This window comes from Thalassospira xianhensis MCCC 1A02616 (assembly GCF_003326475.1).
GTDB classification, from domain to species: Bacteria; Pseudomonadota; Alphaproteobacteria; order Rhodospirillales; family Thalassospiraceae; genus Thalassospira; species Thalassospira xianhensis.
Window position 1 is genome coordinate 1 of sequence record NZ_JPWA01000019.1, and the last position, 57,671, is coordinate 57,671.

Consider the following 57,671-nt stretch of genomic DNA (forward strand, 5'->3'; position numbering starts at 1 on the left):
GCGCCATTCGGATCGGGCGGCGGCAACCTGTGCGCCCAGCAGCACAACAATCCAGGTCAGATACATCCATAACAGGAAGATCGGTACAATCGCCACGGCGCCATAGATCGTCTGATAGGTCGGGAAATTAATAACGTAGTACCCGAACCCTTTTTTAAGCGCCTCGAACAATCCAGCCGCCACCAAGCCGCCCAAAATACCGTCAATGATCACGACAGAACGGTTCGGCATGCCGATAAATAAAAGCGAGAAGGCAATCGAGGATAGCAGGAAAGGGGCCAAAAACGTCAATTGCCCAATATGTTCACCCAGCCCGTCGGCCCCGACCATATAGCGCATGGCAAAAATATAGGATGCCACCGAAAGACTCAGCCCCAGCAACATCGGCCCGACCGTCAGCAAGGTCCAGAAAACGACGAGTTTCGCCAAAAGTTTGCGCGGAGTGGTAACGCGAAACACATCGTTCATCGCACCTTCGATCGCACCAAGCAGCATGACCGCGGTCAAGGCCAGCACAATCGTGCCCACCGCTGTCATCTGTCCGGTATTCTGAAGGAAATTGCTGAGGTAACCTGTCACCTGTTCGCCAGTTTCGGGCAGAAAATTGTTCAGGACCACGCCCATGATCTGGTCCTTCCACTGTTCAAAAACCGGGAAGGCCGATAATACCGTAAGCGCAACAGCAAGGAACGGAACCATGGCAAGAAGGGTTGTATAAGAAAGCCCCGCTGCGCGTTCGACGGATTTGTCATGCACAAATCGCATAATGGCGTAGCGCCAAAATCCAGTGCGGTCCTTAAGTAATTGCCCGATTGGAACCATTAAACACTTATCCCTGCACGATTTCTGGTTATAGTGTAATTGATCAACAGGATAACGTGACCGCACAAGATAAAACAGGCCAGATTGACCTTGGCTTCGCTTTGTGTAGGATGCGCCCAATGTCAAATGCCTCCTGTGTGGGCCACAGCTTTGTTCCGCGCTGCCCCGCACCAGAGAGAGATCGTGGGAACGAGAGGGAAAATGAGCTTTTCCGCCGAAAACATTTCTGGCCTTATGGCTGGCAAGCGTGGCCTGATCATGGGCGTCGCGAACGATAAATCGATTGCCTGGGGAATTGCGCGTACCGTGGCCGCCGCTGGCGCCGAGGTTGCCTTCACCTATCAGGGCGAAGCACTTGAAAAGCGCGTCCGCCCATTGGCGGAGTCTGTTGGCAGCGACACCGTTCTGCCCTGCGACGTGACCGACGCGGCCAGCATGGATGCCGTTTTTGAAACTTTGAAAGAAAAATGGGGCAAGCTGGACTTCGTCGTGCACGCCATCGGTTTTTCCGACAAAAACGAACTTCGTGGCCGCTATGTCGATACATCGCCTGAAAACTTCGCGCTTTCAATGAACATTTCGGTCTATTCCTTTACCGCGATTGCCCAGCGCGCGGAAAAGCTGATGACCGATGGCGGTTCGCTTCTGACCCTGTCCTATTACGGAGCGGAAAAGGTGATGCCGCATTACAACGTCATGGGCGTTGCCAAGGCTGCCCTTGAAGCCAGCGTGAAATATCTTGCCAATGACTTGGGTCCGGATCGCATCCGTGTGAATGCCATTTCGGCAGGCCCGATGAAGACTCTTGCCGCGTCGGGCATTGGCGATTTCCGCTATATTCTGAAATGGAATGAATACAATTCGCCGATGCGTCGCAACGTTACCCTTGATGATGTTGGCGGGTCGGGTCTGTATTTCCTTTCGGACCTGTCAACTGGTGTCACCGGCGAAACCCATCATGTCGATTGCGGGTATCACACCGTTGGCATGAAACAGGCAGACGCACCGGATATCAATGTTCAGAAATCCTGATCCGAACATGATATGATCTTGCGGGCTGCCTTGCTGGCAGCCCGTTTTGTCTTCAAACACCTGAATTCTGGATATCGGAAATGGCTGGCAACAGTTTTGGCTCCCTGTTTCGCTTCACCACCTTTGGCGAAAGCCACGGCCCGGCGATTGGCTGCGTCGTTGACGGAGTGCCGCCGCTTCTTGATCTGACCGAAGAAGACATCCAGCAGTTTCTTGAAAAACGCAAACCGGGCCAGTCGCGCTTTACCACCCAGCGCCGCGAACCCGATCAGGTCAAGATTCTGTCAGGCGTGTTCGAAGGTAAAACCACCGGCACACCTATCGGACTTCTGATCGAAAACGTTGATCAGCGATCCAAGGATTACGGCGAGATTAAAAACCAGTTCCGCCCGGGCCATGCCGATTACACCTATTGGGAAAAATACGGCATTCGCGATTATCGTGGCGGCGGGCGTTCTTCGGCACGCGAAACCGCGATGCGGGTTGCCGCCGGGGCGATTGCGCGCAAAATCCTTGGCGATGACATCAAAATCCGCGGCGCCCTGATCAAGATGGGCACCAAGGAAATCAATCGTGACAACTGGAACTGGGACGAGGTCGACAACAACCCGTTCTTCTGCCCCGATGCAGCCGCCGTTCCGGTTTTCGAAGAGTATCTTGATGGGCTGCGCAAAGATGGATCATCGGTCGGTGCCGTGATCGAGGTTGTCTGTTCCGGTGTTCCGATCGGGCTTGGCGATCCTGTCTATGACAAGCTTGATGCGGATCTGGCCAAGGCGATGATGACCATCAACGCCGTCAAGGGTGTTGAAATTGGCAACGGGTTTGAGGCCGCCGAACTGACTGGCATCGAAAATGCCGATGAAATGCGCATGGGCGAAGATGGCAAGCCGGTCTTTGGCTCCAACCATGCGGGCGGCATTCTGGGCGGGATTTCTTCCGGTCAGGATGTTGTGGTGCGCTTTGCCGTCAAACCGACCAGTTCGATCCTGACACCGCGCAAAAGTGTCGATATTTTCGGCAAGGATGTTGATGTGGTGACCAAGGGCCGACACGACCCGTGTGTCGGCATTCGTGCTGTTCCGGTCGGCGAAGCCATGGCTGCCATCGTTCTGGCCGATCATCTGCTGCGCCATCGCGGGCAGTGTGATGGCTGGAACCGCAATAAGTAATTCCGGCGGCATTATTTTCCTGAACTAGTCTGTCACAAGCGGGATCGTGCACCGTCAATGGTGCATGAACCCGACATTGTACAAAGCCCTGATCATGCTAGCATCCAACAGCAAACCGGCATCGGCCACAAAGCCCGCCGGGCGGGATGGTGGCTTGGGCAATCGCACCGTCCTTTATGCCGATGAACCGGTCGATTTGCCCGATTGGGGAATTGCGGCCCTGCCCTCGATGATCCTTGGCGCGGCCCCGCAAAGCTGCCTTTTCGTTAGCGACCTGACGGTCGAGGAACCCGATGACGAAACCGAAAGCAGTGCCGGAACGCCCGGTAACGCAGACACAACCCCGCTTGTCAAAGTATCCTTTTCGCTGACTGTCGACAGCGCACCTGGTGACAATTCCAAATTGATCCAGCGACAGATCACCTGGCGTCTTGCCATGCCGGCAAGCACCTTCCGGCAGATCACAACCAGCGCCAACAGCACCCCGGTGCGAGCCCCCGTGATCAGAACGAAGCTGGTTCTGCGCGGTGTTGTCTGTGATGTTGAACTTGGCCTGCTGGAAGTACCGGGCATTACCCAACCTCTTCTGGTTGGGCGCGACACCCTGTCCGACCGCTTCCTGATCCGCCCTGATCATGATAAAGCCTCCCCGACCCCGTCGCCGACCGCAACGCTTTCGATCACGCCGGACGAGCCCGCCGCACCGGCAAAACCGGTTGATCCTGCTTCGACAACGGCACCCGCAACACCAGCAGAACCGGGAAAAGCACCGGAAACGAGTAACGCAGCGCCCCTATCCGCCACATCCAGCCTGGATATGACACCGGTACCGGTAACTCAGGAAAGCACGACATCCTCTGCGGCAGCATCGGCAGCCACTCCAACGCCTGCCCCCACCTCCGATACCGCGAACCCAGCCGCAAATCAGGATGCGGCACCTGCATCCGAAGCCGGTACGTCTGGCGGTAGCACAGCTGTGCCGGATGGCACCAACGGCAACGCAGCCCCGGTGCCACAACCACCCCCCGCGACACCATCGACGGACCAAGGGGGCGATGCTTCTGCTGCCTCGCAACCGGTCGAAGCTGACAAGGCAACATCAACAACGCCTGCCTGAATTCGCCAATCGCTTTTCATCACAAATTGCATGAGGGCGTTGATTTTTGGGCCAAAGCCGCTATCTCGCTTTTATTAGGCAGACCGCATTCCACGTGCGGCTAGATGCCTGATGGTGATGAAAGGGGCAATACCGCATGCCGTTATCAGGACGTGAGCAAAGTCATGCCATACCAACCCGCCGCAGCCTGTTGCAAGGCTGGCTTGCCGCCAGCGCGACCGGCATTTCCGGCATTTCCATGGGGATGTTTGCGCCAATCTTGCGCGCCCAGCCCATAAAACGCGACATCACGCCATCCTGTGGCACCGATGATGAGCCAACCCGCAGCAGCACCGAAGGCCCGTTTTACAGCAAGCAGCCCCCGGAAAAATCCGATTTTCGTGCCGATGCGGATGGCGATCCAGTCACTCTGATCGGGTTTGTCCTGACCCGCGATTGCCAGCCGGTTAGTGGCGCAATCGTCGATCTTTGGCATGCCAATCGCGACGGCGAATATGACAATCGCGGTTTCCGGCTGCGCGGTTATCAGAAAACCGATGCCAAAGGTCGGTACTTTTTCGAAACCATCCGCCCCGCCGAATATGGCAGCCGCACGCCGCACTATCACGTCAAGGTGCGAAACGGGGATGACCGGGTTCTGACCACGCAGCTTTACTTCCCCGGTGAAGCCCGAAACGAGCGGGACTTTCTGTTTAATCCGGCGCTGCTGATGGATGTTCAAAAGGCATCTGACGGTGATATCGCGCGGTTCGATTTTGTTCTGGCCTGATTCAGGCGTTTTCCGGCGAATTCCGATACCAAGAATCCTTTTGCAGGCATTTTTGGCTTGCATTTTGCGGCGCCAGGCATTTATGTTAACAACATTAACATAGTCAAAAATACAAGAAACCGGAATACGAGTTTATGGGAAAGTACCACCACGGTGACGTCCGCAATGTCCTGCTGCAACAAGCCGAAAACATCCTGAACGAAGAAGGCCCGAGCGGGCTTTCACTGCGGCGGCTGGCGCGGCTTACCGGTGTTTCGGAAGCAGCGCCTTATCGCCATTTTGACGGTAAGGATGGCATTTTGGCGGCAGTGGCGATTGATGCGTTTGAACGCTTTGCCGAACGGCTGGAAAATGTCGCGGCAAATGTCCAGAAGCACGAAGAACGGATCATGGCGCTTGGTGCGGCCTATGTGCATTTCGCAGTCGATTTCCCGCAGCATTTCCGCCTGATCTTTGGCCGGGAACGCCCGCCACTGGATCAATATCCAGAGCTCCGCGAGGCAGCGGACAATGCGTTTGATGTTTTGCAGCGCGCCGTTACATCGGTTAATCGTCGTGCCGATATGACCCTGAACGAGGCCGCCACCGCCTATAACCGCGCCCTTGCGGCATGGAGCCGTGCACACGGCATCGCCATGCTGGTGATTGACGGCATGATCGTCCCGCCTGCCGATCAGGAACTCGATGATTTTGTGTTGGGGCTTCTTGCCGAAGACCTGACAGCCCCTGAAAATTCCTGATCCCGATATCCGCAATTCAAAGGCCGCCAAAGATGGAATACACCACCGTCAAATTCATTCACCTTCTGGGTGCCGTGCTGTTTCTGGGCAATATCATCGTCACCGCAGTCTGGAAAAGCCTGGCGGACCGTACGAAAAATCCAGTGATCATTGCCTTTGCCTGCCGGCTGGTGAACGTCACCGATCTGGCTTTTACCGCCTTTGGCGCGGCACTGGTGGTGATTGGCGGTGTCGGGCTGTTTCATGCCGGCGGCACTTCACTTTCCGAGAGCCCGCATCTGACGATGGGTATCAGTCTGTTTGCGATGGCGGCTGTGCTGTGGCTGGTCGGGCTTTTGCCCTTGCAGCTCTATATGTCGCGGATTGCCGCCCAAACGGTGGGGCGGCGGGCGAAGCCGCCATGCCGGTGGCCTATGACAAATGCGTAAAGCTTTCGACGATGCTGGGCATTGCGGCAACGTTGCTGCCGGTCGGTACGCTTTGGTTCATGATCGCCCGTTAACGCCTATAACGTGCGGCGGCGCCGGGTCGCGATCAAAAGGGCCACGACCACCGCCGCACTGCCCATGATATGCCACTGATTAAGCATCTCGCCCAAAATCACCGCCCCAAGGATCGAGGCAACAAAGGGCTGCAACAGCAGAATCATTGATCCGGTGGCTTCATCCACGCGCTTAAGCCCGACCGATACCATTCCCTGCCCGATAACATGCACCAGCATCGCAAGCCCGATCAGCGCCAGCCAGCCTGTCATATGGGGTGGCAGAACGAAGTTTCCCTTTATCAGCATCATCACGCCAAGGGCGATCATGGTGGTCAGGGTGCTCCAGAACATGATTGATACCGCGCTGTGATTACGGCGCAGACGGCTGATGACAATCAGATAACCGGCATAGAAAAAGGCGGCCAGAACGGCAAAGGCATCGCCGCGCATGGATCCGGCGCCGGTTTCACTGGCGCGAAACAGGAAATAGCCGCCAATAACGGCAAACGGCACCCCGCACCAGAACATCACTCCGGGTTTGCGCGCAATGCCAAACAGGCCAAGGAACCCGATAATCACGGGGGCAAGGTTGTTAAGCAAAATCGCATTGCCGACCGTCGTCATTTCAATTGCCATATGGCAGGCAACAAGGTCGGCTGCGAAGAAAAGACCGGCAAGGATCATCAAACCCGTATCACCACGCTTGCGCGCGGAAACACCATTTCCGTTGGCCGGTTTTGATGATCCTGCCGGCATCAAAAAGACGGTCGCGCCCAACACGGGGGCTGCGAGCGCGACACGCCAGAAAGCCGAGGCATCGGGTGACACACCGCTATAACGCACGAAAATCGGACCAAGCCCCATCAGGATTGCAGCCACAACAAGGGTCGCAATAGCCCAGAATGATGACTGAGCCATCAGCTTTAATCCTTCTTCTCGCTGCGCAATATCCGTGGTGGCGGAGGGAGTAACAGATGTACTTCCGGCATTGCGAAGGATGTCAGGTAAGGCACGCGGCATGGTCTGGTCTTTCGAAACGATAGCGAGGTGCAGGTTGTGCAAAATGCGCCCTGGCTGATAGCGCTTATCTTGCAGCGGTGCTATATCGATGTGAAATTGGTTCGCCTTATTGTCGGGATAAATTGCGCTTATGGCTCTTCTGAATGTCGATATCGATCTGCTCAGAACGTTTCTGACCGTGCTGGATACCCAAAGTTTCACACGCACGGCTGAGCGCCTTTTGCGCACGCAACCCGCCATCAGCCAGCAGATCAAAAAGCTTGAAGATACCGTTGGCGCACCGTTGATCACGCGCGATCGCAATGCCATTACCCCGACCACAACCGGACTTGTCGTCAAATCCTATGCCGAGGGGATTATCGGTCTGAATGACAAGATGCTGGCCGATCTTCTTGATGCGGCACCGGCCGTGCTGCGCATCGGGCTTCCCGACGATTATGCCGCGATCTATCTGCCGGAAATCCTGCGGATTGCGGCCCTGCGCCTGCCGGAAACTGAAATCAGCTGCCATGCCGATATCAGCCGCAATCTTGGCAAACGGGTCGCCAATGGCGACCTTGATCTGGCGATTCTGACCGCCGATCCCGAAACGCCCAGCCTGCATGTGACATCCGAACCACTGGTCTGGGTGGCGGATGCCGGGTTTGATCATCAGGCACGTCCGCTTCGCCTGTCGATGTTCCATGATGGCTGCGTGATTCGCCGTTCCGTGACCGAAGTCCTGTCGCAACAGAATATCGCCTTTCGCATCAGCCACAGCAGCGACTCCAATTCGATGATCATCACGGCAATTGATGGCGGTCATGCGCTGGGGGCGATGCCACGCTGTACGGCTGAATATGCCGGAATGCAGATTGTTGATGATCCATCCTTACCGCCACTGCCAAAGATCGACATCGCGCTTCTGGTGCGCGAACAGGCCAATCCTGCGGTTCGGGAACTCGCCCTTGGTGCGATTGCGGCCCTTGCCCCGTCAACACCAGCAGATAGCGACGGAGACAATCACAGTCTGACCGGCACAATTGCGCCTGCCATGGCTCCGGCTTCTTCCACCATATGAAAAGACTTTTTATGCGGTTGATTGCCCGATAACGACGCCCATAAGATGCCCCGGCAAGAAACAGCCGTTTCAATAACATCCTGCCGGAGACGCCCGATGCTGACCATCAAACGCCTGTCGATCGACGATGCCAAAATACTGATCGAAGGCGCACGCAATCGCGCCACCGAAATCGGTATTCCCATGTGCATTGCCATCACCGATGAATCCGGTATCCTGATTGCCTTTGAACGCATGGACGGTGGTAAAGTCACCAGCACAACCATCGCCCAGGACAAGGCATTCACCGCAGCGGGCGCGCGCAAGGCGACCCACGAATATGCAGCGAGCGCCCAGCCCGGCATGGTGGCATTTGGTATCGATTCCGAATGTGGCGGTCGCCTGTCGATTGTGGCCGGTGGTTTGCCGGTATCGGTCGATGGGGATGTTGTCGGCGGGATCGGTGTCAGTTCCGGCACCCCGCCGCAGGATCAGGATTGTGCCCAGGCCGGTATTGATCATTTCCTGAAAGTGATCGGTAAATAAGCCCATCACTATTGGCGGGAATCGGCGTTGATTACGCCGATTTCCGCCCGCCAATCAGAAATTCGACATTGCCTTCGGGCCCAGTGATCGGGCTTGTCGCGATGCCAAGCGCCTCCCAGCCCGGCAGATTTGCCAGCCAGTCGGAAATGGTGTCGCAGACTTCCTGATGCAGTTCCGGTTCACGGACCACGCCCTTTTTCCCAACACGTTCCTTGCCAACTTCGAATTGCGGCTTGATCAGAGCGATCAGCCAGCCGCCCGGCTTGACCAGATCAAGGCTTGCCGGAAGTACGGTGCGAAGGCCGATGAAGCTGGCGTCGCAGACGACAATATCAATGGGGTCGGGAATTTGCTCGGACGTAATGTGACGGGCGTTGGTCTTTTCCATCACGACAACCCGGTCGTCATTGCGCAGTTTCCAGTCAAGCTGCCCCTGCCCGACATCGACGGCGAAAACCTTGGCCGCACCGTTTTGCAGCAGGACATCGGTAAAACCGCCGGTCGAGGAACCGACATCAATGCCTGTAAAACCGGTAACATCGACGCCGAACTCGGCCAGACCCTTTTCAAGCTTGAGCCCGCCGCGCGACACCCACGGATGGGGCTGCCCGCGCAGGGTCAGTGACATGTCTTCCTTGCATTGCAGCCCCGGTTTATCCAGCCGTTGCTCGCCGCTAAAGACATTGCCTGCCATGATGAAAGCCTGCGCCTTGGACCGGGTTTCCACCAGTCCGCGTTCGACAAGCAATTGATCCAAACGTTTCTTTGCCATGCGCGGGTTTTAACGCAAAGCAGCGCAAGCGTCTAGCTTGCCAATGGTTCCAGATAGCCGCGCGGCACGATGGCAAGAAGATCGTTTAACGCCTCGCCCTGAACCGCGACATGCTGATGCATCAGCTTTCCGGCCCGTTCGGCATCGCCGGTCGAGATCGCTTCGAGGATTTCGGAATGCTCGGCATTGGATTTTTTCACCCGGCCCGGCCGGTGCAACTGCAAACGGCGATAGGGTGCCAGACGGTTGCGCACATTCTTGGTCTGGCGTTCAAGGAAGCTGTTGCGGCAACCGGAATAGATCACTTCGTGGAAATTGACGTTGGCCTCGTAATAGGCATCGGCATCCGCATGTTCCTGAAGCTCGCTGCATTCATTGCCAAGCGCTATCAGCTTTTCGATGTCGGCACGCGGCATGCGACGTGCGGCAAGACGGGCGCACATGGCTTCCAGTTCGGCCATGACTTCGAACATTTCAATCAGATCAGCCACCGTGATCGAGGCAACAATGGTTCCGCGACGAGGCATGGTCGCGACAAGTCCGGACCCCGCCAGCGTTTGCAGGGCCTCGCGCACGGGGGTGCGTGAAACGCCGAACCGTTCCGAAAGACTGCGCTCGTCCAGCTTGTCGCCGGGTTTAAGAACACCGGTGACAATATCGCGTTCAAGTTTCTGAACCAGGTCGGTGGCGAGCTTGCCGTTCCGTGACATGAGAAGCCTCATCCTTACGCTGCAATCGTGGTATACCAGACCATAGAAAATGGTACCGCGCAAAGCCTTTTCCGTGCTGCTTTGCATCGAAATTCTGCTGCAATGCAAAAATTCAACCGCAGAAAACCGGGAAAATGGCTGCAATCCTCAGGCGCACATCTGTGGCACTGCAATACACATTTCTGGTATACAAAAAGACGTAGACAGGATGCCAGAAATCTGTAACGCTTTTTGATATTGCGAAATCCGCACCAATAAAAAGACGTGCAAACGCGTCATGAATGCATCCAGAAACGCATGCTTCATCCGGGAGGAAAAGATGAAGATTTTCAAACGTACTCTGTCGGCGTCTGTCGCCGCCATCACCCTGTCCATCGCCGCCTTCGGTATGTCTTCGAACGCTGATGCGGAAACGCTCAAGCTGTCGCACCAGTGGTCGACCGGCGATGTTCGCCATAAAGTCGCGCAGATCATTGCCGACGAAGTCAAAGCCGCCAATGTCGATCTGGAAATCCAGATTTTCCCGTCCGGTTCGCTGTTCAAGGCGAACGAACAGTGGACTCCGATGGAACGCGGTCAGCTTGACATGATTGTTTATCCGCTGGCCTATGCCGGTGGCCGTATTCCGGCAACCAACCTGACCCTGATGCCGGCACTGGTGAAAAACCATGACCATGCCGATCGTCTGAATAACTCGCCCTTCATGGCAAAAATGGAAGAACTCCTGAACGAAAACGGGGTTGTTACCATTGCCAAGGGCTGGCTGGCCGGTGGCTTTGCCTCGACCAAGGGCTGCATCCGGGTTCCGGATGATGTCAAAGGCCTGCAGATTCGTGCAGCCGGCAAATCCTTCGAACAGATGCTTCAGGGTGCCGGTGCGTCCATCGCCGCAATGCCAAGCTCGGAAATCTATCCGGCGATGCAGACCGGTGTTCTGGATGCCACCAACACCAGTTCGTCCAGCTTCGTTTCGTATCGCATCTATGAGCAGGTCAAATGCTATACCCCGGCGGGTGCCAACGCGCTGTGGTTCATGTATCAGCCGGTTCTGATGTCGAAGAAAACCTATGACGGTCTGAACGACGCCCAGAAAGACGCCCTTGCTGCGGCTGCCAAAAAGGCCGAGGCCTTCTATTCCGAAGAAGCACGGAAAGAAGATGCCGCCAGTGTCACGGTCTTCAAGGATGCCGGTGTTGAAATTGCCGATCTGACCGACGCCGACTTCAAGGCATGGCAGGACCTCGCCAAGCAGACGTCCTATGCCAAGTTTGTCGAAGAAACCCCGGGCGGTCAGGAAATGCTCGATATGGCTCTTTCTGTCGAATAATGGTGTCGTGGCGCCGGGTGCATGCCCTGCATGCCGGCGCCACTTCTTTTCCGCTTTTTTGCGACGACCTTGATCTTCAGGAGTCCCAGCGTGGCGAACGCAGTTTTTCCCAATTCCTTACCGGTTGACCTGCCCGACGATGGCAATCCGGCCCCGCGTGCCCGGTCAAACCATAACAGTTTCCCGCCGCCACCCGATGTCGAACCGCTGCCTGAAAAAACCGGCAGCAACGGAAATGGCGCGCGCCCTGCCCCGATGGCACCGCGTGGCCCGCTCGATCATGCGATCAATGTCGTTCATTTCCTGTCAAAGGCCTGCGGTGTTGCCGCGGCATCGATGTTCTTCATCGCCATGCTGCTGATCTGCCAGCTTGTCTTTATCCGTTACATCCTGAACTCGTCCACCGTCTGGCAGACGGAGGCCGTGATTTACCTGATGATCGGCGGCACCCTGATCGGGCTTCCCTATGTCCAGCTTCTGCGCGGGCATGTGAATGTCGATCTGCTGCCGATGTATCTGAAACGTGGTGCGCGCAAGCTGCTTGCGGTTGCGACCCTGCTGTGCGGCCTTGGCATCAGCGGCCTGTTTGCCTTTTACGGCATCGAACTGGTCATCGAAGCCTATCAGGGCGGATGGAAATCCCCGACCATCTGGGCGGCTGAACTCTGGAAACCCTACCTGATGCTGCCAGTCGGTTTTGGCCTGCTGTTCCTGCAATTATTCGCCGATCTGCTGTGCCTTCTGACCAACCGGTCGAAAGCCTTCCATATCGAAGACAACCCGTTTTAAGGAGCTGGTGCAATGGATCCGCTTTCACTCGCAGCACTCGTTGGCATTGTCACCACCCTGATCCTGTTTTCCGGCATTCCGGTCGGCATCGGGCTTCTGATGGTTGGTGTCGGCTTTATCTGGATTTTCGATGGCGCAAGTGCGTTACCGCTGCTGCCTGAAATCCTGTTTTCCAAACTCGAAAGTTTCGAAGTTCTCGCGATCCCGATGTTTATCCTGATGGGGGCGGTTGTCGCATCGTCCCGTGCGGGCGGGGATCTTTATTCCGTTCTTGATCGCTGGTTAACGCGTGTGCCGGGAGGATTGGTTATTTCCAACCTGGGGGCATGCGCGATCTTTTCAGCCCTGTCGGGATCATCACCGGCGACCTGTGCCGCGATTGGCAAAATGGGCATCCCCGCCATGCGTGAACGCGGCTTCCCGAGCTCGGTTGCGGCAGGTTCGATTGCAGCGGGCGGTACGCTTGGCATTCTGATCCCGCCAAGTGTCACCATGATTGTTTATGGTATCTCCACCGACACATCGATCGGGCGGCTGTTCCTTGCCGGTCTTCTGCCCGGTCTGATGCTGACGGCACTGTTCATGGCATGGTCGCTTTTTTCGACCTGGCGTCAGGGAAATGCATCGGTTGCACTGGCATCGGTGACCTATAGCTGGAAGGAAAAATTTGAAATCCTTCCGCGCGTCCTGCCCTTCATCGTCATTATCTGTGCGGTTCTGTTCGCGCTGTATGGCGGGGTGGCAACGCCTTCGGAAACGGCGGGTGTTGGTGCGCTGTTCTGCCTGATTGTCGCGATGATCATTTATCGCATGTGGCAGCCGGGCAAGCTTTGGAACATCATGCGCGACACGACCAAAGAGTCGGTGATGATCCTTCTGATCATCGGGGCTGCCGGTCTGTTCAGCTATATGCTGTCCTCGCTGTTCATCACCCAGTCGATTGCACAGTGGATTTCCGCCCTTGACGTCAACCGCTGGGTCCTGATGGGTTTCATCAACGTGTTCCTGCTGATCAGCGGTTTCTTCCTGCCACCGGTTGCCGTGATCCTGATGTCGGCCCCGATCCTTCTGCCGGTTATCGTCAATGCCGGGTTTGATCCCTACTGGTTCGCCGTGATCCTGACGATCAACATGGAAATCGGCCTGATTACCCCGCCGGTTGGCCTGAACCTTTATGTCATCAACGGGATTGCACCCGATATCCGCCTGCAGACGATCCTGAAAGGGGCGATGCCCTATGTGCTGTGCATGGTGGTTGCCATTGTGATCCTGTGCTTCTTCCCGCAAATCGCCACCTGGCTTCCCGAAACGGTCATAGGGGGACGCTAAAATGTCCGGAATTTCCGTCAGAAGCTGGATATCCAGTATTGCCGATCGTGGCCGGGAGCTTCTTGACCTGCCGCTTTCGACACCGCAGGACCCGTTTGCCCAGCTTAAAGCGATGTGCAAGGACCTTGTGTCGCAAAAGGGCGAGGCCCGCGGAACGGCCGTTGCCCGCGAAGTGGTCCGCATGTGGGAAACCCTGCCGGAAGAGGATCATCTGCGCTTTTTCGAGATGATGCAAAATGATTTCAGTGCCAACCGCACCGAAGTCAAAAAGGCAAGCGAGGCCTTTGCCAATGATCCGTCCGAAGCCAATCTGGCGGTTCTGACCCATGCGTCAGAACCCGCCCGGCAGGAGCTTTTGCGCCGGATCAATATGGCACCGGGCGGTACACGCGCGATTGTCGATATGCGTGAAACGCTTCTGGGGCTGATCAAGGAAAATCGCCACCTTGAACCGCTTGACGCCGATATGCAGCACCTGCTGACAAGCTGGTTCAATCGCGGCTTTCTTGAACTGCGCCATATCGATTGGGATACGTCGGCCGCCATCCTTGAAAAACTGATCCGCTATGAAGCGGTTCATGAAATCAAGGGCTGGGATGATTTGCGCCGTCGTCTGGCGACGGATCGCAAATGCTTTGCCTTCTTCCATCCGGCGATCCCCGATGATCCGCTGATCTTTGTTGAAGTTGCCCTTGTGCACGGACTTGCCGATAGCGTTCAGGCGCTTCTGGCACCGGAAATCGATGGAACGGCACCGCAGAAGGCCAATACCGCGATCTTCTATTCGATCAGCAACTGCCAATCGGGCCTTAAGGGTATTTCATTTGGCAACTTCCTGATCAAACAGGTGGTCGAGGAGCTGAAACGCGAGTTCCCGAAACTCAGACAATTCGCCACCCTGTCGCCCATTCCGGGCTTTATGGGATGGCTGCGCACCCGTCAGAAAAGCAAGTCGGACGACGCCGATATCGCCGCAACCGTTCTTGCCGCGATGAGTGACGACGACTGGATCAATGACGCGGAAAAAGTCGCCGAACTCAAAAAGCCGGCCATGATGCTGTGTGCACGTTATCTTGCGACCTGCAAGCGCGGCAAATCGCCGCTTGATCCAACCGCACGTTTCCATCTTGGCAATGGGGCGCAGCTTGAGCGCCTGAACTGGCTTGGCGATACATCGTCCAAGGGACTGCGTCAGGCGGGTGGGATGATGGTCAATTACGCCTATCACCTTGACGATATTGAACGAAACCACGAAGCGCTGATGAATGACGGCAAGATCGCCGTTTCGAAATCGGTCATGCAGCTTACGGGAAACTAGGACAGAACCATGTCGGATAATCTTTTCAACGAATTTACCAAACGTTTCCCGGCGGACCGTTCGCGCACTTTTCTGATCGAACGCGACGGCACCGAGCGCAGCTTTGCCTGGTTGCTGGATCGTACCGCGCGCTATGCCACGGTGCTTGCCGATCATGGCGTGGTCAAGGGCGACCGTGTTGCTGCCCAGATCGATAAATCATCCGATGTGATCGCGCTTTATCTGGCCTGCCTTCAGCTTGGCGCCATTCACCTGCCGCTGAACACGGCCTATACCGGTGATGAAATCGCCTATTTCCTTGGTGATGCCGCGCCGCGCGTTTTTGTCTGCCGCCCGGCGCATATTGATGCCGCCAAAACCCTTGGCGCGCAGAACAATGTCGGTGCGGTCCTGTCGCTTGGCGACAAGGGCGATGGCAGCCTGAATGATCTGGCCGCCAATGCCAAACCACATGGTGACGTCGCCGATGTGACCAAGGATGACATTGCCGCCATTCTGTATACGTCGGGCACGACGGGCCGATCCAAGGGCGCGATGCTGACGCATGGCAATCTCGGTTCCAACGCGCTGACCCTGCATAAGGCATGGGGTTTCAGGCCGGGTGATACGCTTTTGCATGCCCTGCCGCTGTTTCACACGCATGGCCTGTTTGTTGCGATCAACATCATGCTGGTCAATGGCGGCAAGGTGATCCTGCTTCCGAAATTCGATGCCGATGACGTGGTGGAACGCCTGCCGAATGCCACTGTTCTGATGGGGGTTCCGACCTTCTATACCCGTCTTCTGGCCCATCCGAAGTTTGACAAGGATCTGGTGGCCAATATGCGCCTGTTCGTGTCGGGTTCGGCACCGCTTCTGGCGGAAACCCACGATGCATTCTTTGAACGGACCGGGCACAAGATCCTTGAACGTTATGGCATGACCGAAACCTGCATGAACACGTCAAACCCGCTGGATGGCGAGCGCCGTCCGGGGGCGGTTGGCCCGACCCTTCCGGGGATCGAGGCGCGTGTCTGTGACAAGGATGGCAATGTTCTGCCGGTCGGTGAAATCGGCGTACTTGAAGTCCGCGGGCCCAACGTTTTCAAGGGTTACTGGCAGATGCCGGAAAAAACCGCATCCGAATTCCGCACGGACGGGTTCTTTATCACCGGCGACCTCGCAACCATCGGCGCAGATGGTTATGTCACCATCGTCGGGCGCGACAAGGACCTGATCATTTCGGGTGGTTTCAACGTCTATCCCAAGGAAGTCGAGGAAATCATCGCCGAATATGACGAGGTCGAGGAAGTCGCGATCTTTGGTCTGCCGCATCCCGATTTCGGCGAAGCGGTTGCAGGTGTCATCGTCCCGGCCAAGGGGGCGAAACCCGATGCCGAAGCGATCATCAAACGCACCCAGGACAAGCTTGCAAAATTCAAGGTGCCCAAACGCATCTGGATGCTCGACGAATTGCCGCGCAACACCATGGGCAAAATCCAGAAGGCCCAGCTGCGCAAGGATTATGCCGATACCTTTGCAACCCCGTCCGGCAAATCTGCCAACGGGTAATTGCACGCTCTGTTTCGTTTTCCCGTGTCTCCCTGCTGTCTTGCAGACAGCCAAACTCCTTCACCGGTCGGAAATTCTGGCCGGTGATTTTTTTTTGCGCGGATTCTCAAAAAGTTCTTGATTTGTTCTTTTTATTCTGATAGAAAAGAAAAGTCAACGGGATAAAAGCGCCCGGACGAAAACCCGCAAAGCGTGATGCGCTTTGCGGGTTTTTGCGTTTTGGGCCAGATGAAAGTGATGATGATGCAGCGGCACAAAGACAGACCGATCCGGCGGCAACATCGCCGGATGATGACTGGCGGGTGGAAAAGCCATTACGGAGGTTTTGCGCCCGTGTCCTAACCCACCCCAAGGTCACCCAAAGGTCAAGACGGGAGAAGTGCGCCTTGTTGGCAAGGCAACCGGTAAAATTGTGATCGACAGCGGCTGGGCTGCGCCGGGCAGCATCTGGCAAGCGGCGGCTCATGATGGGCCATGACGGGAGAGGTGCGCCTTGTTCGCGGAGTGGCTGCAAGATTGCAATCGGCAGCGGCTGGCAGAATTGGGCAGCAGGTGGCAAACAGCGGCGGGAGATGGGTCTATTGGAGCGGATGGTCCGATGCGACTGGTGCGACCGGCTGGCGTCCGTCGACTGTTTGGATTTCCGTGTTCACCAAACGCGGGATATCCGCCGAAGGCGCCAGCGCGGCAAAGGTTGGCGGAACCACGTGCCGGAGGCAGCATGGGAGGATCACGGCAGGTAGTCTGTCATCGGGCAGCGAAGATCAGGGCGATAGCTTGCGGCGGCTTGACGGGAGTTCGGTGCCTTCCGTGTTCTCCGAACGGGGGATATCCGCCGAAGGAGCAGCGCGGCAAGGGTTTGCGGGACCACGTGTCGGCGGCAGCATGGGAGGATCACGGCAGGTTGTCTGTCATCGGGTGGTGAAGAGATCAGGGTGATCGACTGGAGCAGCGTGGTTGTCGATTGGCCGGGTGTGGCGTGGACTTGGTTGGCCTGGCTGGATTTGGCCTGGCCGCGCCGTCTGGCAAATCCACCATCGGGCGAAACCGCCAACGGTCGGAAATTCTGGCGGGTGTTTGTCTTGAACATCGGTTCCAAGGATGCACTTGGAAAACAGTGCCAAAATCAGCATGATGGGATGAAGGTCCCCACGCTCTGTCATATCAGCCTGCCCGTTTTGCGGACAGGATCGGGATAAAGGCAATCGCATGGTCATGGTGAAACTTGACGACGCAATCGACCGGATCACGAGTGATATTTCCCAAACCGGTGCGCTGACCGCAGAAGCGTCGCGCCGATACGAGGAAATGTTTCCCGGCTTCCGCGCCGAACTGGCCCGTGTGCTTGAACAGGCACCGACCATCAGTGACGCCGCGCAGGCGGCCATGATGCTGGTTGATACGGCATCCCGGACCCTGCGTGACAGTTTTCCCCATCAGCCTCATTGCGACTGCCGCGATGGATGCAGCGCGTGCTGCCATCTGTTTGTTGCGGTGCCGCCCGGTGTCACAAGCCTGATTGCCGAGCATATCCGCAAAACGTTTCCGCCAGACGAACAGCAGGCATTGCTGGAACGTCTGGGCCAGGCAGCAAGGATCATTGAACAGGCCAAAACCACATCCGAAGTGCGCGCACGCTGCCCGCTTCTGGGGACGGATGAAAGATGCACGATCTATGACGTTCGGCCCCTGACCTGCCGGGCCTTTACATCATCAAGTGCGCCGCGTTGCCACACCATGGTCTTTGGCGACGAAGATCAGCGCAAAGACCGGATTGATCAGAATCCCGGGCATTTTCGCCTGCATCTTGAAGCCACCGAAGCCCTGCAGGACGCCGCCAGGGCACGCGGGCTTGACGGGCGGCAAAAGGGGTTCGTCCACGCGCTTCTTGATCGGCTGGCACCATCGCAGGATCGGGCAGCCGATTAAATTTTCGGCTTGTTTGTTGCATCCTTGCGGAACAGGTCCATTTTCAAGACGTTCACAAAATTCATTCCTTTCCAGATCAACGCGGACATAGCAGCACATGAACAGTTTTCCCGATCCCAAGGTCGCCTTCGTCACCGGTGCAGCGCAGGGCCTGGGACTGGGCATAACGCAGCATCTTCTGTCCACCGGGTGGAAGGTCATGCTGTTTGATCTGGATGCGGATGCCGGGGACGAGGCCATAACGGCCCTGCCCGAAGAACAGCAGGAACGTGCCCTGTTTTTCAAGGGCGACATTGCCAATGAACATGATGTGGCGATTGCGGTTCAGCAGACCGTCGACCGTTTCGGGCGCATTGACGGACTGGTCAATAATGCCGGTATTGCCGACCCGCATTCGGGATCGTTCGAACATCTGGATTGGGAAAGCTGGCAGCGCGTGATCAATGTCAATCTGGGCGGCGCGTTTCTGGCGGCCAAACATGCGACCCAGCATTTGCGCAAGACCCGCGGCGCAATCGTCAATATCGCATCTACCCGCGCCTTTCAGTCAGAACCCAATACCGAAGCCTATGCCGCGTCAAAGGGTGGCATGGTGGCATTGACCCATGCCATGGCGGTCAGTCTGTCGGGGGCGGTTCGGGTCAATGCCATTGCGCCGGGCTGGATCGAAGTCGGTGACTGGCAGAAATCATCCGCCCGCGAAGAACCCCAACACCGCGACATCGACCGGCAGCAACACCCGGCGGGGCGCATCGGTACGCCGGATGATATCGCCAAGATGGTCGCCTTCCTGCTTGATCATGAACAATCCGGTTTCATGACTGGCGAAACCATCCGCATTGATGGCGGCATGACGCATAAAATGATCTATGCCGATTGACCGGAGGCCTTGGTCGGGGGAGGCATTCTTCCCTGCCCCTTCCTTCTGCGGTTTTACGGTTTCATGCGATCGGGTTTATCCCGTTAACATCCCCCTGCCCATCCAACTTGGACGTCACTGAACGTCAGGTTGAGTTTCTGAACAATTATATCGCAATTGATAATAATAATCATTTATATTGAGATTGATTATCAGTAGTGATAATGAACCCCATATGCAAACCGCCGGGGGCGGCAATTCCTTTGACTATGGGGCTCTTTCATGCACGTTTCATCGACCGCAAAACGCCGTACATTCAGTACGCTGTTGCTGGCTTCTGTGAGTATTTTTGCCGTCATGGCGACACCGGCTTATGCGCAGGACACATTGCCACAGCAAAACGCGCAATCAGACGATACCGGCGATACCGCAACGACAGAAAATGACGGCGCCATCAATCTTGACCCGATCCGGGTCGAGGGTGAAGCCAATGCCACGGCGGGCGATCCGACCCCGCCGGTCTATGCCGGTGGTCAGGTCGCAACCGGCGGCCGGGCCGGAGTTTTGGGCAACAAGGACAATCTGGATATCCCGGTCAGCATCACCAGCTATACCAGCGAAGTGATCAAGAACCAGCAGGCCGACACGCTTGCCGATGTGGTTGATAACGATCCGGGTGTGCTGACATCCTACAGCTATGGCGGTTCGGGTGACCGCTTCATGATCCGCGGCTTTGTTCTGGATGGTGATGACGTGATGCTGGATGGCCTTTATGGCACGGCACCGCGCCAGTTGATCGATATGTCGATGTATGACCGTGTCGAAGTCGTCAAAGGGGCATCCGCGTTTATCAATGGGATGGCCCCCAGCGGCAGCGGCATTGGCGGCGGAATTAACCTTATTCCCAAGCGCGCCACAGATGCTCCGATCACCAGTGTAACGACATTCTATGAAATGGATAGCCAAACCGGCGGGCATGTCGATTTCGGACGGCGTTTTGGCAAGGACAACCAGTTCGGCATTCGTGCCAATCTGAAATATGGCGACGGTGAAACCGCCATTAATGACGAAGACCGCAACAGCCAGATCGGATCCCTGTCATTCGATTATCGCGGCGATGATACCCGGATCACGGTCGATGCCGGGCATAATGAAAAGAATATTGATCACGGTCGAACTTCAGTAAACCTCGACAGCGCCCTTACCAGCATCCCCGATGCCCCGGATGCCAGCCATAATTACAATGCGGATGGGACATGGGCCGACCTTGAAGACAGCTTTGTTCAGGGCCGGATCGAACATGATGTAAACGACTATCTTATGGCCTATGCCGCCGCAGGCACCCGCCACATGGAAGAATCCGGGATTTATTCGACCCCGCGCATTACCGGTACTGATGGCACTATGACCTATGGCGGTTCAACCATCGTTCGCGAAGATACGACCAATAGTGCCCTGACCGGTGCCCGCGTTAAATTTGAAACCGGCGTCGTAAAGCACGAACTGAATGCCGGGGTTTCCTACCTTCAGAACAAAAGCCATCAGGCATGGGCGTTCTCGCCCGGTGCGTCGGCGTTTACCGGCAATATTTACGGGCCGACGCCCACAGGCTATCCGACGCTGGCAGCGCCATCAGGCAATCTGGCTGATCCGGGGCTTCGCAATATCAACGAACTGACCAGCTATTTTCTGGCTGATACCGTCAGCTTCCTTGATGACCGCCTGAGTGTCACGGGTGGCATTCGCCGTCAGTCGGTCAATACCAAGCAATTCGATCTGACCAGTGGTGCGCAATCAAGCAATTATGACGCGGACGAATACACGCCAATGGTCGGCATCGTCGGCAATGTGACCGATCAGGTATCGGTTTATGCCAACTATATGGAATCCCTGTCGCCGGGGGAAACAGCCGCCAGTGCGGCAAGTGACGCCACCCTTACCAACCCGAGCGAGCAGTTGGCGCCTTACACCTCCGAACAATATGAAATCGGGGCAAAGGCCGATTTCGGCAGCTTTGGCGGTAGCGTGGCCCTGTTCCAGATTTCCAAGCCGTTCTCTTATAAAAACGCGAGCAACACCTTTGCGGCGGACGGCGAACAGCAGAACCGTGGCGTAGAATTCCAGGTCTTTGGCGAACCTGTGACCGGCACCCGTATTCTGGGTGGTTTTACCGTTTATGATGCGGAACTAACCGATACCCAGAACGGCACCAATGACGGCAACACCCCAATCGGCATTCCCGACTATGTTGCCAAGCTTGGCATCGAATATGACCTGCCGTTCCTTGAAGGGGCAACCATCAATGCGCGTGCGGTTCACACGGCATCGCAATATGTCAATGCGACCAACACGCTTTCGATCCCGTCATGGACGCGCCTTGACCTTGGCGCGCGCTACACGACCGAGGTGCACGAATATCCTGTCACCATCCGTGCCAATATCGAAAACGTCACGGATAGCGATTACTGGGCGTCGGCCAATGGGGGTTATCTGACAATGGGTGCGCCATTGACGGCCAAAATCTCGCTGACGGCGGATTTCTGATCGGGCCAGCCAGACAAACAAAAACGCCGCCCAAGGGGGCGGCGTTTTTACTTTAACGGTATCGTCTGAATTATCAGGCGCGCGCCTTGCTTTCGGACAGGCCCAGCGCGCCAAGGGCGGTTTTGACGATGCTTTGTGCATCAAGTCCCGCCTTGGCGTATTGCACATCGGGCTTGTCGTGATCGATCAGGGTATCGGGCAGCGTCATCGTGCGGACCTTCAGCCCGTGATCAAGCAATCCCTGCCCTGCCATATGTTGTAGGACCATCGCGCCAAAGCCGCCAATCGATCCTTCTTCAGTCGTGATCAGGACTTCATGGTTGCGCGCCAGATCGGCGATCAGCGCATGATCAAGCGGCTTGGCAAAGCGGGCATCGGCGACCGTCGCCGGAAGGCCGCGTGCGGCGAGATCTTCGGCGGCCAACATCGCCTCGGCCAAGCGGGTGCCGTAGGACAGGATGGCGATCTTGCCGCCTTCGCGCAGGATACGGCCCTTGCCGATTTCAAGAACCTTGCCCTCGGTCGGCATTTCAACGCCGACACCCTCGCCCCTTGGATAGCGGAAGGCGCTTGGGCGGTCATCAATCGCCCATGCAGTCGTCGTCATATGAACCAGTTCGGCCTCGTCCGCCGCCGCCATCAGAACGATATTGGGCAGGCAGCCAAGATAGGCAATGTCATAGGCCCCGGCATGGGTCGCCCCATCTGCCCCGACAAGCCCGGCGCGGTCCATGGCGAAACGAACCGGCAGGTTCTGGATGACCACATCATGCACCACCTGATCATAGGCGCGTTGCAGGAAGGTCGAATAAAGCGTGCAAAACGGTTTATAACCCTCGCACGCCATCCCGGCGGCAAAGGTCACGGCATGCTGTTCGGCGATGCCGACGTCAAAGGCACGATCGGGGAACCGTTCGGCAAAGATATTGACCCCGGTACCCGACGGCATGGCCGCCGTGATGGCGGTGATTTTGTCATCGGTTTCGGCAAGTCTGGTCAGCGTTTCGCCGTAAACCTTGGTGTAGGACGGTGCATTGGGTGTGGCCTTGGCCTGTTTGCCAGTGACAACGTCGAACTTGGCGACACCATGATACTTGTCGGCGGCATTTTCGGCCGGGCCATAGCCCTTGCCCTTCTGGGTCACGACATGAACCAGGATCGGGCCATCGACATCCGCATCGCGCACGTTTTTCAGCACCGGCAGAAGATGATCCAGATTATGACCATCAATCGGCCCGACATAGAAGAAACCCATTTCTTCAAACAGGGTTCCGCCGGTTACCATGCCGCGGGTATATTCCTCGATCTTGCGGGCGGCTTCTTCGATCTGGCGCGGCAGATGTTTGGTCAGGCCCTTGGCCGCATTGCGCAGCCCCTGATAGCCCTTGCCCGAAATCAGACGCGACAGATAGCCCGACATGGAGCCCACCGGCGGGGCAATCGACATGTCGTTATCGTTCAAGATCACAATCATGCGCTGATCGGCAGCCGCGGCATTGTTCATTGCCTCGTAGGCCATGCCGGCACTCATGGAGCCATCGCCGATCACCGCAATGACGTTTTTGCGTTTATCGTCGGAAAGCTGGTTGGCGACCGCCATGCCAAGCCCGGCCGAGATGGAGGTCGAGCTGTGCCCGGCACCGAACGGGTCATATTCAGACTCGGATCGTTTGGTAAAGCCCGAAAGCCCGCCGCCCTGACGAAGGGTGCGGATACGATCCCGCCGCCCGGTCAGGATTTTATGCGGATAACATTGATGCCCGACATCCCAGATCAGCCGGTCGTCGGGCGTATCAAACAGGTAATGGATGGCAACGGTCAGTTCGACCACGCCAAGCCCCGCCCCCAGATGCCCGCCGGTAACCGACACGGCATCAATCACCTCGGCGCGCAGTTCATCTGCGACCTGCTTCATCTGTGCAGGTTGCAATGCGCGCAAATCAGCCGGGGTGTTAATCGTGTCCAAAAGCGGGGTCTTGGAGGTCGTGCTCATACCGATCTCGATCTTCAGTTTTGTGTGGCGTTTTTTATATAGTCGTCAAACCAACAGGGTGACGTTTCCTTAGCCCTATTGCAAGCAGCGTAAAATAAACAGCTTCGCTGTAATTAGCGACCCTGAAAATCACCTGATTTGATGTCACCGAGGAACTTCAGGACCACCTGCTCGACCGTGCGGTGAATATCGGTGCGTTCGCGCCCGAAATCCCGGCATAAATAACCAAAGTTTTCAGCAATATAAGGCGTGCAGGGTGGCAGAAATGAATAATGCCCGGCCCCTTTGGCCTTCACAAACTTTGCCCGCCCGCGCAGCAGGTTGCGGAAATGGGCAGCATTGGCCGTTTCGGGCAGGATTTCATCGGTTTCAGCCTCGATAAACAGCATCGGCACCGTGACATCGGCAAAGCCCGCATCGGTGGCGGCAACGCCAAAGGCCGGAGTTACGGCAATCACGCCCGCGATCCGGTCATCGCGCGCGGAAACAACCGGGCCGCCATACCGATCATGCAACTCATCGACCATGTCATCACCCGGTACATGCTGGCAAATCACCCGGTCCTGATCGGCATTAAGCGCGCAATAGCTTTGCCAGGCGGCGGCATCAAACTGCCAGCCTGCCATTTTAAGCACCGTCGCCCCACCCGCCGAATGGCCGAGCGCATAGATTTTGTTTTGATCAATCTGCGGCCCGATCTCGTCATAGCCCAACAACAGATCAAGCGCCAAACGCATTTCCTGCGGGCGGCGTTCGATGATCGTCAATTGCCGCGCATCGGACGGATCAAGGTAATTATCGCCATGATGCTGCGGGGCGGCGACGATATACCCGCGCCGTGCGAGATATTCTGCCAGCCAGAACTGATTAAAGCGGTGCCCTTCGGACCCGTGCGAAAACATCACCAGCGGATAGGGTCCGTCGCCTGCAAAATCCGCATCGCGGGCCGCCGTCGAGGTCACGCCCATGTGGCGTACGGGGCGTTCACCTGCGTGCGATGGATACCAGATCGCAAGCGGGAACGGGTCCTTGTCAAACAGCCGGTCACGAAAACCGGCTGTGTATCTGGCTTGTTCGCTCATGACAGGTGACGGACCTTAACGCCCGCGTTCGATCACGAAACGTGCGACCTCGCGCAGCGGTTCGGCTTCGCCGTCAAAGCAGTTCAGGTGATTGATCGCCTGATCACACAGCATTCTGGCCTGCTCGCGTGCCTGTTCAAGGCCCAGAAGCTTCACATAGGTCGATTTATCCTGATCGATATCCTTGCCGGCCGTTTTGCCCAGTTCGGCGCTGCTGGATTCCACATCCAGAAGGTCGTCCTTGATCTGGAAGGCCAGCCCCATGTCATGGGCATAGGATCGCAATGACATGCGCATGCTTTTGGGTGCCTTGCCCAAAATTGCCCCGGCCTCGCAGGCAAAGGCAAACATCCGCCCGGTTTTCAGCAGATGCAGATGGGTGACCTGCGCCTGATCAAGGCTTTGCCCCTCGCCCGCCAGATCGATCATCTGACCACCGACCATGCCATATGGCCCGGCAGCACGCGCTAACGCGCGGACAAGATCGGTACAGACACGCGGATCGGGATGGGTGCTTTCATCGGCCAGCACTTCGAAGGCCTGCGTCAGCAGCGCGTCACCGGCCAGAATGGCGGTCGCCTCGTCAAACTGCTTGTGGCAGCTTGGCTTGCCACGCCGAAGGTCATCATCATCCATGGCGGGCAGATCATCATGGATCAGCGAATAGCTATGCACCATTTCAACCGCGGCGGCGACTCGCAAGGCGCATTGGCGCGATACCCGGAACAATCCGGCAGAGCTTAGAACCAGAAACGGACGCAGGCGTTTGCCTTCGCCCAGTGTCGAATAACGCATCGCCTGAAACAGGCGTTGCTCGATCTGGCCATTGGGGCGCGGCAGAATGCTATCAAGCGTTTCGCCAAGGTCAGCAGAAGCAGTACTCAGCTCAGCAAGCAGGTCGTAACTCACCATATTCTCCGCGAGAATTATTCGATTTCGGTCGGGGTTGCGTTCGGACGGCCATCCGCACCCAGCGTGATTTTCTCGATGCGTTCTTCGGCCGCACGCAGCTTGTCGGCGCAATGGCGTTTCAGCGCCGCACCGCGTTCATAGGATGCAATGGCATCATCAAGCCCCACCTGCCCCTGTTCAAGCTGCCGCACGAGGCTTTCAAGCTGGCCGAGGGCCTCTTCAAAGCTGAGTTTGGCGATATCATCGGGGATCGTGGTGGATGGGGTTGGCTTGGACATATCTGCTCCATTGATTTGATTGGCGCGGAGTTTACGCGGTGACTTGCTCAGTAACAAGGGGTATGCATACTAAGAGCATGCGGCTATTTTTCAGAAACAAGTGCCGCTCTACGAATAGACAAAATTACAACAAAACTATGGCCATAAAGGGTTTGCCAAATCCTGAATATCTTTTAACTTCCACGATATTGAGAGCATGGCACCTTTAAAACTGCTTCAGAGTACACAAATTGCTTGATATTTCCCGCTTACGCATATTGCATGTCACAAATTACAGCTTAACGCCCAAGGTACCCGGTTATTATGGCGTACCTTATAAGATTACCAACGGCTTTACGCGCCTGGGGCATAATGTTTTACCCTTTGGTGACAGAGACTTGGCCAGGCTTTTGAACATATTCAGAAGTCGGAAATTTGGAATTCCGCAATTAAATAAAAAATTGCTCGAGGTCGTTGAGAAATTCGAGCCGGATATGATTGTCTTTGGTCATGCAGACATGATCACTCGCACGACCTTGGAAAAAATCAAAGAAAAGTTGCCAAGTGTCAAAATTGCTCAATGGAATGTTGATCCATTATTCTCCTCAGATAATGTCGGACGTATTAAAAGCAAGATCGACCTTGTTGATGCAACCTTCTGCTCAACGGATGGGCCTCTGTTGGCCAAATTGTCTGAGGGAAAATATCGCGCTTACTTCATGCCCAATCCGGTTGACATGAGCATTGAACGTCACCGAAACTTTGAATACTCACGAGAGCAACTGTCTTTTGACTTCGGCATGGCAATAGGAACCCCTAACGAAGTCCGAAATATTTGTGGAGAAGATTATATTGTTCAGGATCTATTGGATGAGATTGCAAAGTCCAGTTCAAAAATAAGAACATCATTTCCGGGCTACACAAGCCCTCGCATAACATGCGAAGAATATGATAAATATCTAAGCAAAACTTCGATGAGTTTAAATTTCAGCCGTAGAAATGATGCCTATCTATATTCATCCGACAGGATTGCGCAGACCGTCGGCAACGGAATTTTGACGTTTGTAGACAGAGCTACCGGCTTGAACGACGATTTTCAAGAAGACCAGATGGCCTTTTTCTCAAATAAAGATGAGCTAATTGCAAAAATATCTCATTTTATCGACAATGATCAAGAAAGACAGAATATTGCGGAACGCTCTTGGCATGAATACCATAGAAAATTCAACGAAAAGATCATTGCAGATAACATAATCAAGAACACATATAATGAACACCATTAAAGAACGCGTATTCCCGATCTCTTTTTCTATTTTCCTGATATCTGGATATTTAATTCACCCAACACCAATGTGGGCGATAATATTCTACGCAATAATAATACCCGCATTTCTGATAATAACTTTCAAAAACAAAGAAGAGATCACTAGCCTTTTTAAAGATAAGACATTCACCACCGGCGTGATTTTGATAGTATGGTTTCTCCTATCGATATCATGGGGAGTAAATCAACCAGATTTCAACATAAAGAAATACATATCACGATCGATAATCAATCTTATATTTTTACTTTCTGCCGCATACTTCTTCTCGACACACACATATTGGAAAAATTTTACCTTTAAAATATTTCCTTATGCGGTAATAGCAAATATATCAATATCTCTTTTTGTATTCTATGGAATGGACGCTCATTCCCTAAGCGATAGACTTAGTGGATGGGCCGAAACAAGACATCCAATACTGGGAAGCCTAGTCATATTGATAGGATTCTGTATATCTTTTTATCAGTCCCAAATATCAACAAAAAATAAAGACAAAATAATCTATGCTACAATCTGCCTTTCCTGTGTGCTATTTGTAATACTGAGCCAAAGCAGAGGCCCGCTTCTGACTCTACTTTGCATCGGCATCATATTTTCAATTTTTTCTGGAAAAGTTGTTCGCAGATGCGCAATTGGAATACTATTTTCGATTGCTTCAATTTTCCTTATCAGTGACGAAATCCAAAATCAGGTTATTCAATCACTTTCCAGAAATCCATGGCGCTTGGAAATATGGATGGATGCATGGAAATATATTCAGAATGCCCCAATCATCGGTAATGGCCTGGCAAGCTTGAATACCTTCGGAGCAATCGAACAGAAATTTCCCCACAGCATATATGTATCCTCGGCATTTTTCGGCGGTGCAATCGGGCTTTTTCTTCTTCTCGCACTGTTTGCGCAACTCGCTTGGGCAGCCCTCAATACAGAAGAAAAGACCACAAAGGCATTTCATTTTGGCCTGTTATGCGTACCCGTTATCGGTGGATTAACTGACCTTGCTCAAGTCTCCAAATCGCCGGGTGAGTTATGGTATATCCTGTGGGTTCCGGTTACGATTATTATCGGGCATTCGATTAAATCCCGCCGTGAGCAGAAACAACAGGCGCAGTGAACCTCTATAAAATGACCTCAAGAGGTCATCAGGGTTCGCACATGCGCCGCAACGCAAATTGCCAGCGACGGCAGGTCATAGCCGCCTTCAAGGACCGAGACAACGCGGTTGTCGCAGACCTCGCCCGCGAGTGCGAGGAGCTGTTCGGTCATCCAGACAAAGTCGCTTTCAATGAATGACAGCCCGGCCAGCGGGTCATTGCGATGGGCATCAAAACCCGCCGAAATGATCAGTAATTCCGGCTTGAAAGCCGCGATGCCGGGCAAAACGGTTTGTTCGAAGGCCTCTTTCATTTCAGCCGTCCCTGCCCCGGAGGTCAGGCCGACATTGAGGATATTGTTGGCACATCCGCGTTCGTCCGGGGCACCGGTGCCGGGATAAAGCGGCCATTGATGGGTCGAGCAATAAAACAGGTCCGGATCGTTATAGAAAAGATCCTGTGTGCCATTGCCGTGATGAACATCAAAATCCATCACCGCGACACGTTTGATGCCATAGGCGTCGCGCGCATGACGGGCACCGACCGCGACATTGTTAAACAGGCAGAACCCCATGGCGCGGTCATATTCCGCATGATGTCCCGGCGGGCGCACTCCGACAAAGGCATTGCGTTCATGCCCGGCCATCACCGCATCGATCGCGACGCAGACGCCACCTGCCGCACGCAAGGCGGCCTCGCCCGACGCGGGCGAAACATAGGTATCACCATCAAGGGATTCATATCCGCTTTGCGGGATGGCGGCCATGACGCGGTCGACATAGGCCGGATCATGGACCTTTTTGATCAGGTCAAGATCGGCCTTTGGCGCCTCTTCGCGGTGCAGGAACATGAATTCCTCGGCTTCTAGCACCCGCTGGATCACGCGAAGGCGATCACGCTGTTCCGGATGGCCCGGTCCCGGATCATGGTCGATGCAACTGTGATGAGTGACAAATAATGTCGCCATGTTTTCCGGAAACCTTCCTGAATAGATGCACGTCAGATATATCGAATCTTTACAGGCTGACTGGCCTTATTGACCACTGTCCTGATTATTATTATTTCATCGTGACAGCCAAAGTTATCCGCTGCCTTGTTCTAGATCATCATAAATCAGTCAAAGACTGCAACTTTTCAAATTGAATGACTGGTCCAAAATCACCGCATGAACTGTCTATTGTATACTCGGTGACTCAGAACGAAATATCGCCATAATCTCTGTTCACAAGACAAAGAGTGTCTTGACAGTTTAATGTTATACTTGAGAATAGGAATATTCCCGTTCTTGAGTTTTCATGGACGGGTTTGAGGCAGAAAGACCTCGTTGGTTGGAAAAAATCGGGGAAATCCCATCGGAGATTATCACCACGAATGTGATACACCCGATGCCCCAGTTGGGACAAAAGCCGAATATGGCCAGGCTAAAGGGAGCCAAATGGAACTTAACCATCTCGAAAAAAAGGCCGAGCAAGCCAGCGCGCTTCTGAAGGCCATGAGCAATCAGAGCAGACTGATGATTCTTTGCCAGCTTCACGAAGGCGAAAAATCAGTCGGTGAACTTGAACGTATTGTTGGGCTGAGCCAGTCCGCCCTGTCACAGCATCTTGCACGGCTGCGACGGGACAAGCTGGTTAAAACCCGGCGCGAAGCACAGACGATCTTTTATTCGCTGCAAGGCGATGAAGCCGTCACCGTCATCAAGACACTTTATGATCTGTATTGCCGCGACGACAGCAGCGCCGTCGCCGCCTAAGATTTTATGGAACTTCCCCCACAAAAAAGCCTGTCGGAAACCCGACAGGCTTTTTTGCGTTATGGTCAATAATCCGGCTGGTTCGGGCCTAGCCGCATTCGGGGGCTGGCAACCGCGTGACTTTCTGAAGGTCGCCGCGCACCCGGAAGCTGCCGTAGTTCATCCGCAGTTCGTGGGCGACGCCGTTTTCCCCGAAATCAACCGCAATTTCGGTCGACGGGCCGTTTTCAGCTTCGCCCAGCGGATAATAAGCCAGGTTGAGGCTGTGATAGGGCTGGCTTGCGATGTTATCGGCGTCCTCGGCATTGTTTTGCGCCTGTTTCGCGCCCGAAATCACTGCGGCAATCCGGTTGGTCGGCGTGTCTCCACTGCCGTCAAAGACCAGATCGTTGGCAAATTTATCGCCCTGAAGCGCACGCTTTAGCAGGGTGACGGAATGCTGGGTCGGAAACATGGTATCGGCCGGCAGTTCTTCGGTGACTTCGACCGGGACTTCGTAGGTGACAAGCACCTTGTCCTTGTCGCGCACCGCATCGCCGACAACCTCGTCCACCTGCACACCGTCAAGATAATCGCGCATGCGGAAGCGGTATTTCGATCCGTCAAAGCTTTCCCACTGGGTCATCGAATAGGCGGAATTGATCGCGCCACCTTCTGCCCCCTGAAGGATCATCAGATGCTGCATCTCGGTGATCCAGCCATCACAGACCTTTTCGAACCGGTAGCCAAGCGCACCGCGCACGCCGACAACAGAACTGCCGACATCAGACGAGACCATCGAAAAACGATATTCCGCCATATGCGGAACCAGTTCCGTCTGGGTATCAGATGCCTTGCGCACATGCGCCGGATCAAAACCGGTGGGACCGGCGGCAAAAGATTGCCCTGCCTGTGCGGAACACCCCGCCAGAGCAACACAAAAGATCAGCGCTCCGAAGACGGAACGCTGTCGATTTTCAGGACAAACCGTAATAACTGGCAAATCTATTCTCCGGCGGCGTCGATCTCGACAATCCAGGGATCTTTGACACCCTTTTTGGCAGCAAGATGGCGTAAATCTTTTGCATGCTCATGCGAAAGCGGACCAACCGCGACACGAAGATATTCGCGGCCCTTGACCGTCGCACTGATCAGACGCGGCTGATATTCACTGTAAAACGACAGGGCATTTTGCGCGCGCAACTGATCGGCAAAGCTTGCCAATATTACATAGTCCCCCGCAAGCGGCACTGCAACAAGCTTGTCATGCGCAGTGGTTTCCGGTGCGATCACGCTGACCTCGTCGGTCATGATGCCGGTATCGGTCAGGGCGGCGGTTTGGGTTTCGGCAATCGGTGCGACCGGTTTTGGCGGGGCGACATATCCGGCAACCGCGGCATCGGCTTCGCCCTGCGGGTCAAGGGGGCCTTCGTTGCGAAGCGGGGTACGGTTATAGTCGGGGGTGAACTGGTCCTGCGCGCTTGCGATTTCGACCGGGGCAACGGTCGCTTCGTCACGCGACACTTCGTCATGTATCACCGGGCGCGGCGGCAGATCGGTTTTGACAATCACGGCCGATGTGCGGGCACCGGCTTTGGGTTGTGACCAGTCTTCGCCGGGCGCGTTAACGGCATAAATTGCGGGTTCGGCGTCGCGGATTTTCTGTTTGATCGATGGTGCGCCCGGCTCGGCCAGGGCAACGGCATCATCCAGCAGGACATTGTCCTGACAGACGTCTTCTTCAAATAACGGGCGATGCAGGGCGCAATCACTTTCGGCAACAGCCGAAACCGCATGATCCGTGGTGCTTTTGCCCGTGGTCACATAGCTGATCAGATCGCCGGCCAGCTTGGCCACCGTAAGTTCCACCGGACCACCGCACGCCGCCAATGCCAGCGGTGCCGCCACCACAAGTATCTTTTTCAAAACGTCATCCCCCGCAGGATATAAATTGTTCCACGGTGAATGTTGATTGTGACGGGTTAAGATTACGTAAGTATCGAGGGTCAATAGACAAACAAAAACGGCCCGGAAAATCCGGACCGTTTTTATTGTTATCAAAAGACAGTAATCAGTCTTTTTTGATTTTCGGCGGAAGCTGCACACGCAGGTGCAGTTCCTTGAGCTGGCGGTCATCGACCTCGGCCGGGGCATTCATCATCAGATCCTGCGCCTGCTGGTTCAGCGGGAAGGCAATGACTTCGCGAATGTTCGGCTCGTCAGCCAGAAGCATGACGATACGGTCAACACCCGGGGCAGAACCACCGTGCGGCGGCGCGCCGAATTTGAACGCGTTGATCATGCCGCCAAAGCGGTCGTCAACAACGTCCTTGCCATAACCGGCAATCTCGAACGCCTTGTACATGATGTCCGGGCGGTGGTTACGAATGGCACCCGACGACAGTTCGATACCGTTACAGACGATGTCATACTGCCACGCCTTGATATCAAGCGGGTTCATGCTTTCAAGGGCTTCAAGACCGCCTTGCGGCATGGAGAACGGGTTGTGGCTGAATTCGATCTTGCCGTCGTCGTCTTCCTCGTACATCGGGAAATCAACGATCCAGCAGAATTTGAACATGCCGTCTTCACGAAGACCCAGTTCATCGCAAACCTTGTCACGCGACTTGCCAGCAAATTTGGCTGCTGCCAGTTCCTTGTCACAGGCAAAGAAGACCGCATCGCCATTGGCAACGCCGGTAACTTCCTTGATTTTCGCGATGCGTTCGGCATCAAGGTTCTTGGCAATCGGGCCTTTGGCTTCGCCGGTTTCATCATAAACGATGTAACCAAGACCCGCCGCACCTTCTTCTCGGGCCCAGGCGTTCAGCTTGTCAAAGAAGCTGCGCGGGCGGCCTGCGGCCCCCGGTGCCGGAATGGCGCGAACCACCGAACCCTTTTCGATGTTCGAGGCAAAGATGCCGAAATTCGAACCGCGGAAGGCTTCGGTCACGTCAGACAGGATGATCGGGTTGCGAAGGTCGGGTTTGTCCGAACCGTATTTCGCCATCGATTCATCAAACGGAATGCGCGGGAACGGAAGCGGCGTTACGTCACGACCACCGCCGAACTCGACGAAGATGTCGTGGAGAACCGGCTCGATCGCGTCAAACACGTCGTCCTGGGTAGCAAAGGCCATCTCGAAGTCGAGCTGATAGAATTCACCCGGCGAACGGTCGGCACGGGCGTCTTCATCGCGGAAGCACGGTGCGATCTGGAAATAACGGTCAAAGCCCGACACCATCAGAAGCTGTTTGAACTGCTGGGGGGCCTGCGGCAGGGCATAGAACTTGCCCGGATGCATGCGCGACGGCACCAGGAAGTCACGCGCACCTTCCGGCGAGCTTGCCGTCAGGATCGGGGTCTGGATTTCAAGGAAGCCCTGTGCGGTCATTTTCTGACGCATCGCCGAGATCACACGCGAGCGCAGAACGATGTTCGAATGAACACTTTCGCGACGCAGGTCAAGGTAACGGTGACGCAGGCGGATTTCCTCGCCATATTCGGCATCGCCAAATACCGGCATCGGCAGAACGTCGGCTGACGACTGGACTTCGATATTGGAGGCGTAAACCTCGATCTCGCCGGTCGGCAGGTTCGGGTTGACGGTTTCGGCGGTCCGTTTGACGACCTTGCCATCCACCGTGATCACACTTTCGGCGCGCGACTTTTCAAGAACCGCGAAAAGCGGGCTTGAAATGTCGATCACGATCTGGGTGATGCCGTAATGGTCGCGCAAATCGACAAACAGAAGGTTGCCGTGGTCGCGCTTGCGGTGGATCCAGCCGGACAGGCGCACTTCCGCATCGGCGTCAGAGGCGCGCAACGCATTACAATTGTGTGAACGATAAGGATGCATGGTCTTTCCAGGTTGCTTTGTATGCTTGGTATTTCGGGCCGCAAATTTGGCGCAAAGGTGCATGGCTGCACCGCGCTGTCAAACAAAAAAGCACCGCAAACCGACCACCCCGGTCAATTCGGGGCGGTCAAATCGGGTGATCTGTCTGTTTGCGCGACGCGGCGCTTGAAATTCTGCGGTATAAAACGCTGCCAAAGGCCCGCCGTCAAGTGCCCGTCGCAAAGGGCTGCATTGCGGGCCGGAATTTCAGGTTGGTGGCGCACCGATGCCCTGCAAATCCTTGACCTTAACAAAGCGGATCAGACGCCCGGTTTCAGGACGGACATCCGCCCAGTGATCAATATCGAATTCATACTGGCAAAGTCCGCAGGTCGGAAATTTGCGGTTCATCTGCAGTAACGCCTCGCCGTCGCCATCGCCAAACAGCTGGGCTGCGAAATCTTCCATCCCCGGATTATGGCCGACCATCATCACGCAACGGGCATCGTCATGCGTCTGGACAAGGCTTTCAAGCAACACCTTCTCGCTCGCCATATAGAGGTCTTCGTTATAGATCACGTCTGACGCGCTTGCAAAATCGCGCCCCAGCAACGTCAATGTCTGCACGGCGCGTGCCGCGGTCGAACACCAGATCAGGTCGGGAACCAGTCCATGATCATGCAGGTAGCGCCCCATTACCGGGGCTGCCTGTTCGCCACGCCGGTTCAGTTCCCGGTCATGATCGGATCGGGATGGATCGGTCCAGCTTGATTTGGCGTGCCGCAGCAGGAGCAGTGTCTTCATGAAATCAGTATCCGGTAATCTCGCGAAAGGCAGACTTTTGCATGTCACATAGGGCGCTGTGAAGCCATCATAAAAACTGACTTAAAAATTTAAGAAAATTGCACCCCGACAAGCAGTTATCCTATACTCCAATCGCAACCGGGGCCTGTCGCCTTATTTCAAGGACACAAACCCAATTTCGCAGGAGGCAAAGCGTGACCCACGCCGCCGTTATTCAATCAAGCGCAATCACACTTGATTCGGACAAACGCTTTATAAACCGCGAACTTTCGTGGCTGGCCTTTAACGGTCGCGTCCTTGAAGAGGCACAGAACAAACGTCACCCGTTGCTGGAACGCGTGCGTTTCCTGTCCATTTCCGCCAGCAACCTTGACGAATTTTACATGGTTCGCGTTGCCGGTCTGGTCGGGCAGTTACGCGCGGGCATGACCAAGGTCAGCCAGGATGGCATGAGCCCGTCCGAGCAGCTTCGCGCCATTACATACGACGCCAACCAGCTGATGCAGGATCAGCAGCGCATCTGGCAGCAGCTTAGCACGGAAATGGAGAAGCACGGTATTTCGGTCATCGGGCCGGAAGATTTGACCCAGACGGATCGCAAATGGCTTGATGGCTATTTCATGCGCGAAATCTTCCCGACCCTGACCCCGCTTGCCATTGATCCGTCGCATCCCTTCCCGTTCATTCCGAACCTTGGCTTTGCGATTGTCATGCAGCTGTTTGACCCGGCGGATGGTCACAATATGCGCGGGCTGATCCCGGTTCCGCCGAAGATCGGCCGTTTCCTGCGCCTGCCGGGCCGGACGGAACGGTATCTGCCACTCGAACAGGCGATTGTCCTTTATCTGGATAAGCTGTTCCCCGGTTTCGATATGATCGAACACGGCCTGTTCCGTGTCATCCGTGACTCGGACGTCGAGATTGAAGAAGAAGCCGAAGATCTGGTGCGCGTTTTCAAGACCGCACTGAAGCGCCGTCGCCGCGGCAGCATCATCCGGCTTAAAGTCAATGCCAAGATGCCCGAAGATCTTCTGGATTTCGTGGTCGATGAATTGTCCGTCGCCCCGGAAGAGGTCGTCAAGGTTGATGGCCTTCTGGGTGTTGTTGACGTCAAACAACTGATCGATTCCGATCTGCATCACGACCTTCTGTTCCAGCCATATGGCGCGCGGTATCCCGAACGTGTGCGTGACTTTGGCGGTGACTGCTTTGCCGCGATCAGCAAAAAGGATCTGGTGGTTCACCACCCGTTCGAGGATTTCGACGTCGTCGTGCAGTTCCTGTTGCAGGCTGCCCGTGACCCCGAAGTCGTCACCATCAAACAGACCCTTTATCGCACGTCGGAAAACAGCCCGATCGTCAAGGCCCTGATTGCCGCCGCCGAGGCCGGCAAATCGGTTACGGCCATGGTCGAGCTTAAGGCGCGCTTTGACGAGGAAGCCAATCTGCGCTGGGCAGCGGATCTTGAGCGTGCCGGTTGTCAGGTGGTTTATGGCTTCCTTGACTGGAAGACGCATGCCAAGGTGTCGCTGGTGGTTCGGCGCGAAAGCCACGGGCTTCGCACCTATGTCCATTTCGGAACAGGCAACTATCACCCGATCACTGCGAAATTCTATACCGATATTTCGTTCTTCTCGTGCGATCCGGCATTGGGGCGTGACGCGGCCAGCATCTTTAATTTCATGACCGGCTATGCCACCCCAAGATCGCTTGAGAAAATTGCCATTGCGCCGCATACGTTGCGCCCGACCCTTCTTGCCCATATCGATCACGAGATCGAAAACTGTCAGGCGGGCAAACCGTCGGGCATCTGGGCAAAGATGAACAGCCTTGTTGACCCGGTGGTGATTGATGCGCTTTATCGCGCCAGCCAGTGCGGGGTTCATATCGAACTGGTGGTGCGTGGCATTTGCTGTCTGCGGCCGGGTGTGCCGGGCTTATCAGAAAATATTCGCGTTAAATCCATCGTCGGCCGGTTCCTTGAACATTCGCGCATTGTTGTCTTTGCAAACGGCGCAAAACTGCCATCGCGCAAGGCCAAGGCGTTTATTTCATCCGCCGACTGGATGCCGCGCAACCTTAACCGTCGTGTCGAAACGCTGGTTCCGGTGGAAAACCCCACTTGCCAACGCCAGATTGTCGAACAGATCATGATTGCAAATCTGAAAGATACGGCGCAGGCTTGGTACCTGCAGCCCGACGGGTCTTACGAGCGGTGCGAAGCAGACGAAAACGCCTTTTCTTCTCATCAGTATTTCATGACCAACCCGTCACTTTCAGGCCGCGGCAGCGCGCTTAGCGAGGAAGATCCGAATGTTCCCGTGCTGCAGCTTGATGATTAACGAGTGCATACCTAGACAGGTTCAACCAACCGCATGCTGACTGACCAAAGGGTTTCCAACCGTATTGCCATCATTGATGTTGGCTCGAACTCGGTGCGTCTTGTTGTGTTTGATGGCATGACACGCGCCCCGGCCCCGATTTTCAACGAAAAGGTCATGTGCGGCCTGGGCCGCGACCCGGAAAATACCGGCCGTCTCAACCCCGAAGGCGTTGAAATGGCCACCGCCGCCCTGCGGCGTTTTGCCCGGCTGCTGCGTGCGATGAAGGTTACGCGTGTCGATATCCTCGCCACTGCCGCCGTCCGCGCGGCCAGCGACGGGAAGGCATTTTGTGATCGCGTCCATGCTGAAACCGGATTGACCGTCAAGGTGATTGACGGGCTTGAAGAAGCGCGTCTTTCGGCCTTTGGCGTTATTTCCGGTGATCGCCGTGCAACCGGGATCATGGGTGATATCGGTGGTGGTTCGCTTGAACTCGTCCTGCTTGAGGAAGGCGAGATCAAAAAAAGTGTCAGCGTTCCCCTGGGCGCCATGCGCCTGCATGCGGTGTTTGGTGCGGATCGGGCGCGGCTTGAGGCAGAAGTCAAAACCCATCTTGATACGGTCGACTGGCTGCATGAAGGTGCGGACAAGCCGCTGATTGCGGTTGGCGGTTCGTGGCGTTCGATTGCCAAGCTTTATATCGCGCAGGAAAACTATCCGATTTCGGTCGTGCATAATCTGACCATGCCACGTGCCGAAATCGCCGAACTGACGCATATCATATCCCAGCAAAGCCGTGTGTCGCTTGACAAGGTTGGCGGTGTTTCCAAACGCCGCATAGACAGCCTGCCGCATGCGGGCCTTGTCATGAACATGCTGCTTGAACGCATGCAGGCCAAGGAAGTCGTGTTTTCCAGTCACGGGCTGCGCGAAGGCTGGATGTATGAAGCCCTGCCCGAAGAATTGCGCGAACGCGACCCGCTGCTTGATGCCTGTCTCAGCTTTGCCGAAGACGGCGAACGTTTCCATCAGCACGGCGAGGAACTTTATCGTTGGTCAGCACCGATCTTCCGCGAACAGCCGGGAAATCTTGGCCGGTTGCGCCTTGCCGCCTGTATTATCGGCGATGTCGGCTGGAACGAACATCCCGATTACCGCGCGATCCAGAGCTATAACCGTATCCTGCATCACCCCTATCTTGATCTGAACCATCATGACCGGGTGTTCCTCGCCTATACCATCGGCTCGCGCTATACCGGCAATTTCAAGGGTGACGAATCCAGTGACCGGCTGCTTGACGATGACACGCGCAGCATCGGTCGCCTTTACGGTCACGCCATCCGCCTTGGCCATACCCTTTCGGGCGGGGTCGAAGGCATCCTGCCGGGTACGGCCCTTGTGCTTGAGGACAAGGTCCTCATTCTTCAACTGCACAAGGATTTCGCGGCCCTGAATGGTGAAGTCGTCGAACAGCGTTTATCAAAACTTGCCAAACTGATGGATTGTGAAAGCCAAGTCGTCATCGTCGATCAGCTTCCCCAGCCCTGATCCAGTTTGTGTTCCGTCCTTTGACTGTTTTCCGGTTTATTTGTTTTTGAACCGGGAAAGACGGAATGCTATGGTGGCCCTGCTTCCCGAAGCACCCCGTCCGCGGAAAGGGCTGCGCCTGGTCTTAGATGACATATGAACCACACGGTTTCCTTGCCTGTCTGGCGGACACAGGCTTATGCACAGGGGAATCGTATGTCTGCTTCACGCACATCGAAATCCAAAATCTTTGACGGTCGCCTTAACCTTGAGCAGCAGCGCAAACGCGCCAAGGAACTGCTGAAATCCGCCCGCAATAGGCAAGCCGATGCCCAAACCCGCATTGCGGCCCACCTGCCCGGTAAAAGCATTGATGACCTGCAACTGGCAGATAGCCAGCTTGTTATCGCGCGCGAAAACGGCTTTGCCAGTTGGCCCAAACTGAAATCCCATATCGACCGGATTACCGAACATCAGCGCCAGATCACATCGGGGCATCTGCCAAAGCTCGACACCCCGGAAACCCTTCATCTGCGCTGTGGGTCGGACATCAGGCATGGCCTTGAACTGGCCGGTTTTGCCGGTGCCTTCATGGAATTTTCCGATCCGTTCTGTCAGGGACCGGTGCCCGATGTGCCCCTGCCCGACTTCATCGAAACGCGGGCGCGTTTTATCGCATCGTCCTATCGCATCGATTTTCCCGATGCGCTTTCGCGCCTGCAACGCGAATATGCCGGGCTGGCGACATTGGGCGATTATGATCATGTCGTGCTGTGGTTTGAACATGACAGCTACGATCAGCTTATACTGGCCTTCCTGCTTGATTTCATCGCCACACTCCGCCCGCAAACTAGGCTTGACCTGATTTGCGTTGATCGGGTGCCGGGGGTTGAGCGTTTCATCGGCCTTGGCCAACTGTCGCCCGAACTGCTGATCTGGTGCTGGGACAATGCCCGTGCGCCGGTTTCGGATGCCATGCTGGCCTTTGGTCAAAAAGTCTGGCCCGCGATCCGTGCCTCAAGCCCCGATGCGCTGCGCGCCGTCATTGATCACGGCCAATCGCCAATCCCCTGCATGATCGCAGCCCTTGATCGCCATCTGCGCGAACTGCCTGATCCCGAAAACGGTCTTGGCCTGACGCAACAGCTAACCCTGCAAATCATCCGGGATCATGGCCCGATCACGGCGGGTAAGGTCTTTGGCCATCTTATGCGAAGTTATGACCCGCTGCCGTTTCTGGGCGATCTGATGTTCTGGGACGTACTTGTCGATATGGGCCGGACCGGATCGCCGCTTTTCACCTTCCCCGATGATTCGGCCCAAACCCCTTGGCCGGACCGCACCCTGTCGCTGACCGGGACCGGAAACGCGGTTCTTTCCGGCACCCGGAATTTCATGGAACTTTACACCGGCGAACGATGGGTTGGCGGTATCCGGATTACGGGAGCCGCGGCCGGTTAAACCAGCTTTCGCGTCACCTTGAATATCTCGCCCCGCAGCCATTTGTGCGGGGCACTGGCGGCGTTGCGCACATGCCAGGACTGGGCGAAGCTGTATTCGGGGAAATCAAGCGGGAAGGTGCATTTGGCAAAGCCCGTCATCACGTCACGTTCAAGCCGCGAGGGCAGCGATGCGATCACGTCCGTCCCGCGGATCAGGCTGGCGATGCTGGCAAAGGTCGATGCCTGCAAAACCGTGCGGCGTTTGCGCCCGATGGCATCAAGCATCTCGTCCACCGCCGAATGCTCGTTATTGCCGATGATCACGCGCGCATGGGGCACGGCGCAATATTGATCGAGCGTATCGGGTGGCACATCATGGCAATCCGCATCGTAAAAGCACGCCATATGTTCGCGAAACAGGGTCTGTTGCGCGATATCGCCGACATTTTCAGTCATATGCAAGCCAATCGCCAGATCAAGCTGACCGCTACGCAGCCGGTCGATCACGTTGGTATCGCCATGGATCGGCAATACCCGAAGCCGGATATCAGCGGCATATCCCCGGATGATGCGAAACAGTTCGGGCATGATCACCGCCACCTCGTAATCGTTGGTACCGATCACAAAGCGGGCTGATTGCGCCGGATCGTTCGGATCAAAGGCATCAACACGCTTAAGATTGCGCAAATCCTGCAACAGGATGCGCACCCTCCCGGCCATTTCATCGGCATGGGCGGTTGGCGTAATCCCCCGCCCGGAGCGGACAAAAAGCGGATCGCCGACAATCTGGCGTAACCGGTCCAGCCCATGACTGACCGTCGGTTGCCCGACACCAAGGCGATTGGCAGCGGCTGTTACCGATCCTTCGTCATAGATCGTCAGGAAAAGCCGCAGCAAACGATAATCAAGGTCCAATTCATCGATATTCATGCATGAATACTATCACCTTGATCGAATTGATCATATGGGAAATCCGGTGCAGTTTCATTCCATTGACGGGCCAACGCCCACCCCCGATTACCGGAGAATGAAACCATGAAAATCCTCGTTACCGGCGCCACCGGCCAGCTCGGCAACCTTGTTATCAAACATCTGCTGACCCGCGTTTCCGCCGATCAGATCGCGGCAAGCGTACGTGATGTTGCCAAGGCGCGGGAAATTGCCGCCAAGGGCATTGATGTCCGCCATGGCGATTTTGATGATCTCGCCCTGATGACCAATGCCTTCAAGGGCATTGATATCGCGCTGATCATTTCGGGTGAAACCGATGTTGAAACCCGCATCAAACAGCACCGTACCGCAGTTGACGCCGCCAAGGCCGCCGGTGTCAGACATCTGGTCTATACCAGCTTTATCGATGCGCGCCCCGAAAGCCCGTTTACCTATGCCGCCATTCACGCGGACACGGAAAACCATATCAAGGCAAGCGGCCTTTCCTTTACGCTGCTGCGCAACAGCTTCTATACCGATCTTCTGATGGCGGGCGTTCCGCATGCGATTGAAACCGGTGATTTTGGTGCCCCTGCTGGCAATGGCAAGGTCAGCTACATTCCGCGTAACGACCTTGCCGAAGCCGCCGCCGTCGTCCTGGCCAATCCGGCTGATCACGTCAATCAGACCTACGAGCTTTCCGGCACGCCCATCGGCTTTGCCGATATCGCGGCCATCATCGCCGACGCAACCGGCAAGGACATCCGTTATGTCGATCTGCCGCCCGAAGTCCATACCGGCATTCTGGCAAGCTTTGGCCTGCCCGACCATCTGGTCGAAGCTTTAAGCGGCATGTATGTCGGGACGCGCAATGGCGATTATGAACAAACCAGCGACGATTTCGCCAAGGTTGTTGGCCGCGCACCGCAAACCACCAAAGACTTCCTGACAGGAGCCCTGAAATGATCCGCGCCAAAGTCATGCTTTTCAGCACCTTGGTCGCCAGCCTGATCGCAATCGGCTCCGCCCTGCCCGCCCATGCGGGCGAGGTCGAGGACCGCAATACCGCTAATGTCGTCGCGTTTTATGACATGGTTTTCAATCAGCGCGATGTTAACGGTGCGATCACAAAATATATCGGTGATGAATATATCCAGCATAACCCGTTCGTCGCCGACGGCATCGACGGCTTTCGCGCAGGCATCACCGGCTGGCTGAATTCTGATCCCAAAATCCATGCCGAAATCGTCCGTACTGTTGCCGAGGGCAATCTGGTTGTCACCCATGTCAGATCCACCTCGGCAGAAGGCGAAAGTGCGGTGATGGATATCTTCCGCCTTGATGATGCCGGCAAGATCATCGAACATTGGGACGTATCCCAGCCGGTCCCGGCCGAACAGGCGCATGACAACACCATGTTCTAAAGCCGGACTTCCTGCCTTGTTGCAAAAACGAAAAACGGGCCAAAGCTGGCCCGTTTTTTCATGTTTTCAATCGGGTTGAGGGGAAATCAGTCCCGCCCGTCAAGCTCGACAAAGGCGACTTCGCCGTTCTTGAGCTTGAGCCCGATCTGTCCGTGTTTGAGTTGCAGGGCATATTGCCCGAACAATTCACGCCGCCAGCCATGCATCGCCGGAACGTCGGCATTGTCATCGGCTGCGATATTCTGCAAATCGTCGCTGGATGCCACAAGGCGCTGGGCAACACCCTTTTCCTCGGAACACAGTTTCAGCAGCACCTTGAGCAGTTCCACCGTCGGGCCGATGCCCGATGGAAGGTCCGGGCGGAGTTTTGGCTGCGGCCAGTCTTCCTGCGGGCTATCAAGGGCGGCCTGGATGGCTTCGATGATCGCCTGGCCGGGTTTGCTGCTGCCGAAATTGCGACCGACACCGCGGGTCTTGTCGAGATCCTTGTCGGTCAATGGCTGCCGGGCGGCGATATCAAGCAGCGTATCATCGCGCAGAACGCGGTTTCGCGGCAGGTTCTTGCGCTGTGCCTCGGTCTCGCGCCATTCGCCAAGCGCGCGCGCCACCGCGAGGAATTTCGGGCTGTTGGACCGGGTTTTAAGCCGAAGCCAAGCTTCTTTGGGGTCAATCGAATAGATCGACGGATCGGTCAGGCGTTCCATTTCCTCGGCCAGCCAATAGGCACGGCCATTGGCTTCGAGCCGTTCGTGGAACGCCTCGTAGATCACGCGCAGATGCGTCACATCCGACAGCGCATAGCTTAGCTGCTTGGTCGAAAGCGGACGGTGCGACCAGTCGGTAAAGCGCATCGATTTATCGATATTCTTGCGCACCACCTTGTTGACCAGCGTCTCGTAGCCGACCTGATCGCCATAGCCAAGCACCATCGCCGCCACCTGGGTATCAAATACCGGGTGCGGGACCTTGCCGCTGAGATGAACGAAAATCTCGATATCCTGACGGGCGGCGTGAAACACCTTGACCACGCTTTCGTCCTGCATCAGGTCGAACAGCGGGGCAAGGTCAATGCCCTCGGCCAGCGGATCAACCGCCGCACCATTATCCGACGGTTCGGGACTTGCCAGCTGCACGAGGCAAAGCTGCGGCCAATAGGTCGAATCGCGCATAAACTCGGTATCGACAGTGACATATTCGAACTGCCGGAGCTTTTCGCACAACGCGCGCAGTTCTTCTGTATTTGTAATTGGTTCCATAAACCTTGCTATAACATTGCCGGGCGCGATCCGCCAGTAGCTTCAATATGGCAGCTATCATGCGTAAAAAGCACGGAAAACCCGCCGCCTTAGATGATTTCGTCCTCGTCAAGCAACGGATCGGATTGCAGATGGGTTTCGATGGCGTCCATGCGTTCCTGCAATTCGGATGACCGCTTGATCGCGGCCACATGGAAAAGCGCATCGCCCTGATTGACGATCGGCAGATTGGTCCGCCCGATGATCAGTCCGGCATGTTTCGCCACAACCTCGGCATCGCGAAGACCGAACGGGTCGGAAACGGCAGCCACCACATCGCCCTCGTTAACAAACTCGCCGGCGATCTTGAAGGTTCGCAAAATCCCGCCAACCGGTGCGCGCAGCCAGTGACTGCTGGATGATTTGAAGGGAGGGACTTTCGGGTCGCGGATCGAGCGGCCCGATGTCATGCCAAGCTTGCGCATCACGCGCAAGACACCCGAAACACCGGCCCGGATCGACATTTCATCAAAGCGGAGCCCCTCGCCCGCCTCATAGAGCAGGATCGGGACTTCGGCCTCTTTGCCAGCCTGGCGCAGTGACCCTTCACGCAGCGGACTGGTCAGGATGATTGGCGCACCAAAAGCCTCGGCATATTCCATGATGTCATGATCATCGTCATTGACCCTGATCTGGGGCAGGTTGACGCGGTTCACGGCTGCCGAATGAAGATCGATGCCGAAATCGGATTTCTCGACAATCTCGGTCAGGAAAAGATGGGCAAGCTGCGCGGCAAGGGACCCCGCCGAATGACCGGGGAAGCACCGGTTAAGGTCGCGGCGGTCAGGCAGATAGCGTGTATGGTTCAGAAAGCCGAACGCATTGACCACCGGAACCGCCAGCAACGTGCCATGCATCCCACGAAGGGCGGGCGATTTAAGAACGCGGCGGATGACCTCCACCCCGACGATTTCATCGCCATGCACGGCACCACTGACGAACAGGACCGGGCCGGGCCGTTTGCCATGCACCACATTGACCGTCAGATTGACCGGCGTGTGATTGGATAAAAGCGAGATCGGAATATCAACGATCTGGCGCGTCCCGGCGGGGACTGTCTTTCCGCCAATCTCGAAGTCCGGGGTCCTGGCTACCTTTGCCGATTTGGCTTTGGATACTTTTTTCCCGATCTCGTTCACAGTTTATCCCTTGCCTTTGGTCCGCACCTTACCGGGGCGGTAATCCTTTTCCATGAAATCGATAATCATCCCGGCAATGTCCTTGCCGGTTGCGCCTTCGATGCCTTCCAGACCGGGTGATGAATTGACTTCCATCACCACCGGACCATGGTTGGAGCGAAGAATATCGACACCACAGACATTTAGCCCCATCGCCTTGGCGGCTTCAACTGCTGTTGCGCGTTCCTGCGGAGTAATACGCACGGACCGCGCCGAACCGCCGCGATGAATGTTGGACCGGAAATCGCCCTCTGCCCCCTTGCGTTCCATGCTGGCGACGACCTTGCCACCAATCACAAAGCAGCGAATATCGGTATTGCCCGCTTCCTTGATGAATTCCTGCACCATGATATCGACATTGGCCCCACGGAAGGCCTCGATCACGGATTTGGCGGATTTTTCGGTTTCGCCAAGAACCACGCCAATGCCCTGGGTGCCTTCCAGAAGCTTGATCACCACCGGGGCACCGCCAACGATGGAAAGAACCTCGTCGGTTTTTTTCGGATCATGGGCAAAGGCCGTAACCGGCAGGCCGACACCGCGCCGCGACAGGATTTGCAGGGAGCGCAGCTTGTCGCGCGACCGGCCAATCGCCACGGATTCGTTTAATGGATAAACGCCCATCATTTCAAACTGGCGCAATACGGCCAGTCCGAAGAACGTCACCGAAACACCGATACGCGGGATCACCGCGTCATAGCCGCTCAGTTTCTGGCCGCCGTAATAAACTTCGGGCTTCAGGGACGTGATGTTCATCGTGACGCGCAGCGTGTTGATGACATCAATTTCGTGCCCGCGACTTTCGGCCGCCTCGACCAGCCGTTTGTGGGAGTACAGATTAGGATTGCGCGCAAGCATTGCGATTTTCATGCAATGGACTCCCGTGGTCGAGCGTTACTGAATGTGTCGAAGGTTCAACGACAGCGTCGGATCATTGTTCCGAAACGGTGCCGGATTGCAGCGCCGTATAAACCTGTTCCGGTTTCCCCGCCAGATAAGATTTTGACGGTTGGACCAAAAATCTTCCTGCCTTCATTGCCGTGCGCCCCAACAACATGGGAAAGCCCATCAATGAACGATTTGCCAATGAAATCTCGACCCGGATTTTATGATGCCCGACAGCAATATGGGTCGAAATGACATAGCGTTCTTCGGCCTCGCCGTTTGAACTGCGAATCTCGCGCGTTTCAACCAGCGGTGCCATGCACTCGATACGACCATGCCCGTCACCGCGGTAATGCGGCAAGATGAATTTTACGAACTTTTGATTATCGCGATCAATGATACGCGGATTCAGCGCATGCAGCGACGATGTCCGCGCCCCGGTATCGATCTTGGCCTTCATCAATGGTACGTCGAAATCCGGAAATCCGATCCATTCGCGCCAGCCCAGAACATGTCCCCCGCTGACAAGGGTTTCAATGTTGGACTTGATTGATGGCTTTGCCTTGGCCTTACGCAGGGTCACATACACTATCCGGAAATTTGCAATCTGGCGAATATAACGCCTAACGGCTTGCATCGCCTATCGAAAATGCGTCTGCACGGGATCTGGATTTATTGACCATCCATCACGGCCCGCACCAGCGGCAATGTCACCGCCCTTTTTTCGGCCAGTGCCTGCCGGTCAATCGCTGCCACCAGTTCGGTCAGCGCGACAAAGCTGCGTTCGATCCGCGGCAGGATATAGGCAATGATCTGCGGGCTTGGCGCCATCTGCCGGTCGGCAAACAGCTTGATCAGAAGCCCGACCATCAGGTCGTCATCGGGCGGGGAAATCTCGCAGACCAGTGCCGCACCCAGCCGCGATTTCAAATCCGGCAGATCGACTTTCCAGCGCGACGGCGGTTGCTGTGCGGTCATCAGCAAATGCCCGCCCCGTTCCTTGAGCATATTGTAAAGATGGAAACACACCGTCTCGTCGAGGCCAAGATCGGCATCCTCGATGACAAGCCCGGCGGCATCGCCCAGAAGCACATCCGGATTCGCCCCGACAAGGTCACGCCCCGAAACGCTTAGCGCGGCGGACCGTGCCCGCCATACTTCCGCAAGGTGGCTTTTGCCCGATCCGCGCGGCCCATAAAGGCAAAGGGCGGGTACGGGCCATTCCGGCCAGTGATCGATCCATGAAACGGCTTCGCGATTACAATCGGCGACCATGAAATCGGCCCGCCCCAATGCCGGACGCAGTTCCAGCGCCAGCGGCAATTGCTGCGGCGATAATTCCGGCGATCCACCATCCGGACCCTTTTCGGGTGCCGCCAGCGTTTCGTCCATGGCCGTCTTTTTGATCGCGCGGGTCACTGTATACTCAATTCTCGGCGTCTTTTAGGGGATCATAAGCCGGATTGTCCGGTCCATGATCATATAACCGGCTACCCAGATACTGCCTTAAGCCATATCGCACAAGCACACCGATCACGGCGGCCACCGGCACGGCAAGCATCACGCCCAGCAATCCGAAAACCGCCCCACCGGCCAGCAAGGCAAACATGACCCAGACCGCATGCAGACCGACCTTGTCCCCGACAAGCTTCGGGGTCAGGAAGTTGCCTTCCATGATCTGCCCGGCGCCGAACACAAGTGCGACCAGCGCCAGATCGACACCAATGCCAAACTGTGCCAATGCCACCCCCATACCGACGGCAAACCCGGCAAACATCCCGAAATAGGGCACAAAGGATACAAGCCCGGTCATCAGACCGATGACAAAACCAAATTCAAGCCCGACCAGCGTCAGCCCCAGCGCATAAAACAGGCCCAACAAAATGCAAACCGTCGCCTGACCGCGCACGAACCCTGCGAGTGTTTCATCAATTTCGCGCGCGCACTGGCGGATATCCTTTGCCGAACGGCGCGGCAGGTATCCGTCAATCTTGGCCACGATCCTGTCCCAGTCCCGCAAAAGGTAAAACGCCACAACCGGAGTAATGAACACGAGGCTCAGGAAATTCAGCAATGCCAACCCGCCCGACAACACATTGGTCAGGATATTGCCGACCCACTTGATCGCGGTTGCCGTCTGTCCCTTGACCGAATCCGAGATGCCTTCAAGCGTTTCGGGCGCAATCCGGTCGATAATATGCTGCACATACGGGGCCACGGTTGTCCGCAATGTGTCAATATAACCGGGCAATCTTTCAAGGAACCCTGCAAGCTGGCTTCCGATCATCGGTACGACCAGCAACAGGAAAAAGATAAATACAAGGAAGAACAGAATTGTGATGATCGTTGTCGCCAGCGTCCGGTTAAAGCCGCGCGCTTCCAACCGGTCGGCCAGCGGATCAAGGAAATAGGCAATTGCCATCCCGGCGACGAATGGCAAGAGGATGCTGGAAAACAGCCAGATCAGAAGGAAAAAACCGACAATGAAAATCAGCCAGAAACGTGCCTGCTGCCGAATGGTCATGTCCGTTTAACCCCCTTGTTTCGCTGTCATGCTGCCCTGATGATGCCCGCCCCCTTAAATATCTGCGGTGCATCCTGCACGATAATAAAGACCGGCGGAATTATCCGCCGATCGACAGGCTTTGCAAACGATCCGAACCGGCTGGCTGGATAAACCAAAGATCGCCCATCTGGCTCAGGCTTAAATTCTGCTGTGCCAATGCGGTCCGGAACTGGTCGATCGAACCAACATAATCCACCGCGATCTGCACTTCGCGGCGCGACATCGCGACAACCCGGCTGGCACGCACCACCGGGGATCCGACAATGCGGTCCTCGATCCGGGCCCAGTCATCAAGACCGGTGATCGGGATGAACACCATCAATTGTCCGCCGGTGCCGTAATTGATCAGGTTGGCACGTTTCCATCCTGCCGAAAGTTGGTCCTGCACGCCCTTGGCGGCACGCATCAGCGTCTCGTTCAGGCTTTCGCCCGATTGGGTTGTTTCGGTCACGCCAAATACCTGCGGTGCGCCGCCCGTATCGTAACGCGTCGCTGTCACATCAACGGTTTCCGATCCGGTTGCACCGCTAACCGTGGCACTGGCGACAACGGCGACATCCGCACCATAGCGGCGCGCAAGTTCGTTAAGGCGTTCCACGGCACCATTTTCCGCCTGCTCGGCCGAAACAGTCCCGATATCCTGCAAATCGCCGATCGGCGCCTTGACCGGCACCAGACCACCCGATGCGAAATTGCGGCTCCAGATATCGCGCCACGGGTTCGGATCATCCCACAGGCTGGTGTAACCGCCCGAATGATAGACCGGCACAATGATCACCGGTTTGGATTGCAGTTCGGCAAAGGGAATATCGCGGAAACGCAGATAATTGCGCAGTTCGGTTTCCTTGAACCGCACCGTCATGTCCGCGATATAACGCACCGAGGATGTTTTCTCGTTCGACACCCCGAAATCGCGCACCATGTTATTGATGTCGGCCTGGCTGGGTGTGCCAATTCCCGCGCGGTCTTCGGGCAATGTCAGGCGTGCGACGACCTCGTCAAAGGCCTTGCGCTGCCCGATGGCAAGCGCCTGATCGCGGGCGGCCGCCGCGGTTTCCGCGCTTTCGTCGACATGCACGCCTGATACCGAAAAGATATCCTGTGCAAAAACCGGAAAAGATAGCGACGCCGAAAGCCCGACAATCCCCGCCAACAGCCTGATATTCCTGAGTGTGGTACGCACGTTTGCCTCTTTGCCCATTTTTTCGATGGTTTGATGCTCTTTGTGGCACGAGTGAAGCATTCTGGAAAGAAAACTCTCCCATGCGCACCTGAGCATTGCATATTGCCCGCGTTTGAGTATTTTCGGCCCAGCGGAAATTATCAAGCCCGCGTTTTTTATCAGTATGACGCTTTTTCTGTGGTTATCGATCTGATTAAAGGCGTCACTATGGCGGTATTTCCCGGGTATCTGGTTCATCCGGCCCCGGAACATCGCGCGAATGACAATTTGAAGTCAGGGCGTACTGATGAAAAACGCGGGGTTTCCCGCTTTGTTTTATCCATGCGCTTAAGCCGAGGATCACCCAATGACCGCCTCCAACGGCCTTACCTATAAGGACTCCGGTGTCGATATCGATGCTGGCAATGCCCTTGTCGATGCAATCAAACCGCTGGCCAAAGCAACCAGCAGAACCGGCGTTACCGGTGGTTTGGGGGGATTCGGCGCTTTGTTCGACCTGAAAGCTGCCGGTTATAATGATCCGGTTCTGGTTTCCTGCACCGACGGTGTTGGCACCAAGCTTAAAGTCGCCTTTCTGGCCGACAAACACGATACCGTCGGCATCGACCTTGTCGCCATGAGCGTCAATGACCTTGTGGTTCAGGGTGCAGAACCGCTTCTATTCCTTGATTACTTTGCCACCGGCAAACTTGCCGTTGAAAAGGCAACCGATGTTGTCGCCGGCATTGCCGAGGGCTGCAAACAGGCAGGATGCGCATTGATCGGCGGGGAAACCGCCGAAATGCCGGGCATGTATGCGGATGGTGAATATGATCTGGCCGGTTTTGCGGTCGGGGCGGCGGAACGTGGCGAGTTGCTTGACGGTTCCAACGTTGCCGAGGGCGACGTGATCCTTGGTCTGGCGTCAAGCGGTGTTCATTCCAACGGTTATTCGCTGGTGCGCAAGGTTGTTGAACTTGCCGGACTTGATTACGCCGACGATGCACCGTTTGCACCGGGCAAAAATGTTGGCGAGGCGCTTCTTGAACCGACCAAAATCTATGTCAAAAGCTGCCTTGCGGCGCATAAGGCCGGTCTGGTCAAGGCGCTGGCGCATATTACCGGTGGCGGTCTGACCGAAAACGTCCCGCGCGTTCTGCCGGAAAACCTGACGGCGGTGTTTGACGCCAGCACGTGGGAGTTCCTTCCGATTTTCAAATGGCTGTCCAAACAGGGCGGCATTCCGTCGGTTGAAATGGCGCGTACCTTTAACTGCGGCATTGGCATGTGCGTTGTGGTTCCGGCCGATAAAGCCAATGAGGCCGAAGCATTGCTGCGTGAAAACGGCGAAACCGTCAGCCAGATCGGTGTGATCGGCCCGCGTGCCGGTGATGGCCCGCAGGTCATCATCAAGAACATGGCCGCTGCATGGGAAAAGTAACGCCGCTGAAGCTTGCCGTTCTGGTTTCGGGCGGCGGGTCGAACCTTCAGGCGATCATTGATGCCTGCAAGGCTTCTGACTATCCGGCCGAAATCGTTCTGGTGTTTTCCAACCAGCCTGATGCCGGTGGGCTTGAACGTGCGCGTCGTGCCGGTATCCGGGCCGAAGCCATTTCGCACAAGGGCTTTGAAGGTGGTCGCGAGGCCTATGACAGCACGGTCAGCGGCCTGATTGAAGAATCCGGTGCCGATCTGGTGGTATTGGCAGGTTACCTGCGTCTGGTCAGCGAAAGCTTTGTGACCCGCTGGCAGGGCCGCCTGATCAATATTCACCCGTCGCTTCTGCCGAGCTTCAAGGGCCTGCATGTCCATCAGGCTGCACTTGATGCCGGGGTCAAATATTCCGGCTGCACGGTGCATTATGTGGTGCCCGAGGTTGATTCCGGCCCGATCATTGCCCAGGCCGTGGTGCCGGTCCTGCCCGGTGATGATGCGGGTGCGCTGGCGCAGCGTATCCTTAAACAGGAACATCGTATCTATCCGCAGGTGATCCGCTGGATCGCTGAGGGCCGGGTTTCAACGAATGATGCCGGGATCGTTACGGTCGCGGATGCGCATACCCCCGATTTTGCGCAGATAAATCCGGTGCTTGAACCGAACTGACTGCGCCCGTGGCGGGCGATCCGCAAATGGTTTTAAGGGGTGAACGAAAGTTCGCCCCTTTTCTTTGGAAAATTCATCCGCACGCCATATTGCCTCCGCAATCTGCTGAGCAAATGCGCAACCAGAATTCCATCAAAACCAGTACAAAACGGATCTGATATGCGTATTGCCGACCTTGCCCCTGCGATTGCCCCAGGATTGATGGCCATCGTCATCAGCGTCACCGCACCGGCAACATTACAGGCAAACGAAGCCCCGCCTGCACCGGCAAACTGGCGCGAAACGAAATGCGCGATGTATACCGATATCCGCGCCGAGGTTCTGAAATCGATCCCGCGCGAGGATATCGGGGCCGACTTTATCAAAGCCGAAGAAGACTATATCTCGGGCGGATGCCGGGGCCGCGCCTATGCCTGTCCGAAAACCGAAACGCAGCTTCAATATGCCAACGCGGTTTCGCTGCGCGTCATGAGCGGCGGCCTTTCGGGAACGTTCCTTCCCTATGGCTGTCAGGACGGGACAAAAACATCCCCTGCGCAATAGGCCGATAATTAGCCAAATGGATGATATTGCCGGTTAATCTGCGTCTTGCGCTGCAACAACTTCACGTCTATACACTGGAGTAATTCCAAACGCAGGAGGCTAATTTGCAGGGTAACGACTACGAACTGACCAAGACCCACGTCGATATCTATAACGGCTATACCGTCTTTATGAAATGGGGCACCCTTTCAGTGATCGGTCTGCTGATCGTGATGGCGATTTTCCTGCTCTGATCGGCCTGATCGCGGATACAAAAATGCAAAGCTGCCGAAACCGGCAGCTTTTTTCTTGGCCGCAAACAAACCTTATGCGTTATTTTCACCATCCAAATTCACCCCTGAAATGTGTTACGATATTTTCGGTGTTTCCCGCAAAGGGTTACGCCACAGCTGTAACAAGTCAGGGAGGAAACGATGCAAGGAAGCGACTATGATGCCAAACTGGTCCAAGTCCACGAAAATGGCTGGCACGGTTTTATCAAATTCATCATCTGGAACATTATTTCGATTGTCGTCCTTCTGATCCTGTTGGCGGCATTTCTTATTTAGACATCGGGCATCGGGGAAGTATGCGGCAGCCGCATTCACGCTCGCGACGTCCATTCCTCTCCGATGCCTCCGGCCTTCCGATGCCGCGGGTTTCACGATCCTTTAAGCCCGCGCGCCAAATAACGATCTATTGAAAACGATCATCACGGCCCCATCTGCATTCCCACCAGCTTGGAACAGTTCAAGACCATTCGAAACCTTTGGTGGAGATTGCCTGATGATCAACAAGCTCAAAATTCGCACGCGCCTGCTTTTTGCCTTTGGCATGATGGCTCTTGTGACGGCGACCACCGGGGCTGCGGGTATTTTCTTTGCCAACGATATCGGATCCGAAAGCGAACATGTGGCGGTCAATCTCGCACCGCTGGGCGATGCGGCAATGGAAATCAAGCTGTCTGCGACAACCGCCCACCTGATTTTCGAGGAAATCATGGCCGGTGACAGCGGCGAAGACATCAACGAAGTCTGGGCACTGCTTGAAGAAAGCCAATGGTACGCCAATGCCATTCTGAATGGCGGTACCAATGAGGAAGGTACATTCGTCGCGGCTCAGAACCCCGAAGTTCGTGCAAAAATGCAAAGCGTTCAGGACGCGATCGGGCAGTTCATCCAAAGTGCCGAACAACGTTATGCGATGCTTGTCGGCAAGGAAGGCGTTGGCACCGGGGCAGATCAGGATTTCGATGCCCTTTACGAAAATCTGCAAACCAAACTGTCATCTCTTTTGCCTGCCATCCGGCAAAGTGGGAACGCAGGGGCAATTTCCGCGATCGAGGCCGTCGGCAACGCAAAATTCCGGCTGGCCAATGGCCATCTGTTTCTTGAAGAGCTCCTGACCGGCGATGATGAAGTTAATTTTGAAGATGTCGATGCCGATTTCAAATCTGCCGCCGATGATCTTGCCAAAATCGACATCGCGTCGCTCACAAGCCAGATCACCCCGCTGATTGCCGATATCGAGAAACTGGCCACCACCGCGCGGTCCCGCGTTGACAGTACCGTCGGCAACCTTGCGGCGGGCAGTCAGGCCGATCAGGATTTCGACGCCAGTTTCACCGCCTTCATCACCCTTGCCGACGAGGCCGAAAGCATCATCCATGACGACATGGATACCGGTGTGACGACAATGCGAAACGAGGTGTCCTCTTCACGTATCACGATGATTACCATCACCTGCATCGGTTTTGCGCTGGCAATTTTATTTACCTTCTGGGCCCGCAAAAGTGTTTCCGACAAAGTCACCTTCCTTGCCGGTCAGATGGAAGAACTGGCCCGTAACAGGCTCGACATCACCATTCCCTATAGCGATAGCAGCGATGAAATCGGGGATATGGCGCGCTCGGTCACAGTCTTTCAGACCAATATGATCGCAGGCGAAAAGCTGACCCTGGAAAAAGAACGCGAACAGTCGGAACGCAATCGCCTCAATGAGCAACGCGAAGCCGCCATCAAGGAATTCAACAACGAAATCGCCCGGCTGATTTCCGTTTTATCATCGTCGGTTTCCCGGATCGGTGACACGTCAAACGCCATCACCCTTTCGTCGAACCAAAACGCCGGCAAGGCAGACGATGTTGCCCATGCCTCGTCAAACGCCAACCGGGATGTGCAAACTGTTGCCTCTGCCGCCGAAGAACTCAGCGCGTCCATTCAGGAAATTCTCGGACAGGCCAGTTCTTCCTCGGAAATATCCCGTCAGGCCGTGACACAGGCGCAGCATACCAATGAACTGGTCGAAGGACTGGCATCCTCGGCCACCCAGATCGGTGAAGTTCTGGGACTGATTTCCGACATTGCCGATCAGACCAACCTTCTTGCCCTGAATGCCACCATCGAAGCCGCCCGCGCAGGCGAAGCGGGTAAAGGCTTTGCCGTTGTCGCATCCGAGGTCAAGAATCTTGCCAACCAGACAGCACGTGCCACCGATGAAATCAGTTCGCAGATCGGCGGCATTCAGCAGGCAACCCGAAACGCCGTTGAGGCCATTCAAGAAATTTCGCGGATCATCGGCTCCATGAGCGAAGTTTCCTCGGCCATTGCATCGGCAATGGAGGAACAGGGTGCCGCAACACAGGAAATCGCATCAAGCGTCGTCAGCGCATCGCGCGGCACCACCGAGGCATCGGAAAGATCCTTTGAAATCAAAACCATTGCCAATGACAGCCAGCATCATGCAAACGAACTGGCCGAGGCCGCCCGCGAAATGGCAAATTCGTCGCAATCCCTGCGAAGCTCGGTCGATCATTTCCTTGCAAAAGTCCGCAACTAGTTGATGCGGACTGACTTTGAGACATAAAAAAACGCCCCGCATCTGCGGGGCGTTCCATATCCGGCGAACCGGAAACCGTATTTCGTATCGCTTAGCCGATAATATCGGAAGCGACTGCCTTAACCGACGATGTCGGTCTGGGCGAAGAAATAGGAAATCTCGATTGCAGCATTTTCGAGCGAGTCCGAACCATGGACCGAGTTCGCTTCGATGGATTCTGCAAACTGTTTGCGAATGGTGCCTTCCTCGGCATTGGCCGGGTTGGTCGCACCCATTACTTCGCGGTATTTGGCAACGGCGTTTTCGCCTTCCAGAGCCTGGACGACGACCGGGCCGGAAACCATGAAGTCTACCAGTTCACCAAAGAACGAACGTTCTTTGTGAACAGCGTAGAAGCCTTCAGCCTGTGCACGGGTCAGAGCGACACGCTTCTGCGCGACGATGCGAAGGCCTGCGTCTTCGATGACGGCATTGATTTTGCCAGTCAGGTTGCGGCGCGTTGCGTCCGGCTTGATGATCGAAAGAGTGCGTTCGATAGCCATTGGTTTCACCTAGCTACTTGTAAAAATTCGTTACCCCCAAGAAGGGACTGCGGAAGATAAAAAAGCCGACGACAAGGCTTCCTTATCATCCGCAGACCCTAAGGTTGGCGCTATATAAACGCCCTTGGTTCGCAACGCAACACATAGTTCGGTCCGCGCAATTCAGACCTGCACCCCTTGCATCAACGGTTGAACACACCCCGAAAGCCGCCAAATCCCGTGAAACTGCGCCCCTTGCCGCCACACGATGCTTCCATATCGGCCCGTTCATCCTGTGATCGACCACTCATGACAGTTTCAAGAATCCTTGCGTCACGGCCGTCCCTGCCCTATTGAAAGCACAGATTTTCAAACGATTCCCGAACGCGGACCCGAAATGCTGCAAATTACCGATCTGACCTACCGCATTGGCGGCCGTATGATCCTTGATCACGTGACCCTGACCGTGCCCGACGGGCACAAACTGGGCCTGATCGGACGCAACGGGGCCGGCAAATCCACGCTTCTGAAACTTATTTCGGGCGAAATCGCATCCGACGGCGGCGATGTATCGATTTCAAACCGCACCCGCATGGGTGTTGTATCGCAGGAAGCCCCCGCCGGGTCACGATCCCTGCTTGATACGGTTCTGGCCGCCGATACGGAACGCGCTGCCCTTCTTCACGAAGCCGAAACCGTCACCGACCCGAACCGAATTGGCGATATCTATACCCGCCTTGCCGATATCGATGCCCACACCGCCGAGGCCCGCGCGGCATCCATTCTGTCGGGTCTTGGTTTTGATGCCGAAGCCCAGCAACGCCCGTGTGACGATTTTTCCGGCGGCTGGCGCATGCGTGTGGCCCTGGCGGCGACCCTGTTCCTGCGCCCTGATCTGCTGCTGCTCGATGAGCCGACCAACCACCTTGATCTTGAAGCCACCATCTGGCTTGAAAACTATCTGATCAACTATCCCGGCACGATCATCCTGATCAGTCACGACCGCGATCTTCTGAACCGCGTTGTCAAACATATTGCCCATCTGACCGATGGCAAGGTCACGATGTATGGCGGCAATTACGACAAATTTGCCAAAACGCGCCGCGAACAGCTTGAACTGGCGTCAAAGCATTACGAAAAACAGATCGCCCAGCAAAAGCATCTGCAATCCTTCATCGACCGCTTCCGCGCCAAGGCCAGCAAGGCCAAGCAGGCGCAAAGCCGTATCAAGATGCTGGAAAAAATGGGTCCAGCCATTCCGGTGGTCGAAGATCGCGGCATTTCGTTCGACTTCCCGAGCCCCAAGGAACTGCCCCCGCCCCTGATCAATATTCATGGCGGCGATGTCGGCTATGCCGAAGGCAAACCGGTCTTGCGCAATATCAGCCTGCGCATCGATATGGATGACCGCATCGCGCTTCTGGGGGCGAACGGTAACGGTAAATCGACACTGGCAAAACTTCTTGCCAATCGGCTTGAACTGATGGCCGGGGAAAAGGTTGCCTCGGGCAAGCTGCGCATTGGTTATTTTGCACAGCATCAGACCGACGAGCTTCGCGGTGATGAAACCCCGTATCAGCATATGGCAGCCCTGATGCCTGATGTGATCGAACACAAGGTCCGTGCCCAGCTTGGCCGCTTTGCGTTTGAGGGCCAGAAAGGCGACACCAAGGTCAAGGACCTTTCAGGTGGGGAAAAGGCGCGTCTGCTGTTTGCGCTGATGACGCTTGATGCGCCGCATATGCTTATCCTTGACGAACCGACCAACCACCTTGATATCGACAGCCGCGATGCGCTGAACCATGCGCTTAACGCCTATGAAGGTGCGGTGATCATCATCAGCCACGATCCCTATCTGATCGAAGCGTGTGCAGATCGGCTGATTCTGGTGGCCGATGGTACGGTCGCGGCTTTTGACGGTGACGTTGCCGAATATCGCCAGTATCTGCTGAACCGGGCGCGTGATGAACGCCGCGCGGACAAGGCAGAGGCCAACGAAAACGGCGAACCGGCACGACCAGAGGACAAAGGCAACCGCAAGGCGCTCC

54 protein-coding genes (1 of these 54 running past the window's edge) are annotated in these 57,671 nt (G+C 55.7%); 32 read left to right on the forward strand and 22 right to left on the reverse strand.

Annotated features, from left to right (window positions below; translation table 11 throughout):
- Positions 1-822: YihY family inner membrane protein (locus TH5_RS15280; protein ID WP_114122624.1), on the reverse strand; the 822-nt coding region annotated here is incomplete at its 3' end.
- A gap of 201 nt (positions 823-1,023) precedes the next feature.
- Here TH5_RS15280 and fabI point away from each other — a divergent pair.
- The 6 genes from fabI (at position 1,024) to TH5_RS15310 (ending at position 6,080) form a co-directional block, all read left to right on the forward strand.
- Entirely contained in the window at positions 1,024-1,854 is an 831-nt protein-coding gene (gene fabI, locus TH5_RS15285; protein WP_114122556.1) for an enoyl-ACP reductase FabI, read from the forward strand.
- Between the two features lie 80 nt (positions 1,855-1,934).
- A complete protein-coding gene (aroC, locus tag TH5_RS15290; protein ID WP_114122557.1) occupies positions 1,935-3,026 on the forward strand; it encodes a chorismate synthase in 1,092 nt (363 codons plus the stop codon).
- A 94-nt stretch (positions 3,027-3,120) separates the two neighbouring features.
- Positions 3,121-4,143 carry a hypothetical protein gene (locus TH5_RS15295; protein ID WP_167443570.1) on the forward strand — a complete coding sequence of 341 codons (1,023 nt, stop codon included), beginning with the start codon at positions 3,121-3,123 and terminating at the stop codon, positions 4,141-4,143.
- A gap of 136 nt (positions 4,144-4,279) precedes the next feature.
- On the forward strand, positions 4,280-4,912 hold the full coding sequence (locus TH5_RS15300) for a dioxygenase family protein (protein WP_244204940.1): 633 nt from the start codon (positions 4,280-4,282) through the stop codon (positions 4,910-4,912).
- A 134-nt stretch (positions 4,913-5,046) separates the two neighbouring features.
- Positions 5,047-5,652, forward strand: a complete 606-nt coding sequence (locus TH5_RS15305; protein WP_114122559.1) for a TetR/AcrR family transcriptional regulator — start codon at positions 5,047-5,049, stop codon at positions 5,650-5,652.
- Between the two features lie 32 nt (positions 5,653-5,684).
- The gene (locus TH5_RS15310) at positions 5,685-6,080 is read left to right on the forward strand and encodes a DUF2269 family protein (protein ID WP_244204941.1); all 396 of its coding nucleotides are present in this window, start codon (positions 5,685-5,687) and stop codon (positions 6,078-6,080) included.
- A 77-nt stretch (positions 6,081-6,157) separates the two neighbouring features.
- On the opposite strand, the gene TH5_RS25340 is transcribed toward TH5_RS15310, so the two are convergent.
- Entirely contained in the window at positions 6,158-7,156 is a 999-nt protein-coding gene (locus tag TH5_RS25340) for a DMT family transporter (protein ID WP_167443571.1), read from the reverse strand.
- A 130-nt stretch (positions 7,157-7,286) separates the two neighbouring features.
- Here TH5_RS25340 and TH5_RS15320 point away from each other — a divergent pair, with 130 nt between their 5' ends.
- Positions 7,287-8,216, forward strand: coding sequence for a LysR family transcriptional regulator (locus TH5_RS15320; protein ID WP_062958987.1), 930 nt, complete (start codon positions 7,287-7,289; stop codon positions 8,214-8,216).
- A 96-nt stretch (positions 8,217-8,312) separates the two neighbouring features.
- Entirely contained in the window at positions 8,313-8,741 is a 429-nt protein-coding gene (locus tag TH5_RS15325) for a GlcG/HbpS family heme-binding protein (RefSeq protein WP_114122560.1), read from the forward strand.
- A gap of 31 nt (positions 8,742-8,772) precedes the next feature.
- Here TH5_RS15325 and TH5_RS15330 read toward each other — a convergent pair whose 3' ends face one another.
- On the reverse strand, positions 8,773-9,513 hold the full coding sequence (locus TH5_RS15330) for a TlyA family RNA methyltransferase (protein ID WP_114122561.1): 741 nt from the start codon (positions 9,511-9,513) through the stop codon (positions 8,773-8,775).
- A gap of 32 nt (positions 9,514-9,545) precedes the next feature.
- Positions 9,546-10,223 (reverse strand): GntR family transcriptional regulator, encoded by a 678-nt coding sequence (locus TH5_RS15335; RefSeq protein ID WP_062952434.1) that lies wholly within the window; start codon positions 10,221-10,223, stop codon positions 9,546-9,548.
- A gap of 319 nt (positions 10,224-10,542) precedes the next feature.
- Here TH5_RS15335 and dctP point away from each other — a divergent pair, with 319 nt between their 5' ends.
- The 9 genes from dctP to TH5_RS15385 all read left to right on the forward strand — a co-directional run bounded on the left by dctP (position 10,543) and on the right by TH5_RS15385 (position 21,869).
- Positions 10,543-11,550 (forward strand): TRAP transporter substrate-binding protein DctP, encoded by a 1,008-nt coding sequence (gene dctP, locus TH5_RS15340; RefSeq protein WP_062952433.1) that lies wholly within the window; start codon positions 10,543-10,545, stop codon positions 11,548-11,550.
- 90 nt (positions 11,551-11,640) lie between these two features.
- Positions 11,641-12,339, forward strand: coding sequence for a TRAP transporter small permease (locus TH5_RS15345; RefSeq protein ID WP_114122626.1), 699 nt, complete (start codon positions 11,641-11,643; stop codon positions 12,337-12,339).
- 12 nt (positions 12,340-12,351) lie between these two features.
- Positions 12,352-13,668 carry a TRAP transporter large permease gene (locus tag TH5_RS15350; protein WP_062952432.1) on the forward strand — a complete coding sequence of 439 codons (1,317 nt, stop codon included), beginning with the start codon at positions 12,352-12,354 and terminating at the stop codon, positions 13,666-13,668.
- Between the two features lies 1 nt (position 13,669).
- Positions 13,670-14,986 carry a malonyl-CoA decarboxylase gene (locus TH5_RS15355; RefSeq protein ID WP_114122562.1) on the forward strand — a complete coding sequence of 439 codons (1,317 nt, stop codon included), beginning with the start codon at positions 13,670-13,672 and terminating at the stop codon, positions 14,984-14,986.
- A 9-nt stretch (positions 14,987-14,995) separates the two neighbouring features.
- On the forward strand, positions 14,996-16,537 hold the full coding sequence (locus TH5_RS15360; protein WP_114122563.1) for a malonate--CoA ligase: 1,542 nt from the start codon (positions 14,996-14,998) through the stop codon (positions 16,535-16,537).
- Between the two features lie 935 nt (positions 16,538-17,472).
- Entirely contained in the window at positions 17,473-17,736 is a 264-nt protein-coding gene (locus TH5_RS15370; RefSeq protein WP_114122565.1) for a hypothetical protein, read from the forward strand.
- A 10-nt stretch (positions 17,737-17,746) separates the two neighbouring features.
- The gene (locus TH5_RS15375) at positions 17,747-18,466 is read left to right on the forward strand and encodes a YkgJ family cysteine cluster protein (protein ID WP_114122566.1); all 720 of its coding nucleotides are present in this window, start codon (positions 17,747-17,749) and stop codon (positions 18,464-18,466) included.
- Between the two features lie 97 nt (positions 18,467-18,563).
- Positions 18,564-19,346: a glucose 1-dehydrogenase gene (locus TH5_RS15380; RefSeq protein WP_114122567.1), complete on the forward strand. Its 783-nt coding sequence runs from the start codon at positions 18,564-18,566 to the stop codon at positions 19,344-19,346.
- 261 nt (positions 19,347-19,607) lie between these two features.
- Positions 19,608-21,869 (forward strand): TonB-dependent receptor, encoded by a 2,262-nt coding sequence (locus tag TH5_RS15385; protein ID WP_114122568.1) that lies wholly within the window; start codon positions 19,608-19,610, stop codon positions 21,867-21,869.
- Positions 21,870-21,942: 73 nt separating this feature from the next.
- On the opposite strand, the gene dxs is transcribed toward TH5_RS15385, so the two are convergent.
- From dxs to TH5_RS15405, 4 genes are all read right to left on the reverse strand, one after another.
- Complete coding sequence (dxs, locus tag TH5_RS15390) at positions 21,943-23,862, reverse strand: 1-deoxy-D-xylulose-5-phosphate synthase (protein WP_114122569.1); 1,920 nt, start codon at positions 23,860-23,862, stop codon at positions 21,943-21,945.
- A 113-nt stretch (positions 23,863-23,975) separates the two neighbouring features.
- On the reverse strand, positions 23,976-24,944 hold the full coding sequence (locus TH5_RS15395) for an alpha/beta hydrolase family protein (RefSeq protein ID WP_114122570.1): 969 nt from the start codon (positions 24,942-24,944) through the stop codon (positions 23,976-23,978).
- A 15-nt stretch (positions 24,945-24,959) separates the two neighbouring features.
- Entirely contained in the window at positions 24,960-25,856 is an 897-nt protein-coding gene (locus tag TH5_RS15400; RefSeq protein WP_114122571.1) for a polyprenyl synthetase family protein, read from the reverse strand.
- Between the two features lie 14 nt (positions 25,857-25,870).
- A complete protein-coding gene (locus TH5_RS15405; RefSeq protein ID WP_097050669.1) occupies positions 25,871-26,134 on the reverse strand; it encodes an exodeoxyribonuclease VII small subunit in 264 nt (87 codons plus the stop codon).
- 230 nt (positions 26,135-26,364) lie between these two features.
- On the opposite strand from TH5_RS15405, the gene TH5_RS15410 reads away from it, so the two are divergent.
- A complete protein-coding gene (locus tag TH5_RS15410) occupies positions 26,365-27,396 on the forward strand; it encodes a glycosyltransferase family protein (protein WP_147250113.1) in 1,032 nt (343 codons plus the stop codon).
- Positions 27,383-28,552, forward strand: a complete 1,170-nt coding sequence (locus TH5_RS15415; RefSeq protein ID WP_147250114.1) for an O-antigen ligase family protein — start codon at positions 27,383-27,385, stop codon at positions 28,550-28,552. The genes TH5_RS15410 and TH5_RS15415 overlap by 14 nt, the downstream gene beginning before the upstream one ends.
- Positions 28,553-28,569: 17 nt before the next feature.
- Here the strand turns inward: TH5_RS15415 and TH5_RS15420 are convergent, their stop codons facing one another.
- Positions 28,570-29,499 carry a histone deacetylase family protein gene (locus TH5_RS15420; RefSeq protein WP_114122574.1) on the reverse strand — a complete coding sequence of 310 codons (930 nt, stop codon included), beginning with the start codon at positions 29,497-29,499 and terminating at the stop codon, positions 28,570-28,572.
- Between the two features lie 468 nt (positions 29,500-29,967).
- Between TH5_RS15420 and TH5_RS15425 the strand changes: the two genes are divergently transcribed.
- Positions 29,968-30,285, forward strand: a complete 318-nt coding sequence (locus tag TH5_RS15425; protein ID WP_114122575.1) for an ArsR/SmtB family transcription factor — start codon at positions 29,968-29,970, stop codon at positions 30,283-30,285.
- A gap of 88 nt (positions 30,286-30,373) precedes the next feature.
- On the opposite strand, the gene TH5_RS15430 is transcribed toward TH5_RS15425, so the two are convergent.
- The 4 genes from TH5_RS15430 to TH5_RS15445 form a co-directional block, all read right to left on the reverse strand.
- A complete protein-coding gene (locus TH5_RS15430) occupies positions 30,374-31,267 on the reverse strand; it encodes an EipB family protein (protein WP_114122576.1) in 894 nt (297 codons plus the stop codon).
- 2 nt (positions 31,268-31,269) lie between these two features.
- On the reverse strand, positions 31,270-32,190 hold the full coding sequence (locus TH5_RS15435; protein ID WP_114122577.1) for an SPOR domain-containing protein: 921 nt from the start codon (positions 32,188-32,190) through the stop codon (positions 31,270-31,272).
- A gap of 145 nt (positions 32,191-32,335) precedes the next feature.
- Positions 32,336-34,123: an aspartate--tRNA ligase gene (aspS, locus tag TH5_RS15440; protein WP_114122627.1), complete on the reverse strand. Its 1,788-nt coding sequence runs from the start codon at positions 34,121-34,123 to the stop codon at positions 32,336-32,338.
- A gap of 246 nt (positions 34,124-34,369) precedes the next feature.
- Positions 34,370-34,906, reverse strand: a complete 537-nt coding sequence (locus tag TH5_RS15445) for a SixA phosphatase family protein (RefSeq protein WP_114122578.1) — start codon at positions 34,904-34,906, stop codon at positions 34,370-34,372.
- A gap of 194 nt (positions 34,907-35,100) precedes the next feature.
- Here TH5_RS15445 and TH5_RS15450 point away from each other — a divergent pair, with 194 nt between their 5' ends.
- The 3 genes from TH5_RS15450 (at position 35,101) to TH5_RS15460 (ending at position 40,218) form a co-directional block, all read left to right on the forward strand.
- A complete protein-coding gene (locus TH5_RS15450) occupies positions 35,101-37,248 on the forward strand; it encodes an RNA degradosome polyphosphate kinase (RefSeq protein WP_114122579.1) in 2,148 nt (715 codons plus the stop codon).
- A gap of 33 nt (positions 37,249-37,281) precedes the next feature.
- On the forward strand, positions 37,282-38,778 hold the full coding sequence (ppx, locus tag TH5_RS15455; protein WP_114122580.1) for an exopolyphosphatase: 1,497 nt from the start codon (positions 37,282-37,284) through the stop codon (positions 38,776-38,778).
- A 195-nt stretch (positions 38,779-38,973) separates the two neighbouring features.
- The gene (locus TH5_RS15460) at positions 38,974-40,218 is read left to right on the forward strand and encodes a DUF1835 domain-containing protein (protein ID WP_114122581.1); all 1,245 of its coding nucleotides are present in this window, start codon (positions 38,974-38,976) and stop codon (positions 40,216-40,218) included.
- On the opposite strand, the gene TH5_RS15465 is transcribed toward TH5_RS15460, so the two are convergent.
- Positions 40,215-41,129 carry a LysR family transcriptional regulator gene (locus TH5_RS15465; RefSeq protein ID WP_114122582.1) on the reverse strand — a complete coding sequence of 305 codons (915 nt, stop codon included), beginning with the start codon at positions 41,127-41,129 and terminating at the stop codon, positions 40,215-40,217. The genes TH5_RS15460 and TH5_RS15465 overlap by 4 nt on opposite strands.
- Before the next feature lie 105 nt (positions 41,130-41,234).
- Between TH5_RS15465 and TH5_RS15470 the strand changes: the two genes are divergently transcribed.
- Positions 41,235-42,095, forward strand: a complete 861-nt coding sequence (locus TH5_RS15470) for an SDR family oxidoreductase (protein ID WP_114122583.1) — start codon at positions 41,235-41,237, stop codon at positions 42,093-42,095.
- Positions 42,092-42,553, forward strand: a complete 462-nt coding sequence (locus TH5_RS15475) for a nuclear transport factor 2 family protein (RefSeq protein ID WP_208638461.1) — start codon at positions 42,092-42,094, stop codon at positions 42,551-42,553. Before TH5_RS15470 ends, TH5_RS15475 begins: the two co-directional genes overlap by 4 nt.
- Before the next feature lie 86 nt (positions 42,554-42,639).
- Here the strand turns inward: TH5_RS15475 and rnd are convergent, their stop codons facing one another.
- From rnd to TH5_RS15510, 7 genes are all read right to left on the reverse strand, one after another.
- Positions 42,640-43,809, reverse strand: a complete 1,170-nt coding sequence (rnd, locus tag TH5_RS15480; protein WP_114122584.1) for a ribonuclease D — start codon at positions 43,807-43,809, stop codon at positions 42,640-42,642.
- A gap of 89 nt (positions 43,810-43,898) precedes the next feature.
- Positions 43,899-44,987: a succinylglutamate desuccinylase/aspartoacylase family protein gene (locus tag TH5_RS15485; RefSeq protein ID WP_114122585.1), complete on the reverse strand. Its 1,089-nt coding sequence runs from the start codon at positions 44,985-44,987 to the stop codon at positions 43,899-43,901.
- A gap of 3 nt (positions 44,988-44,990) precedes the next feature.
- On the reverse strand, positions 44,991-45,896 hold the full coding sequence (rimK, locus tag TH5_RS15490; protein WP_062952404.1) for a 30S ribosomal protein S6--L-glutamate ligase: 906 nt from the start codon (positions 45,894-45,896) through the stop codon (positions 44,991-44,993).
- Between the two features lie 61 nt (positions 45,897-45,957).
- Positions 45,958-46,494, reverse strand: a complete 537-nt coding sequence (locus TH5_RS15495; protein ID WP_114122629.1) for an ATP-dependent zinc protease family protein — start codon at positions 46,492-46,494, stop codon at positions 45,958-45,960.
- An 89-nt stretch (positions 46,495-46,583) separates the two neighbouring features.
- Positions 46,584-47,330: an HdaA/DnaA family protein gene (locus TH5_RS15500; RefSeq protein WP_114122586.1), complete on the reverse strand. Its 747-nt coding sequence runs from the start codon at positions 47,328-47,330 to the stop codon at positions 46,584-46,586.
- 7 nt (positions 47,331-47,337) lie between these two features.
- Positions 47,338-48,435, reverse strand: coding sequence for an AI-2E family transporter (locus tag TH5_RS15505; protein WP_114122587.1), 1,098 nt, complete (start codon positions 48,433-48,435; stop codon positions 47,338-47,340).
- Positions 48,436-48,535: 100 nt separating this feature from the next.
- Positions 48,536-49,660, reverse strand: coding sequence for a DUF2066 domain-containing protein (locus TH5_RS15510; protein ID WP_244204942.1), 1,125 nt, complete (start codon positions 49,658-49,660; stop codon positions 48,536-48,538).
- 346 nt (positions 49,661-50,006) lie between these two features.
- Here TH5_RS15510 and purM point away from each other — a divergent pair, with 346 nt between their 5' ends.
- The 6 genes from purM (at position 50,007) to TH5_RS15540 (ending at position 55,102) form a co-directional block, all read left to right on the forward strand.
- Positions 50,007-51,080, forward strand: a complete 1,074-nt coding sequence (gene purM / locus TH5_RS15515) for a phosphoribosylformylglycinamidine cyclo-ligase (RefSeq protein WP_062952401.1) — start codon at positions 50,007-50,009, stop codon at positions 51,078-51,080.
- The gene (gene purN, locus TH5_RS15520; protein WP_114122588.1) at positions 51,068-51,742 is read left to right on the forward strand and encodes a phosphoribosylglycinamide formyltransferase; all 675 of its coding nucleotides are present in this window, start codon (positions 51,068-51,070) and stop codon (positions 51,740-51,742) included. Before purM ends, purN begins: the two co-directional genes overlap by 13 nt.
- 159 nt (positions 51,743-51,901) lie before the next feature.
- The gene (locus TH5_RS15525) at positions 51,902-52,285 is read left to right on the forward strand and encodes a hypothetical protein (RefSeq protein WP_114122589.1); all 384 of its coding nucleotides are present in this window, start codon (positions 51,902-51,904) and stop codon (positions 52,283-52,285) included.
- Between the two features lie 104 nt (positions 52,286-52,389).
- Positions 52,390-52,518 carry an aa3-type cytochrome c oxidase subunit IV gene (locus TH5_RS15530; protein WP_208638462.1) on the forward strand — a complete coding sequence of 43 codons (129 nt, stop codon included), beginning with the start codon at positions 52,390-52,392 and terminating at the stop codon, positions 52,516-52,518.
- Between the two features lie 180 nt (positions 52,519-52,698).
- A complete protein-coding gene (locus TH5_RS15535; RefSeq protein ID WP_114122590.1) occupies positions 52,699-52,833 on the forward strand; it encodes an aa3-type cytochrome c oxidase subunit IV in 135 nt (44 codons plus the stop codon).
- A gap of 217 nt (positions 52,834-53,050) precedes the next feature.
- Complete coding sequence (locus TH5_RS15540) at positions 53,051-55,102, forward strand: methyl-accepting chemotaxis protein (RefSeq protein ID WP_114122591.1); 2,052 nt, start codon at positions 53,051-53,053, stop codon at positions 55,100-55,102.
- A 119-nt stretch (positions 55,103-55,221) separates the two neighbouring features.
- On the opposite strand, the gene ndk is transcribed toward TH5_RS15540, so the two are convergent.
- Positions 55,222-55,644: a nucleoside-diphosphate kinase gene (gene ndk, locus TH5_RS15545; protein ID WP_007091418.1), complete on the reverse strand. Its 423-nt coding sequence runs from the start codon at positions 55,642-55,644 to the stop codon at positions 55,222-55,224.
- A gap of 376 nt (positions 55,645-56,020) precedes the next feature.
- Here ndk and TH5_RS15550 point away from each other — a divergent pair, with 376 nt between their 5' ends.
- Positions 56,021-57,671 carry the 5' portion of an ABC-F family ATP-binding cassette domain-containing protein gene (locus TH5_RS15550; protein ID WP_114122592.1) on the forward strand. It continues 260 nt past the right edge of the window, so 1,651 of the gene's 1,911 nt are visible here — the first part of the coding sequence; the start codon lies at positions 56,021-56,023; its stop codon lies off the right edge, out of view.

Excerpts from the sequence above, each read along its gene's own strand:
- fabI (WP_114122556.1), top strand. The coding sequence starts at position 1,024 with ATGAGCTTTTCCGCCGAAAACATTTCTGGCCTTATGGCTGGCAAGCGT.
- aroC (WP_114122557.1), top strand. The coding sequence starts at position 1,935 with ATGGCTGGCAACAGTTTTGGCTCCCTGTTTCGCTTCACCACCTTTGGC.
- TH5_RS15295 (WP_167443570.1), top strand. The coding sequence starts at position 3,121 with ATGCTAGCATCCAACAGCAAACCGGCATCGGCCACAAAGCCCGCCGGG.
- TH5_RS15300 (WP_244204940.1), top strand. The coding sequence starts at position 4,280 with ATGCCGTTATCAGGACGTGAGCAAAGTCATGCCATACCAACCCGCCGC.
- TH5_RS15305 (WP_114122559.1), top strand. The coding sequence starts at position 5,047 with ATGGGAAAGTACCACCACGGTGACGTCCGCAATGTCCTGCTGCAACAA.
- TH5_RS15310 (WP_244204941.1), top strand. The coding sequence starts at position 5,685 with ATGGAATACACCACCGTCAAATTCATTCACCTTCTGGGTGCCGTGCTG.
- TH5_RS25340 (WP_167443571.1), bottom strand. The coding sequence starts at position 7,156 with ATGCCGCGTGCCTTACCTGACATCCTTCGCAATGCCGGAAGTACATCT.
- TH5_RS15320 (WP_062958987.1), top strand. The coding sequence starts at position 7,287 with ATGGCTCTTCTGAATGTCGATATCGATCTGCTCAGAACGTTTCTGACC.
- TH5_RS15325 (WP_114122560.1), top strand. The coding sequence starts at position 8,313 with ATGCTGACCATCAAACGCCTGTCGATCGACGATGCCAAAATACTGATC.
- TH5_RS15330 (WP_114122561.1), bottom strand. The coding sequence starts at position 9,513 with ATGGCAAAGAAACGTTTGGATCAATTGCTTGTCGAACGCGGACTGGTG.
- TH5_RS15335 (WP_062952434.1), bottom strand. The coding sequence starts at position 10,223 with ATGTCACGGAACGGCAAGCTCGCCACCGACCTGGTTCAGAAACTTGAA.
- dctP (WP_062952433.1), top strand. The coding sequence starts at position 10,543 with ATGAAGATTTTCAAACGTACTCTGTCGGCGTCTGTCGCCGCCATCACC.
- TH5_RS15350 (WP_062952432.1), top strand. The coding sequence starts at position 12,352 with ATGGATCCGCTTTCACTCGCAGCACTCGTTGGCATTGTCACCACCCTG.
- TH5_RS15355 (WP_114122562.1), top strand. The coding sequence starts at position 13,670 with ATGTCCGGAATTTCCGTCAGAAGCTGGATATCCAGTATTGCCGATCGT.
- TH5_RS15360 (WP_114122563.1), top strand. The coding sequence starts at position 14,996 with ATGTCGGATAATCTTTTCAACGAATTTACCAAACGTTTCCCGGCGGAC.
- TH5_RS15375 (WP_114122566.1), top strand. The coding sequence starts at position 17,747 with ATGGTCATGGTGAAACTTGACGACGCAATCGACCGGATCACGAGTGAT.
- TH5_RS15380 (WP_114122567.1), top strand. The coding sequence starts at position 18,564 with ATGAACAGTTTTCCCGATCCCAAGGTCGCCTTCGTCACCGGTGCAGCG.
- TH5_RS15385 (WP_114122568.1), top strand. The coding sequence starts at position 19,608 with ATGCACGTTTCATCGACCGCAAAACGCCGTACATTCAGTACGCTGTTG.
- dxs (WP_114122569.1), bottom strand. The coding sequence starts at position 23,862 with ATGAGCACGACCTCCAAGACCCCGCTTTTGGACACGATTAACACCCCG.
- TH5_RS15395 (WP_114122570.1), bottom strand. The coding sequence starts at position 24,944 with ATGAGCGAACAAGCCAGATACACAGCCGGTTTTCGTGACCGGCTGTTT.
- TH5_RS15400 (WP_114122571.1), bottom strand. The coding sequence starts at position 25,856 with ATGGTGAGTTACGACCTGCTTGCTGAGCTGAGTACTGCTTCTGCTGAC.
- TH5_RS15405 (WP_097050669.1), bottom strand. The coding sequence starts at position 26,134 with ATGTCCAAGCCAACCCCATCCACCACGATCCCCGATGATATCGCCAAA.
- TH5_RS15415 (WP_147250114.1), top strand. The coding sequence starts at position 27,383 with ATGAACACCATTAAAGAACGCGTATTCCCGATCTCTTTTTCTATTTTC.
- TH5_RS15420 (WP_114122574.1), bottom strand. The coding sequence starts at position 29,499 with ATGGCGACATTATTTGTCACTCATCACAGTTGCATCGACCATGATCCG.
- TH5_RS15425 (WP_114122575.1), top strand. The coding sequence starts at position 29,968 with ATGGAACTTAACCATCTCGAAAAAAAGGCCGAGCAAGCCAGCGCGCTT.
- aspS (WP_114122627.1), bottom strand. The coding sequence starts at position 34,123 with ATGCATCCTTATCGTTCACACAATTGTAATGCGTTGCGCGCCTCTGAC.
- TH5_RS15445 (WP_114122578.1), bottom strand. The coding sequence starts at position 34,906 with ATGAAGACACTGCTCCTGCTGCGGCACGCCAAATCAAGCTGGACCGAT.
- ppx (WP_114122580.1), top strand. The coding sequence starts at position 37,282 with ATGCTGACTGACCAAAGGGTTTCCAACCGTATTGCCATCATTGATGTT.
- TH5_RS15460 (WP_114122581.1), top strand. The coding sequence starts at position 38,974 with ATGTCTGCTTCACGCACATCGAAATCCAAAATCTTTGACGGTCGCCTT.
- TH5_RS15465 (WP_114122582.1), bottom strand. The coding sequence starts at position 41,129 with ATGAATATCGATGAATTGGACCTTGATTATCGTTTGCTGCGGCTTTTC.
- TH5_RS15470 (WP_114122583.1), top strand. The coding sequence starts at position 41,235 with ATGAAAATCCTCGTTACCGGCGCCACCGGCCAGCTCGGCAACCTTGTT.
- TH5_RS15475 (WP_208638461.1), top strand. The coding sequence starts at position 42,092 with ATGATCCGCGCCAAAGTCATGCTTTTCAGCACCTTGGTCGCCAGCCTG.
- rnd (WP_114122584.1), bottom strand. The coding sequence starts at position 43,809 with ATGGAACCAATTACAAATACAGAAGAACTGCGCGCGTTGTGCGAAAAG.
- rimK (WP_062952404.1), bottom strand. The coding sequence starts at position 45,896 with ATGAAAATCGCAATGCTTGCGCGCAATCCTAATCTGTACTCCCACAAA.
- TH5_RS15505 (WP_114122587.1), bottom strand. The coding sequence starts at position 48,435 with ATGACCATTCGGCAGCAGGCACGTTTCTGGCTGATTTTCATTGTCGGT.
- purM (WP_062952401.1), top strand. The coding sequence starts at position 50,007 with ATGACCGCCTCCAACGGCCTTACCTATAAGGACTCCGGTGTCGATATC.
- purN (WP_114122588.1), top strand. The coding sequence starts at position 51,068 with ATGGGAAAAGTAACGCCGCTGAAGCTTGCCGTTCTGGTTTCGGGCGGC.
- TH5_RS15525 (WP_114122589.1), top strand. The coding sequence starts at position 51,902 with ATGCGTATTGCCGACCTTGCCCCTGCGATTGCCCCAGGATTGATGGCC.
- TH5_RS15535 (WP_114122590.1), top strand. The coding sequence starts at position 52,699 with ATGCAAGGAAGCGACTATGATGCCAAACTGGTCCAAGTCCACGAAAAT.
- TH5_RS15540 (WP_114122591.1), top strand. The coding sequence starts at position 53,051 with ATGATCAACAAGCTCAAAATTCGCACGCGCCTGCTTTTTGCCTTTGGC.
- ndk (WP_007091418.1), bottom strand. The coding sequence starts at position 55,644 with ATGGCTATCGAACGCACTCTTTCGATCATCAAGCCGGACGCAACGCGC.